The organism is Pseudoponticoccus marisrubri (assembly GCF_001482405.1).
In the GTDB taxonomy this organism is placed as follows: Bacteria; Pseudomonadota; Alphaproteobacteria; order Rhodobacterales; family Rhodobacteraceae; genus Pseudoponticoccus; species Pseudoponticoccus marisrubri.
Window position 1 is genome coordinate 1 of the sequence record NZ_LPXO01000023.1, and the last position, 43291, is coordinate 43291.

A 43291-nucleotide genomic window follows, 5' to 3' on the forward strand; every position below is an offset into this window, starting at 1 on the left:
CGCGACGGCGGTACCGGCGGCGGTGATCAGCGAGTTGGAGTTGGTCTCGATGGTGGTGTAGGCGGCGATGGCCAGGCCGACGACGGCGGCGGTCAGGACCACCCAGTCAACCGTGACTGCGCCGTTTTCGTCCTTGCGGAAATTCTGGATGAACTTGATCATGGTGTCTCTCTCCGGTGTGGCCACATCGGGCCTTGCGTCTGTTGAATAGGGGCCCGAGCCGAAGCACACCGGCTCGGGAAGTGTCATGCTGGCGAGAAAGACTTAGCTTCCGCCGCCGCCAGTGAAGTCGTCCTGATCCGCGACGGCGGTACCGGCGGCGGTGATCAGCGAGTTGGAGTTGGTCTCGATGGTGGTGTAGGCGGCGATGGCCAGGCCGACGACGGCGGCGGTCAGGACAACCCAGTCAACCGTGACTGCGCCGTTTTCGTCCTTGCGGAAATTCTGGATGAACTTGATCATGGTGTCTCTCTCCGTAGGTCTGTCTAGCTCATGTTCACCGCTTTGGTCGTGTCCGGGGCCTCTCTCACCTGCCCTGTCCCTCTGCGGTATGGCCCTATAAAGCCCTCGGTTTGGGGCGAGAGTGTGACCCGAATGGATTGATTTTGGAGAATCTGTCGAGAGCGGACGCTCACGCGTTAACCGGTTGTTCAAGAACGAAAATCAATTCGCAAACAGGTCGAAAAGAATAGCTGCCTATTCTTTTGCATAGGTCAGGAAGGCACAGCCGTTCATTCTTTTGCAACGATCATGGCCAAGACTCCGGCTTTGTGCCATCATTCGAAAAAAGACCCAGAGGCAGAGAAAAGAGCAGCACCATGGGGTTCCGGTTGATTTGCGCGGCGCTCTGCGCCGTGGCGCTGGCCTGTCCGGGCACGGTCGGCGCACAGAACGCGTTCGGGGATTTCTCGGCCAAGCGGGTCAAGCCGCCCGCGCCGGGGGCCAAGCGGCGTATCACGGTGCAGATCGCGCCGCGCGCCAATCCGGCGGTGCCGCCGCCCGCGACCAGCCCCGCGCCGAAGGTGCAGCCGGTGATCGCGCCGGCCCCGTCGCGCCCGGCCGGCACGGCCAAGGGGCAATATGCCTGGTACTGGGATGCTGTCTCGCCTGAATTGTCGGCCTCGGGCCCCGGGCGCCTGCCCGTGGCGCTGGCAAGCCTTGGCAAGGGGCCGGGCGGCAGCGCCGTCGCCGCCCCGCGCCTGCAACACCTGCAGGAAATCGCCGCCGCGCATGGCCGCGACATCCTACGCGCCACGGTGGGCACGCGCGTCTCGCCGGCGCTGGCACTGGCCGTGATCTCGGTGGAATCGGGCGGGCAAGACACGGCGGTCAGCGGCGCCGGGGCGCAGGGGCTGATGCAGCTGATGCCGGCCACGGCCACGCGCTTCGGCGTGGAGGATGCCTTTGACACGGCGCAGAACATCCAGGGCGGCGTGGCCTTCCTGGATTTCCTGATGGAGAAATTCGCCGGCGATCCGATCCTCGTCCTGGCGGGCTACAATGCGGGCGAGAATTCGATCCCGCGCAACAACGGCGTGCCGCCCTATGCCGAGACACGGGATTACGTGCCCAAGGTCCTGGCCGCCTTCCAGGTGGCGCGGGGCCTGTGCCTGACCCCGCCCGAGCTTGTCTCCGACGGCTGCGTCTTCCGGGTGTCCCGCTAGCGGCCGGGCGCCGAAGGCCTTTGCAAAGGCCTTCCAAGCGCGTTGCAACGCGCTTGCGCCCCGGACCTACCCGGTCGCGAGCACGGCACCGGGGTTCATGATGCCACGCGGGTCGAGCGCCGCCTTGATCGCCCGCATTGCCGCCAGCTTGGCCGGATCGCCGTAGCGTTCCAGGTCCTCGACCTTCAGCCGCCCGACCCCGTGCTCGGCACTGACCGAGCCGCCGAGCGCGTGCACGATGTCATGCACGCAGCGCTTGATCGCATCGCGCGTGTCGGCGTGATCGGCGCGGCTCTCCCCGGGGATGGGGAAGACGTTGTAATGCAGGTTGCCGTCGCCAAGGTGGCCGAAGCAGTTGATCCGCCAACGCCCCATTTCGGCCAGCGCCGCATCGGCACGGGTGATGAACTCGGACACCGCGCCCAGCGGGACCGAGATGTCGTGGCTCGACACGGCGCCGATCCCGCGATTGGCGATCGGCAGGTGCTCGCGCAGCGACCAGAAATCCTGTGCCTGCGCCTGCGACTGCGCGATCAGCCCGTCCGAGACCAGCCCCGCCGCATGCGCGGTGGCAAAGAGCGTCTCGAGCGCGGCCTGCGGATCGGCCCCGTGACCGAGCCCCAGCTCGATCAGGACCGACCATTCCGGCGGCGCGTCCCAGGGCTGGCGCAGCTCGGGCAGCACCTCGGCGAGGAAGTCGAACCCGGTGCGATGCATCAACTCGAAGGCCGAGACCGTGTCGCCCAGCTGGGCGCGCGCCTCGGCCAGCAGCGCCAGCGCGGCGTCCGGCCCGGCCACCTGCAGCAGCGCCGTTCCCGTGGTCGCCGGGCGGGGATGCAGGGCCAGCGACGCGGCGGTGATCACGCCCAGCGTGCCCTCGGCCCCGATCATCAGGTGGCGCAGGTCATAGCCGGTATTGTCCTTGCGCAGCCGTTTCAGCCCGTGCCAGACCTGCCCGTCGGGCAGCACGACCTCGAGCCCCAGCACCAGCGCGCGCGCATTCCCGTAGCGCAGCGTGTTCACCCCGCCGGCATTGGTGGCCAGCAGCCCGCCGATCCGGGCCGAGCCCTCGGAGGCCAGCGACAGCGGAAACAGCCGGTCGACCTCGGCCGCGGCCTGCTGTACGTCGGCAAGGATCGCGCCGGCCTCGACGATCGCGGCATTCTCCATCGGGTGCATCTCGCGGATCGCGGTCATGCGCTCCAGCGACAGCAGCAGGGGCCGCGCCGGGGCCGGGGCGATCTGGCCGCCGACCAGCCCGGTGCCGCCGCCAAAGGGCACCAGCCCGACGCGAGCTTTAGCGCAGGCGTGCACGATCCGGGCGACCTCCTCGGTGCTGCGGGGCAGGGCGACCCAGGTCTCGGCCCCGGTCCAGCGGCCGCGCGGTTCTTCCAGGTAGCGCGGCTCGGCCGGGCGCAGCGTGTCGGCGGGCAGGCCCGCGGCAAGCGTCTCGACAAAGGCGGCATCGGCAGGGGTCAGCGACATGGGGCGGCTCTTCCGGGTCAGGTCTGCGCGTCTCTTGCCATGCGGGCGCGCGCGGGGCCAGCCCCGCCGCCCCGGATGGCGCTGGCGATCCGGGGGCGGGTCACTCGGCGTCGGTCAGCCATTCGGGCTGCAGCACGATCACCGTGGGCCGCGGGGGCAGGTCGCGCAGCGAGACGACCAGGTCCGGCCCATTGCGGCGCTCCACCGCGAAGCTTTCCCCGATATCGGCAAGGAAGCGCTCCAGCGCGAAGCCCGAGAACCAGTGCATCGGGATCACGATCGAGCTTTTCAGCCGTTCCACCACGCGCAGCATCGTGTCGAAGGGCAGGGTATAGCCGCCATCCACCGGCACCATCAGCACGTCGATCCGCCCCAGCGCGGCATATTGCGCATCGGTCGGTTCGTGATGCAGGTGGCCCAGATGGCCGATGCAGAGCCCCTCGACCTCGAAGACGAAGATCGAATTGCCCTTGTCCTCGCGCCCGCCAAAGGCGCTTCGGATATCGGTCGAGACATTGCGCACCAGCATCTCGCCCAGGTCCAGATGGTGGTCGATGCCGGCGCCGAACTCCTCGCCCCAGCCGCGCAGCACATGCGGAATGGCCGGGTCGATCGCATCCGTCCAATGCGTGTCATGGGCGTGGTTCATGGTGACAATGTCGGGGATCAGGCTGGTATTGCCGATATAGCCGTTGAAATCGGTCACCGCCTCCAGCCCGCCGCGCGTCTGGATCAGAAAGGCGGCATGGGCAATGTAGTGAATGCGCACGCTGAAATCCGGGATCGGCGCCTGCCACGAGGCCTTGTGCACGTAGCTGACGCCCGGCGCGGCATCGGCGATGGCGATGCAATGGCTGGGGCGTCGCTGCTCCTGCGCGGCCAGCGGCAGGGCGGCGACAAGGCTCAGGGCGAGGGGGGCGAACAGGCGGAACATCATGCGGGCGGACCTCTCTTCAACGCGCCTGAACGGTAGCCCGATTCGCCGCGCCGCCCATCATGATGGCCGCCTCACAACTGCGTGTGAGGTCTCAGGCGTGCTTGGGATAGGCAGCGAAGGGGCTGAGCCCCAGCCAGTCCTGCATGCCGCGCGCCACGTCTTCGGCGCCGATCAGGCTCAGCCGGTCCTCGGACCGGGCCCGGGGCACGGTGTCGAGCCCCATCCAGATCGCCGTCATGGTGCGCAGGTCGCAGCGCACGTAGAGATCGACATCGAAACCCGGATCGACCGAGCAGAGGTCGGCCACCCGGTCGGGCAGGTGCAGGACCCACCACTCCGCGCGGCCGTCGGGCTGGTCGCTGTAGATGAACTGCACGGTGGCGCGTCGCGCCGGCAGACGCTCGGTGCGCAGGTTGCGCCGCATGTCCCACATCAGCAGCCCGGCATCGGTGTTCTCCAGCGTCGGTGCCGTCTCGACCCAGCGCTGCCCCCAGATCCCGATGGCCATGATGACCGCGCCCAGGTCCTGCCCGGCGGGGGTGAGCACATAGTCGAACTGGTCTGGATTGCGCCGCACCAGCCGCCGCTCGACGATGCCACGTCCTTCCAGCTCGCGCAGGCGCTTGGAGAGCAGCGCGGGCGACATGCGCGGCACGCCGCGGCGCAGGTCGTTGAACCGCGTGGACCCGGCCCAGAGCTCGCGCAGCAGCACGATGGTCCAGCGCGCCCCGAGGATCTCGGAGGCCATGGCGACCGGACAGAACTGGTGATAGCTGAGCTCGGTCACGGCGGTGTCCTCCGGGGGATCTGCCCAGCCTAGCCCCGACGCCCCCATCGCGCCAGTTCATTAACTGTACCGCGTCGCTATACTCCGTGCACTGGCCCGGCTGCCCGTGCGGATGGCAGGATCGACAGACCCAGCGGAGGAGACGGCACAATGAAGAAATACGTGATCGAACGCGACCTGCCCGGCGTGGGCAAAATGTCCGGAGACGAGCTTTGCGGTGCGGCGCAGACCTCGAACGATGCGCTGGCGCAGCTGGCGCCGCGCGTCCAATGGCAGCATTCCTACGTGGCCGGCGACAAGACCTTCTGCATCTACCTGGCCGAGGACGAGGGCGCCGTGCGCGAGCATGCGGAGCTGAGCGGCTTCCCGGCCACCACCATCACCGAGATCCGGGCGGTGATCGACCCCACCACGGGCGCGGGCTGAGACGGGGTGGGCGGGTCAGCCGACGCTGGTCCGCCCGCGCCGGTCGCTGCGCAGCGCGGCATAGAGCACATGCGTGCGCCAGCGCCCGTTGATCTGCAGATAGCTTTGCGCCACGCCCTCGTACTTGAAGCCCGAGCGTTCCAGCAGCCCGCGCGAAGCGACGTTTTCCGGCAGGCAGGCGGCCTCGATCCGGCTCAGCCCCATCTTCTCGAAGGCCTGATGCACCATGGCGGCGATCGCCTCGGACATGTAGCCGTGCCGGGCATAGCGCTCGCCGATCCAGTAGCCCAGCGTGCCGGCCTGCGCCGGGCCGCGCCGGATATTGTCCAGCGTGATGGCGCCGACCAGCGCCTCGTCCTCGCGCCGGATCAGGAAGACCGGCAGCGCGGTGCCGGAATTGATCGAGCGGGACGCCCAGTAGACCCGATTGGTAAAGGCCTTGCGCGACAGGTGATCCTGCGCCCAGGACGGCTCCCACGGGGTCAGGAAGTCGCGGCTTTCCTGCCGCAGGCGCGACCATGGCGTGAAATCCGCGTGCACGGGCGGGCGCAGCGTCAGCCGCTCGGTCTCGAGCTTCAGCTTGCGCCGGAAGGTCAGCATCAGGCGGCCCGGCGCTCCTGCAGCTGCGACAGGCGAGGGGCGTCCTCGATCGGGCCGTAGAGCGCCAGCGCCGCGGCGGCCTCGGTGGCCTGCGATTCGGCAAAGGCCAGCACGTCCTCGCGGGTGACCGCCTCGATCCGCTCGACCGTGCGCTCGATCGGCGGCACCTCGCCCCAGATCTGGACCATGCGCGCCATGCGCTCGGCACGGGCCGAGGGGCTTTCCAGCCCCATCAGCAGCCCGGCCTTCATCTGCGCGCGGGCGCGCTCGATCTCGGCATCGGACATGTCGCCGGCGGCGCGCTTCATCTCGTCCATGGTCAGCCCGACCAGAGCGCCCAGCTCGTCACCGCTGGTGCCGGCATAGATCGTGGTCATGCCGGTGTCGGAATAGGCGCCGTTCTGGGCGAAGATCGTGTAGCACAGGCCACGCTTCTCGCGGATTTCCTGGAACAGGCGCGAGGACATGCCGCCCCCCAGCGCGATCGAGTAGATCTGCGCCGTGTAGAAGGCGGGATCGCGGTAGCCCGGCGCCTCGAAGGCCAGCGCCATATGCGCCTGTTCGAGATCCTTGGCATGGCGCGCCTCGCCGCCCCGGAACCGCGCGGTATCGGCCGGCAGCGCGTCGCGGGGCACCATGTCGCCGAACAGCGCCTCGGCCTGCGCGACCAGCGTGTCGTGATCCACCGCGCCGGCGGCCGACAGGATCAGCTGGTCGGGGCCGTAATGCTCCTCGACAAAGGCGGCCAGGTCGTCGCGGTCGAAATTCTGCACGCGCTGCGCCTCGCCCAGGATGGCGCGGCCCAGCGGCTGGTCGGGATAGGCCTGTTCCTGCAGCCAGTCGAAGATCACGTCATCGGGCGTGTCATGCGACTGGCCGATCTCCTGCAGGATGACGTGGCGCTCGACCTCGATCTCCTTGGGGTCGAAGACCGGGTTGCGGATGATGTCGGCGATCACGTCCGCCGCCAGCGCGGTGTCCGCCTCAAGCACGCGGGCGTAATAGGCCGTCACCTCGCGCGAGGTATAGGCGTTGATATAGCCGCCCACGTCCTCGATTTCCTCGGCGATGCGCAGCGCGCTGCGCGTCTTGGTGCCCTTGAAGGCCATGTGTTCGAGGAAATGCGCCACCCCGTTCTGGTCCGGCCGTTCATGTCGTCCCCCGGCCGTGACCCACAGGCCCAGCGCGGCGGATTGCAGCCCCGGCATCCGTTCGGTGACGATGCGAAGGCCGTTGGACAGGGTGGCGAGTTGAACGGTCACTGGGCAATGCGCTCCTTGATGAGGGTCTGGAGGGCGGCAAGATCGTTGGCGACCCGCGTCACCCGTTCCGGACGCTCATACAGATCGGCCATCCGGTTGGGAAGAGGGGGGCGCGTGCCGCTGGCCTTTTCCACCGCGTCGGGGAACTTGGCCGGGTGCGCCGTGGCCAGCGTGACCATCGGCGTGGCGGGATCGCGCAAGGCCTCGGCCACGCGCACGCCGACGGCCGAATGCGGGCAGAGCAGCTCGCCCATCTGCGCCTGCGCGGTGGTGATCGTCTTCAGCGTCTCGTCCTCCGAGACGCGGCCGCTGTCGAAATGCTCGCGCAGCGTCTCGAACGCGCCCTGGCTGACGTGGAAGCCGCCGGCCTTCAGCTCGTCCATCAGCTGCGCCACCGCACCGCCGTCGCGGCCATAGGCGTCGAACAGGGCGCGTTCGAAATTGCTGCTGACCTGGATGTCCATCGAGGGGCTGATCGAGGGTGTGACCTCGCCCTTCTCGTAGGCGCCCGAGGACAGGCAGCGATGCAGGATGTCGTTCTGGTTGGTGGCCACGACCAGCCGCTCGATCGGCAGGCCCATGCGCTTGGCGATGTAGCCGGCGAAGATGTCGCCGAAATTGCCCGTGGGCACGGTGAAGCTGACCTTGCGGTCCGGCGCGCCCAGCGACACCGCGGCCGAGACATAGTAGACGACCTGCGCCAGCACGCGCGCCCAGTTGATCGAGTTCACGCCGGCCAGCCGAACCCCGTCGCGGAAGGCGAAATCGTTGAACATGTCCTTCAGTCGGGCCTGGCAATCGTCGAAATGCCCGTCCATGGCCAGCGCGTGCACGTTCGCCTCGGCCGGCGTGGTCATCTGGCGGCGCTGCACCTCCGAGACGCGGCCATGCGGGAAGAGGATGAACACGTCGACATTGTCCAGCCCGCGGAACGCCTCGATCGCGGCGCTGCCCGTGTCGCCCGAGGTCGCCCCGACGATGGTGACCCGCTCGCCCCGTCGCTCCAGCGCCTCCTGGAAGAGCTGGCCGATCAGCTGCATGGCGAAATCCTTGAAGGCCAGCGTCGGCCCGTGGAACAATTCGAGCAGGAAGTGCCCCGGCGCCAGCTGCACGAGGGGCGCCCGCGCGCCATGGCCGAACCCGGCATAGGCCTTGGCGATCAGATCGGCAAAGACCTCGTCCGTGAACGTGTCGCCCACGAAGGGGCGCATGACGCGAAAGGCGGTCTCTTCATAGCTCTGCCCGTGCAGTGCGCGGATCTCGTCGGCCGACATCTGCGGGATCGTCTCGGGGACGTAGAGCCCGCCATCGCGGGCCAGCCCCGAGAGCATCGCCTCTTCGAAGCTGAGGGCAGGGGCCTGCCCCCGGGTCGAGATGTAGCGCATGTCAGGTCTCCTTGCCTGTCAGGCGGCGCCGGATCCAGACGCCGGTCATGAGAAGCCATACCGCGGCCAGCGAGAACCAGGTGATGGCGTATTGCAGGTGATCGTTCGGGATGCCGCTGGTGTCGACGGGCAGGGGGCGCACGTCCGGCTCGGGCGGCGTGACGCTGCGCGCGATGACCAGAAGCGGCTCGGTCTGCAGCCGTTGCGACATCTGGTCGATGTCGCGGGCGTACCAGGTGTTGGTCGCGGGCGCGTTTTCCGGGGTGGAACTGTTGCGGTCGTCGGGCCAGTGCAGGTTGCCCGCGATCTCGACCGCGCCCTGCGGCGGGGCGGCGATGTCCTCGGCCACCGGCAGGAAGCCGCGGTCGAGCAGGATCCGCCGGCCGTCTTCGGTGGTGAAGGGCGAGATCAGGCGCCAGCCGGCGCCCTGCCGCTTGACCGAGACCAGCACGCGCAGGGTCTGGTCGTCGAAGCGCCCCTGCAGGGCGACGGGCCTGTAGCGCTGTGCCTCGGCATCGGGCTGGTCAGGCAGCGGCCGGGCCGGGCCGGCGATGGTGGTCTCGATCTCGTTCAGGATGCCGCGTTTCCACGCCAGCCGTTGCACCTGCCAGGTGCCCAGCCAGACGAGGATCGCGGCACCTGCGAGACCGATGGCGAGAGGGGCGAGAATGCGTTGCACGGGCTCTCCGAAACCAAAAGGCGCGCCGGTGGGGCGCGCCTTGGTGTACCTCAGGGAAGGGCGGGTGCAAGCACCCATCCCGTTCGTGGCGCGCAGGCGCGGCGTTTTCGCCGCGCCTGCCCGGGCTCAGCCGCCCCAGATGTAGATCGAGGCGAAGAGGAACAGCCAGACCACGTCGACGAAGTGCCAGTACCAGGCCGCCGCCTCGAAGCCGAGATGGTTGTCCGGGGTGAAGTGGCCCCGCATCACGCGCAGCAGGCAGATGAACAGGAAGATCGTGCCGATGATCACATGCGCGCCGTGGAAGCCGGTCGCCATGAAGAAGTTGGCACCGTAGATGTTGCCGGCAAAGCCGAAGGCCGCGTGGGTGTACTCGTAGGCCTGGAAGAACGTGAAGATCAGGCCCAGCATGATCGCGATGGTCAGGCCCGAGACGATGTCCTTGCGGTTGTTCTCGTGCACCAGCGCGTGGTGCGCCCAGGTGGCCGCGGCGCCCGAGCAGAGCAGGATCAGCGTGTTGATCAGCGGCAGGTGCCAGGGGTCGAAGGTCTCGATGCCGGCCGGCGGCCAGACGCCCTCGACCTGCGGGCTCATCCCGTCGGGGTCCATCGGGTAAAGCGCGTGCTTGAAGAAGCTCCAGAACCACGCGAAGAAGAACATCACCTCGGACATGATGAACAGGATGAAGCCGTAGCGCAGGCCGATCAGCACGACCGGCGTGTGGTCGCCCACCTTGTTTTCCTGCACCGTGTCCGACCACCAGCCGAACATGACGTAGAGCACGGCGACGAAGCCGATCAGGAACAGCCAGGGCCCGCTGCCATGCATCAGCAGCACGGCGCCGAACAGCATGACGAAGGCACCGACAGCCGCCAGCAGGGGCCAGATGGAGGGGTTCAGAATGTGATAGTCGTGGTTCTTAGCATGCGCCATGGCGTGTCCCTCGTTAGGCGTTAGTTCACGGACGCGTCAGCGTCGCTGTTCGGGGCGAGCGCGGCCTGCGTCTCTTCGGGCAGGTCGATCTCGTAGAAGGTGTAGCTCAGCGTGATGTGCTGCGTGTGCTTGGCGTCGCGGTCGGTGACGATGCCGGGGTCGACGAAGAAGCTGACCGGCATCTGCACCCGCTCGCCCGGCATCAGCACCTGCTCTTCGAAGCAGAAGCAGTCGATCTTGGAGAAGAAGCCGCCGGCCTCGTAGGGCGCCACGTTGTAGCTGGCCTGACCGGCGACGGGCCGGTCGGTGGGGTTGTAGGCCTCGTAGAAGGCCAGGCCCTGCTCGCCGATGCGGATCTCCATCTCGTGCTGGACGGGCTTGAACTCCCACGGCATGCCGCGCTGCTTGGAGGCGTCGAAGCGCACCTTGATCGTCTCGTCCAGGATCTGGTCCGAGGCGTCGGCCACGTTGGGCGTGCCGCCAAAGCCGGTGACGCGGCAGAACCAGTCGTAGAACGGCACCGAGGCCCAGGCCAGCGCGCCCATCGTGACGACGACGCCGACCAGTTGCAGAACCGTCTTGCCTTTTCCGTCAATTGCCATCCGACACTCCCTGCGGTTGCATCTGGAAATCACCGCGGCTGACCTTGACCACGGTCAGGCCGAAGATGATCGCGATGAAGGCCACCAGCACCAGGCCCAGCCCGATATTGCGGCCGCGGCGACGCTGATGGATCTCGTGCTGCTTGCTCAGGCTCATGCCCAGACCCCCAGACGGTCGAGCCCGGCCTCGACGAGGATCGCGCCGAAATGCGCGAAGAGGTAGAGCAGCGAAAGCTTGAAGAACTTCTTTTCGGCCCGGTAATTGTCGGCCTCGGCGGCGGCCTCGTCCCGGCGCCAGATGTCGACGGCGCCCTTGACGAAGAGCACGTTCAGCACCAGCGCGACGGTCAGGTAGATCGGCCCGCCCACCTGGGTGAAGCCCAGCCCCAGCGCGAAGGCGGCCAGCAGGACGGTGTAGGCCAGGATGTGGCGGCGCGTGGCGCGGCGGCCATGGGTGACGGTCAGCATCGGCACGGTGGCGTTGTCGTAATCCATGCGGACGAACAGGGCCAGCGCCCAGAAATGCGGCGGCGTCCACAGGAAGGTCAGGCAGAACATCAGCACCGAGGCGGTCGAGATGTCGCCGGTCGCCGCGGCCCAGCCGATCATCGGGGGGAAGGCGCCCGCGGCGCCGCCGATGACGATGTTCTGCGGGGTCAGCCGCTTGAGCCACATCGTGTAGATGATGACGTAGAAGAAGATGGTGAAGGCCAGCAGCGCGGCCGCCAGCCAGTTGGTCGCGAGACCGAGGAAGATCACCGAGAAGGCGGACAGGGTCAGGCCGATCGCCAGCGCTTCCTCGCCCGTGACCTTGCCGGCCGGGATCGGGCGGCGCGCGGTGCGGCGCATCTTGGCGTCGATATCGGCATCGTACCACATGTTCAGCGCGCCCGAGGCGCCACCGCCCACGGCGATGAACAGCACCGCACAGAAGCCCACGAACGGGTGCAGCGGCACCGGCGCGGCCAACAGGCCGACAAAGGCGGTGAAGACGACCAGCGTCATCACGCGCGGCTTCAGAAGCGCGAAATAGTCGCCGAATTGCGGCTCGCTCTCATGGGCGCGTGTCTCGAAGCTTGCGTCGCTCATCAAGGTCTCTTCCGTTGGAGGACCGGGGCCCGCGGGCCCCGGCTTTGCGTTGGACGGGCCGGGCCCGTCCGTGTCTCAGGCGGCCCGGAGGCTCAGTTGGTCAGCACTTCGCGGACGTCGGTGTACCAGCCTTCTTCCTTCGAGTTCGCCAGCCATGCCTCGTAGGCGGCCTCCGAGACGACCTTGACGGTGATCGGCATGTAGGCATGGGCGATGCCGCACAGCTCCGAGCACTGGCCGAAATAGACGCCCTCGCGCTCGGGGGTGAAGTGCAGTTCGGCGAGGCGGCCGGGCACCGCGTCCTGCTTCACGCCGAAGGCCGGGATGGTCCAGGAATGGATCACGTCGCCGCCGGTGACCTGCATGACCACGGTCTTGCCCACGGGCACCACGATGGCAGTGTCGGTGGCCAGCAGGAATTCCTCGCGCGAATAGCCCGCCTCGACCAGCTGCGCCTCGACCTCTTCGTTCAGCCGGTTGTCACCGCCGGTCGCCGGGGCGCCGATCATGTAGCTGTCGAAGGCCAGATCCTCGCCCACGTATTCATAGCCCCAGTACCACTGGTAGCCGGTCGCCTTGATGGTGATGTCGCCCTCGGGGATCTCCTGCTGGTCGAACAGCACCGGCAGCGAGAAGGAGCCGATGAAGATCAGGATCACGATCGGACCGATGGTCCAGGCCACTTCGAGCGGCGAGTTGTGGGTGAAGCTGCCCGGGTTCGGGTTGGCCTTGCGGTTGTAGCGCAGGATGCAATAGGCCAGCAGGCCCACCACGAACAGCGTGATGATGGTGATGATCACCAGGATCATGCCGTCCAGCCATTGCAGGTCGCGTGCCAGCTTGGTCGCCGCGGGCTGGAAGCCCATGCCGCCATCGGCCGGCCGGCCCACCACTTCGAGGTCCTGCGCCAGCGCCGGCGCGGCGAGGACGGTCGCCAGAAGGCCCGTCAGCATCGTCTTCGGTTGCATGTCTCACCCTGATCGGTTGCAAATCACGTGTCGCGGGCGGGGCCGTCACGAATGATCGGCGCTGCCATTGCGCTCCCGCGCTTTAAAATCATATTCTGTCATTCCGATAAAGCCGGACTCTTGCGGCAAAGCGCCGCTTTTCTTGATCCAGATCAAATAGCGAGGCCCCATGCCCGACGCGCCCTTCCGCCCCTTCGAGACGCATCTCGACCGTGACCGCACCGCGGCGATCCTGCGTGACGCGCTGTCCGGTGCCGAGGATGGCGAGCTGTTCCTCGAACGGCGCCGCTCCGAGACGCTGGTCTTCGACGACGGCCGCGTGCGCACGGCCAGCTACGACGCCTCCGAGGGATTCGGCCTGCGCGCCGTGCGCGGCGAGGTGGCGGGCTATGCCCATGCCACCGAGCTGAGCGAGGCCGCGCTGCGGCGCGCCTCCGAGACCGCGCGCCTCGCCGTGGGGCAGGGCGGCGGGGTGATCGCGCCGCCGCCGCCGGGCACGAACCGCACGCTCTATACCGATCACGACCCGATCGCCGGCGCAGCCTTTCCGGTCAAGATCGAGACCCTGCGCGAGATCGACGCCTTCGCCCGCGATCTCGACCCGCGCGTGGTGCAGGTGACGGCAATGATCTCGGCCTCGCTGCAGGAAGTCGCCATCCTGCGCCCCGAGGGCGGGCTGGTGACCGATGTGCGCCCGATGACCCGGGTCAATGTCTCGGTCATCGTCGAGGAGGATGGGCGCCGCGAATCCGGCACCGCCGGCGGCGGCGGGCGGATCGCGCTGGACGGGCTGCTGGAGCCGCAGGACTGGCAGGACAAGGCGCGCGAGGCGCTGCGCATCGCGCTGGTCAACCTCTCGGCCGAGCCGGCCCCGGCCGGCGTCATGGATATCGTGCTGGGCCCGGGTTGGCCCGGCATCCTGCTGCACGAGGCGGTGGGTCACGGGCTGGAGGGCGATTTCAACCGCAAGGGCTCGTCCGCCTTTGCCGGGCTGATGGGCCAGCAGGTCGCGGCCAAGGGCGTGACGGTGCTGGATGACGGCACCATGCCCGACCGGCGCGGCTCGATCACCGTGGATGACGAGGGCACGCCCTCGGGCCGCAACGTGCTGATCGAGGATGGCGTGCTGGTGGGCTACATGCAGGACCGCCAGAATGCCCGGCTGATGGGGGTGGAGCCTACGGGCAACGGGCGCCGCGAAAGCTATGCCCACATCCCGATGCCGCGCATGACCAACACCTACATGACCGGCGGCACCGCAGACCCGACCGATATCGTGGCCGATCTCAAGGATGGGATCTGGGCCGTGGGCTTCGGCGGCGGGCAGGTCGACATCACCAATGGCAAGTTCGTGTTCTCCTGCACCGAGGCCTACCGCGTGCAGAACGGCAAGGTCGGCGCGCCGGTCAAGGGCGCCACGCTGATCGGCGACGGCGCCACCGCGCTGCAGCAGATCCGCGCGCTGGGCAACGACATGGCGCTGGATCCCGGCATGGGCAGCTGCGGCAAGCAGGGGCAATGGGTGCCGGTGGGTGTCGGCCAACCCACGGTGATGATCGGGGGCCTGACGGTTGGCGGCGCCGCGGCCTGAGCCGCCCCGGGGACTGGCCAGCCCGCCGCTCGACCCGGCGCAGCTGGGGCTCTGGCGGCCGCTGGCGTCGGTGCTGGCAGGGCTGATCCTGCCGGCGCTGGTCGCGGGCGCGCTGCTGGTGATCGCCGGAGAGCCCGGTTTCGCCGAGAGCGGCTGGCTGCGCGGTCGGCTTCTGCTGGCGGTCTACGCGCTGGTCGCGGCGCCAGCGCTGGGCTGGCTGCTGCTGCCGCTGCTCTGGCCGCTCGTGCTGGTCATGGCGCAGCGCGGGTGGGCCGGCCTGTGTGCCTTCCTGGTCGTGGCGAACGTGCTGGGCCTGATCGTGGCCCATGTCGCGCTGAACGGCGACCTGACAAGCGAGGCGCCCGGCACCGTGCCGATCCTCGTCCTGGCGCTGAGCCTGCAGGCGGTCACCGCCTGGGCCGTGCTCTGGGCCCTGGTCCCGGCCGTGCGACACGCCCCCGCGGAAGGGTCGGCTGCGCGGGTCGCAAGATAATCTGTCCCGAAATCATGGGCTTGGCCGTTTGGCCCGCGTCATGGCGATTCCGTTCACCAGTGATTAACCGAGCGCACGTTAAACACGTTGGGCAAGATGACGGGGCCAGGATGCGCGACGACAGCTACTCTTCCACTCACCCCCCACTCCCACCCACCACGGAAGACGAGCGTGTCTCCTGGCTCCGTCTCTTGCGCTCCCGACGTGTGGGCGTGACGACGTTCTGGCGCCTGCTAGAGGAACATGGCAGCGCGGCCGCCGCGCTGCAGGCGCTGCCCGAGGTCGCCCGCGCCGCCGGGGTCGAGCGCTATGAACCCTGTCCCGAAGGCGTCGTGCTGGCCGAGATGCGCGCCGCCCGGGACAAGGGCGCAAGGCTGGTCTGTCGCGGCGCGCCGGGATACCCGCCGCTGCTGGCGCAACTGGCCGATGCGCCGCCCGCACTCTGGGTCGTCGGCGACATGGCCATTCTGTCCCGCCCCATGATCGCGCTGGTCGGCGCGCGCAATGCCTCGTCGCTGGGGCTGCGAATGGCGCGCGCCCTGGCCGAGGGGCTGGGGCAGGCCGGGTTCACCGTGGCCTCGGGGCTGGCGCGCGGCGTCGACACCGCGGCGCATGTCGCCGCGCTGCCCACCGGCACCGTCGCGGCCATGGCCGGCGGGGTCGACATGCTCTACCCGTCCGAGAACACCCGCCTTGCCGAGGAGATCGCCGCCACCGGGGGCGCGCGCCTCAGCGAGCAGCCCATGGGCATGGCCCCCGTCGCGCGGCATTTCCCGGTGCGCAATCGCATCGTGTCGGGCCTGTCGCAGGCCGTGGTCGTGGTCGAGGCCGCGGCCAAGTCGGGCTCGTTGATCACGGCGCGCGCCGCGCTCGACCAGGGGCGCGAAGTGCTGGCCGTGCCGGGCCACCCGTTTGACGCCCGCGCCGGGGGCTGCAACATGCTGATCCGCGATGGTGCGCGGCTGACCCGGACCGTGGACGACATCCTCGAGGCGCTGCCAAAGGCCGAGCCGCAAGCCGCCTTCGACCTGCCGCCCTGTCCCGCGCCCGCCGCGGCGCCGCCCGCGCAGGTGCCGGACCCGCCGCCCGAGAGGCGCGGGTTGAAAGAGACCGCGCGCCTGCATGATCGCATCCTGTCGCGGCTGGGCCCGTCGCCCATGGCCGAGGATCAACTGATCCGCGATCTCGGCGCGCCCTCGGGGCAGGTCTCGCCCGCGCTCACCGATCTCGAGATCGACGGCCGTATCGAACGCCGGCCCGGCGGGCTGCTCTCGCTGGTCCCCTCGGCCCCGTCGCGCGGGGCCTGAGCCTCAGCACGTGTCGGTCAGCACGAAGCGCCATTGCGGGCAGAGCGCCGGATCCGCCCACCAGACATCGGTGGCGCCGATCTCGTGATGCATGACGCTCCACCCCGCGCCCGAATGCACCAGCAGCGCCTGGATCTGTGGCCCGTCCCAGTCAAACGGGTTGTCCACCCCGGGGCGCCGCGGGATCGAGGCCGGGTCGATCGGCGCCCCGTTCGGGCGCAGCGCGTGCAGGTTGGCAAAGGCAAGATCGCCCGAGACCCGCAAGTCGTCGACGCGGAACACGACGGGCGCGCCCAGCACCCATTCCGCATGCGGCCGCACCGCGTCCATCAGGGTCGCGCGCAGGGTCGTGCCGCGCTGCGGCGTCTCCCAGGACAGGGCCGGACCGGCGGCCAGGACCGCCAGCAGGAATAGCAGGATACGCATGGTTTCGTCCTTGTGAAATGGCCCTCTCAGCATAGCCCGGAACGCCCCTGTGCGAGAAGCGGCATCACCGCCCACGTTGACAATTCCCCCTTGCACCCCACATGTCGCATCGCCATACGCGGCCCGACAGAGGCCCGAATTATTTTCAAAGAGGTGCAGTCGCCGATGCCAGTCGTTGTCGTGGAATCCCCGGCCAAGGCCAAGACAATCAACAAGTATCTGGGATCCGACTACACGGTTCTGGCCTCTTACGGACATGTTCGCGACCTGCCGCCCAAGGACGGATCGGTCGATCCCGAGCATGATTTCGCGATGAAATGGGAGGTGGCGAGCGATTCCCGCAAGCATGTCGCCGCCATCGCCGAAGCGCTGAAATCCGATGACAACCTGATCCTCGCCACCGACCCCGATCGCGAGGGCGAGGCCATCAGCTGGCACCTGAAGGAGGCGCTGACCAAGCGCCGCTCGATCAAGAAATCGACCGAGGTGCGGCGCGTCACCTTCAACGCGATCACCAAGGCGGCCGTCACCGAGGCGATGCAGAATCCGCGCGACATCGACGCGCCGCTGGTCGAGGCCTATCTCGCGCGCCGCGCGCTCGACTATCTTGTGGGCTTCAACCTGTCGCCGGTGCTCTGGCGCAAGCTGCCGGGCGCGCGCTCGGCCGGGCGGGTGCAATCGGTCTGCCTGCGCCTCATCGTCGAGCGCGAGATGGAGATCGAGGCCTTCAAGCCGCAGGAATACTGGCAGGTCAAGGCACAGCTGACCACGCCCAAAGGCGCCAGCTTCGAGGCGCGTCTGACCGTGCTGGATGGCCGCAAGCTCGAGAAGTTCGACTTGCCCAGTGCCAAGGACGCGACCCGCGCGGTGACCGAGGTCGCCCGGCGCGAGCTGACCGTGACCAGTGTCGAGGCCAAGCCCGGCACGCGCAACCCCTCGGCGCCCTTCATGACCTCGACCCTGCAGCAGGAGGCCAGCCGCAAGTTCGGCATGGGCGCGCGGCAGACGATGAACGCGGCGCAGCGCCTTTACGAGGCCGGGCACATCACCTACATGCGGACCGACGGGATCGACATGGCGCCCGAGGCGGTGATGGCCGCGCGTGACGCGATCAAGGACCGCTACGGCGCGGATTACGTCCCCGACAGCCCGCGCATGTACAAGAACAAGGCGAAGAACGCGCAGGAAGCGCATGAATGCATCCGGCCCACGGACATGACCAAGGATGCGCCCAGCCTCAAGCTCAAGGACGAGGATCAGCGCAAGCTCTACGACCTGATCTGGAAGCGCACGTTGGCCTGCCAGATGGCCGCCGCCCGGCTGGAGCGCACCACCGTCGAGATCGGCAGCCAAGACGGCAAGGTGGGTCTGCGGGCTACCGGCCAGGTGATCCAGTTCGACGGCTTCCTCAAGGTCTACGAAGAGGGGCGCGACGAGCCGGTCGAGGATGACGACAAGCGCCTGCCACCGATCGCGACGGGCGACCGGGCCGGTTTCAAGTCCGGCGCGCTGCAGGGGGCCTTCGACAAGGCGGCCGACCGCGAGGGCGACGTGCTGGACGCGGGCGAGGGGTTGCAGAGCCACGACGCGGCGGTGCTCTCGGCCGATGGCGCCGTGCTGGCCACGCAGAGCTTCACTCAGCCGCCGCCGCGCTACACCGAGGCGACGCTGGTCAAGCGCATGGAAGAGCTGGGCATCGGCCGCCCCTCGACCTATGCCTCGATCGTCACCACGATCCAGGACCGCGAATATGTCCGCAAGGAGCAGAACCGCCTGATCCCCGAGGACAAGGGTCGCATCGTCACGATCTTCCTGCTCAACTTCTTCAAGCGCTACGTGGAATATGACTTCACCGCCGCGCTCGAGAATGAGCTGGACCAGGTCAGCGCCGGCGAGGAGGACTACAAGGAACTGTTGTCCAAGTTCTGGAGCGATTTCAGCGCCGCCATCGCCGAGACCTCGGACCTGCGCATCGCCGAGGTGCTGGACGTGCTGGACGACGCGCTGGCACCGCAGCTCTATCCCCCGCGCGAGGATGGCACCGATCCGCGGATCTGCCCGAAATGCGGGCAGGGGCAGCTGCATCTGAAAACCTCGCGCACCGGCGGCTTCGTGGGCTGCGGCAACTATCCCGAATGCACCTATACCCGCCCCATCGCGGGCGAGGGCGCCGATGGCGAGGAACGGCTGCTGGGCGAGGATGCGGGCGACGAGATCTGGCTCAAGGCCGGCCGCTTCGGGCCCTATGTCCAGCGGGGCGAGCCCACGCCCGAGAACAAGAAGCCGCCGCGGGCCTCGCTGCCCAAGGCGCGCGGCCAGTACCTGCCGGGCTGGTCGCCCGATGACATGACCCTCGAGAAGGCGCTGACGCTGCTGACGCTGCCGCGCATCGTCGGCCTGCATCCCGACGGGGGCGAGGTGAAGTCGAACCTCGGCCGCTTCGGCCCCTACATCATGCACCAACTGCCCGACGAGGAAAAACCGGTCTACGTCAACCTCAAGGAATTCCAGGAGGTGTTCGAGATCGGCATGAACCGCGCGGTGGAACTGCTGGCCCACAAGCGCGCCAACCCGGGCCGTGGCCGGCAGGCCGCCAAGGCGCTGCGCGAGCTGGGCCAGCATCCCGATGGCGGCGCGGTCAACGTGATGGAGGGCCGCTACGGGCCTTACGTGAAATGGGAAAAGGTCAACGCGACCCTGCCCGACGGGATGGAGCCCGACAAGATCACGCTGGACGAGGCGGTCAAGCTGGTCGCCGAGAAGGCCGGCGCCAAAGGCAAGAAGAAGGCCGCGCCCAAGAAGGCAGCGGCCAAATCCTCGACCACCAAGAAGACCACGACGCGCAAGACTGCCGCCAAGAAGGCCCCCGCCAAGAAGACGGCCAGCGGCAAGGAGTGAATGCGTGGCGGAATTGCGCCACTCACGCGGGCACACCGGGTCGTGATTTTCCTCTCTGCGCCGGCTGCGGCATGCCAAGCGCAGACGAGGCAAAGCAGAAAGGCAATTCCATGTCCCAGACCGGTTTCACCCGCCGCGGCCTGATCGTCGCCGGCGCCGCCAGCCTGATCGTTCCCGCGACCGCGCGGGCACAGGAGGTGTCGCGCCCGGCCACGAACATCGCGCGCCGCAATGCCTCGGCCTTCATGTCTCAGGACTGGCGCGACCATTTCGACGAGCTGGGCAAGGGCGCCATCGTCTGCGACACGGCCAGCCGCGCGCTGCATTACTGGTCGGTGGATGGCGATTACCGCGTCTACCCCACCTCGGTGCCCAAGACCGACGAGCTGACCAAGCGCGGCTATACCCGCATCGTGCGCAAGAAGGAGGCCCCCTCCTGGACGCCCACCGCCAGCCAGATGGAACGGTTCCCCGACTGGAAGCCGGTCGAGGGCGGTGCGCCCGACAACCCGCTGGGCACCCATGCCATGTATCTCGACTGGCCGGCCTACCTGATCCACGGCACGCATGACACGCGCAAGATCGGGCGGCCCTCCTCGGATGGCTGCATCGGGCTCTACAACGAGAAGATTGCCGAGCTCTACGAGATCACGCCGATCGGCACGCAGGTCCGCCTGATCTGATGTGAGCGCTCGCAGCGCCGCAAGGCGCGTTGACTCTCCGCCACGGGGCGGCGACAACTCCCCTGATCCAAAATCAGGGGAGTTTTCCATGAAAAAGGTCTACGGCACGGCGGCCGAGGCGCTTGATGGGGTGCTGCATGACGGCATGCTCATCGCCGCGGGCGGCTTCGGCCTCTGCGGCATCCCGGAACTGCTGATCGACGCGCTGGTCGAGAGCGGCGTCAAGGACCTGACGGTGGCCTCGAACAATGCCGGTGTCGACGGGTTCGGCCTCGGCAAGCTGCTCGAGACCAAGCAGATCCGGAAGATGATGTCCTCTTACGTGGGCGAGAATGCCGAGTTCATGCGCCAGTACCTGAGCGGCGAGCTCGAGCTGGAATTCAACCCGCAAGGCACCCTGGCCGAGCGCATGCGCGCCGGCGGCGCGGGCATTGCGGGCTTCTACACCAAGACCGGCTACGGCACGCAGATCGGCGAGGGCAAGGAGGTCAAGGTCTTCAACGGGGAGCACTACATCCTCGAAGAGGGCATCTTCGCGGACCTCTCCATCGTCAAGGCCTGGAAGGCCGACGACACCGGCAACCTCGTCTTCCGCAAGACCGCGCGCAACTTCAACCCGCCAGCCGCCATGTGTGGCAAGGTCTGCGTGGTCGAGGTCGAGGAAATCGTCCCCCGCGGCTCGCTCGACCCCGATCACATCCACCTGCCGGGCATCTACGTGCACCGGATCATCCAGGGCGAGCACGAGAAACGGATCGAACAGCGCACCACGCGCAAGCGGGAGGAAGCATAATGCCCTGGGATCGCAACCAGATGGCCGCACGCGCGGCAGAGGAACTCGAAGACGGCATGTATGTGAATCTCGGGATCGGCATCCCGACCTTGGTCGCGAATTACGTGGGCGACAAGGACATCACGCTGCAGTCGGAAAACGGCATGCTGGGCATGGGCCCCTTTCCCTTCGAGGGGGAAGAGGATCCCGACCTGATCAATGCCGGCAAGCAGACCATCACCGAGCTCAACCGGACCTCCTATTTCGACAGCGCCACCAGCTTCGGCATGATCCGCGGCGGCAAGATCGCGGCCGCGATCCTGGGCGCCATGGAGGTGGCCGAGAACGGTGATCTCGCGAACTGGATGATCCCGGGCAAGCTGGTCAAGGGCATGGGTGGCGCGATGGATCTCGTCGCCGGCGTCGAGAAGGTCGTGGTGGTGATGGACCACCAGAACAAGGCCGGTGCCTCCAAGCTGCTCAAGGAATGCACCCTGCCGCTGACCGGCAAGGGCGTGGTCGATCGCATCATCACCAATCTCGGCGTGCTCGACGTGGTCGAGGGCGGTCTCAAGATCGTCGAATGCGCCGAGGGCGTGACCGAGGACCAGATCCGCGAAGCCACCGAGGCCACGATCGTCAACTGATCCTTGTGGCAGCCGCGCCCAGGGATCGGTGCGGCTGCCTCTCCCGAGCGAACGGCCCGCTCTTTCATCTTTCCGAAAAATACTCCTGCCGCACCCTCGCCGCCCGCGCAGCGCTCAGAGGGACGCGAACCAGTCCGGCAGGATCGTTCGATGGTCGAATTTCAGGGCCCGCGCCTTGACCACCCCGTGCTTCTCCAGCCGGGCGGGCTTGACCGACAGCGTCTCCCAGGCGTGCTGCTCCGCACGCGCCCAGGGCTCGGGCCGCTTGGCGGCGAACTGGGCAAAGAACTTCGCGGCATCGGCATCGGCGAGGCGCCAGCCCTCCCCGGGCAAGCCGCCCTCGGGCCCGCCGGCCACCGCCATGCGCACCCGCGTCGCCTCGGCCAAGGCCGCACGGTCGGCATATTTCAGATGCGCAAGGTAGAACCCCCGCGGCATCCGGAAGGGGAAATCGGCCAGCTTGCGCGGCGCCACCTTCGTGCCGTGCAGCTGGAACGAGACCGGCCGCCGCGCCGCCACGGCCTTGGAGTAATGCCCCGAGAAGGCGACATGGCGCGTGGCGGCAAAGAGCGGCCCCTCGCCATCGGCATCCTGCGCCACGAGGTCGAAGCCCAGGGCCGTCAGCACCGGCACGTCATCATGCGCCGCAAACAGCCCGGCCAGCCCGTCATGCAGGGTGGGATCCCAGCAGATCAGCTCGTCGGCGTCGGTGCGGATGACCCAGTCATAGACGCGGTGCAGCCCGGCCTGGAAGCCGTCCAGCATCTGGCCGCGGCGCCGGTCGAACCCGGTCAGGTCGTCGCGCGGCACGGTGATGATGCTGGCGCCCGGGCAGATCCGTGCGATTTCGGGGTCGGCCCCGTGCGCCACGACAAAAAGGTTGGCGGCCCCCAGCGCGGCAGCGTGGTGGCGGTACCACTGGCCCAGCGCCCAGTGATCGCGATGGACCATGGTCAGCGCGGCGATCTTCATGGCGCCACTATGCAGCAGCCGGCCCGGCCCGCAAGCCGGACATGAAAAAAGCCGGGTTCCGAAGAACCCGGCCCAGGATTTTGCGCCAAAATGGGAGGAGAGGGCGCAAATCCCTGTATCAACCCGGGCAGCGCGTGGCCGCCCGCCGGTCGATTATTCGGCGGCGGTCGCCGTGGCCTTCTTGGCGGCCGAAGTCATGTCGTCGGTCGCCTTCTTCATGGCCGCGGTCGCGTCCTCGGAGAAGTCCTTGCCGGCAGCCATCAGCAGCTCGACGGTGTCCATCTGGACCTTCTTGGCGATCTCGGCATAGGCGGCCATGTGCTCGGCAGCGGTTTCTGCCTGGGCCGATGCGAAATCGGTCATTGCCTTGGCGTAGTCGGCCGGCTCGTCCTTGACCTTGGTCATGTCTGCCATCTTGGACAGGGTGTCCTTGGTCCACTTGGCCGACAGCTCGGTCGACTTCTCGGCAGCTTCCAGAGCGACAGCCGAGAGCTTCTCGTTCATGGTGGCGGTGGTCTTGAAGGCATCTTCCATGGCCTTCGTGTCGACCGGGAACGCGCCCATAACGTCTTTCATCATCGCGGTGAAGTCTTGGGTCTGTGCCATCTCAACGTATTCCTTGTCTCTTGTTGCTCCGGGCCCACCCCGGTGTTCAGCAACTGCAAGGAATATGCATGCTGCACCGCAGCATTTCAAGGGAAATTCTGCGGTGCAGCAAAAAACCGGCCAAATCACTGAATTTGCTTGGCCGCCTTCATCTTCACATAGGTGCCCGGGGCAGGGGCCAGCACCTCGTAGCCCGAATCGCCCGGGATGCGGCCCGGCACCTGCTTGCCCGAGCGCTTCTTCAGCCAGACCTCCCAATGCGGCCACCACGACCCGTCATGGTGATCGGCATTCTCCTTCCAGGCGTCGAAATCGAGGCTGAGATCGTCGTTGGTGTAATGGCCGTACTTGTTCTTGGTGGGCGGGTTCACGATGCCGGCGATATGGCCGGACTGGCCCAGCACGAACTGCTTGGAGCGCGAGCCCATCATCTGCACGCCGCGATAGACATCGCGGGCGGCGGCGATGTGGTCGGTCTCGGTGGCGATCGACATCAGCGGCACGTCCACGTCCTTGAGCGACAGCGTCTCGCCGAACATCTCGAACGTGCCCTCGGCAAAGCGGTTCTGCTGGCACAGCCCGCGCAGGTATTCCCGGGTCATCTTGCCGGGCAGGTTGGCGCCGTCGCCGTTCCAGTAGAGCAGGTCGAAGGCGGGCGGCGTCTCGCCCATCATGTAGTGCTTGATCGCCGGCCCGTAGATCAGGTCGTTGGAGCGCAGGAACGAGAAGGTCCGCGCCATGATGAACGAGGGCAGGATGCCTTCCTGGTCGATCTCCTGCTCGATCCCGTCGACGAAATCATCCTGCAGGAAGGGCGTGAACTCGCCCTGGTCGCTGAAATCGGTCAACGCGGTGAAGAAGGTGGCCGACTTGATCACCTTCTCGCCGCGCTTCTTGAGCAGCGACAGGGTCAGCGCCAGCGTCGTGCCCGCGATGCAGTAGCCCACCACGTTGAGCTTCTCGACGCCGCAGATCTCGCGCGCGACCTTCATCGCGGTCAGGTAGCCCTCCTCGACATATTCCTCGAGCCCGATATCGCGATACTTGGCGTCCGGGTTGATCCAGCTGACCACGAAGAGGGTATAGCCCTGGTCGACGACCCAGCGGATAAAGCTGTTCGCGGGCTTCAGATCAAGGATGTAGTACTTGTTGATCCAGGGCGGGAACAGCACGATCGGGGTCTCGTGCACCGTGTCGGTGGTGGGGTTGTACTGGATCAGCTCCATCATGCGGTTGCGATAGACCACCTTGCCCTCGGCGGTGGCGATGTTGGTGCCCACCTCGAAGGCGTTCTCGTCCACCAGCCGCACGACCATCTCGCCATTGTTGGCCTCGAGATCGCTGACCAGGTTCTCGAGCCCGCGCACGAGGCTCTCGCCCTCGGTCTCGACCGCTTTCATCAGCGCCTCGGGATTGGTGGCCAGGAAGTTGGTCGGCGCGAACATGTCGGTGATCTGCTGGGCGAAGTAGCGGATTCGCCGCTTTTCCTTCTCGTCGAGATCGTCGATCGTCTCGACCGCCTCGCGGATCGCCTCGGCATTGATCAGGTATTGCTGCTTGACGAAGTTGAAATACGGGTGCTTGTCCCAGAGCGGGTTCTTGAACCGCTTGTCGGCCGGGCCGGGATCGTCCGGCGCCTTGAGCTGGCCCGAGGCCAGCGCCTTCTGCACCTCGACGAAATGGGTGACGGTCTTGCCCCAGTAGTTCACCTGCTGCTCGATCAGCTTGGCCGGATTCGTGACCCATTCCTGCCAATAGGCCTGCGCGGCCTTGGCATAGAGCGTGCTGTCCGGCGCGTTCAGCGCGGGGGGCGTGGGTGATTTCCGTGTCAGCGCGGCAACCAACCGCTTGGAAAGCCTGTCGACCTTGGCAAGGTTCTCCTCCAGCCGCGCGCGATTTTCGCCTGCGGCAACCTCGTTCGTTGTCATCTTAACAAATTCCCCCTATTCTTGCTGCTACGCAGAATAACGTCGCCGTGATCGGGGGGCAAAGCGACGATATGGCTCGGGCGGAGTGCTGCCGAAACAACCTGCGCTTTGCCCGCAACTCAGGAGTAACACGAATGCGCTACATGGCGACATACGATTTGATGGAGACCATCCGGAACACCAACCAGTGGCTGGGTGCCACTGCGCGGACCATGGCCTCTTACCCCATGTTCGCCGCGCTGCCCAACCCGGGCATCCAGTGGATGGCCGCCTGGGGCGAGGTGACCGAGCGCACCTTCGAGCGCATGGTGGCCAAGCCCGACTGGGGCATCCGCACCTTCACCTGCGAAGATGGCAAGGACCACCTTGTCGAGGTGCGCACCGTGGTGGAAAAGCCCTTCGGCAACCTGATCCATTTCGACGTGCAGGGGCGCGAGGAACAGCCGCGCAAGATCCTGCTGGTGGCGCCCATGTCGGGTCATTACGCCACGCTGCTGCGCTCGACCGTGAAATCGCTGATCGTCAATTGCGAGGTCTATGTCACGGATTGGCACAATGCCCGCGACATCCCCGTCTCGGCCGGCAAGTTCGACATCGAGGATTACACCCTCTACCTGATGGATTTCATGCGCCACATGGGCCCCGAGACCAACGTGGTCGCGGTCTGCCAGCCGGCGCCTCTGACGCTGGCGGCCACCGCCTACCTGGCCGAGCTGGACCCCGATGCGCAGCCGCGAACGCTGACCCTGATCGGCGGGCCGATCGACCCGGACGCCACGCCCACCGACGTGACCGATTTCGGCCGCCGCGTGACCATGGGCCAGCTGGAAGAGACGATGATCCAGCGCGTGGGCTTCAAGTACAAGGGGGTGGGCCGCATGGTCTATCCGGGCCTGCTGCAGCTGGCCTCGTTCATGAGCATGAATGCCGACCGGCATGGCAAGGCGTTCCGCGACCAGATCGTGCGCGTGGCGCGCAACCAGGCTTCGGATCACGACGCGCATAACCGCTTCTACGACGAGTATCTCGCCGTGATGGACATGCCGGCCGAGTTCTACCTGTCGACCGTGGACCGCGTCTTCAAGAGCCGCGAGATCGCGCGGAACGAGTTCATGGTCGCCGGCCACAAGGTCGACATGGGCAAGATCACCCGCGTCGCCGTCAAGACCGTCGAGGGCAGCAAGGACGACATCTCGGCGCCGGGCCAGTGCATCGCGGCGCTGGATCTCTGCACCGGGCTGCCGGCCGAGAAGAAGGCCAGCCACGTGGAGCCCGGCGCGGGCCATTACGGCATCTTCGCCGGTAAGAGCTGGCGCAACAACATTCGGCCGCTAGTGCTGGATTTCATCGACGCCAATGCGGGCGATCCCGAGCCCTCGGACCGTGCGGCCAACGTCAACGTGGCGTGATCCGGCGGCGCGCGCCCTGCGGGCGCGCACAGATCAGCGCCCTGTCCGCCTGAGGGCGGACCGGGCGCCGCCCGTGGCGGCGTGACGCCCGATCCATGTGATGGTGCGTGTGGGCAGGGGGCTCAGGCCCCGTCGAAGGCGCAGAGCGCATGGACATCCATGCCCATCGCTTCCAGCCGCGCGCGCCCGCCCAGTTCCGGCAGGTCGATGATGAAGGCGCAGCCGATGATCTGGCCGCCCAGCCGCTCCACCAGCTTGATCCCCGCCTCGGCAGTGCCGCCCGTGGCCAGCAGGTCATCGACCACCAGGACCTTTTCGCCGGGCGCGATGGCGTCGTCATGGATCTCGACCACCGCCTCGCCATATTCCAGCTGGTAGTCCTCGGAGATCACCGCGCCGGGCAGCTTGCCCTTCTTGCGGATCGGCACGAAGCCGGCCGACAGCTGGTGCGCCACGGCGCCGCCCAGGATGAAGCCGCGCGCCTCGAGCCCGACGACCTTGTCGAAGCGCAGCCCGGCATAGGGATGCAGCAGCTGGTCGATCGCCATCCGGAAGCCGCGCGGATCGGCAAAGAGCGTGGTGACATCGCGGAACATGATGCCTTCATGCGGGAAATCCACGATGGTGCGGATATAGTCCCTGACCTGTTTCTGCGCGGGCATGGCCTCTCCTCGGTGCTGGCGTTGCCTGCGCTGGATACGGTCTTGGGCGACAAACGCAAGGTTTGAGACGAAAAACCGCCCCGCGGCGGGGCCGGGGGCGGTCTGGATGCGGCAGGGGCGGGCGGCTCACCGCCGCTTGCGCCGGGCCGAGTAGAACCGGTCGGCCAGCCAGCGCAGATGCGGGCGGTTCCAGTCGAGACGGTCGGCCACGAGGATGGACTTGGCATGGTAGAGGCTCATCGCTATACCTTTCGTTCATGACGAATGCTGTGTTCCTGCTGTATCTTGTATATACATCACCCGGCGGGACTCTCAAGGGGACGGGCACGGTTTGAGCAAGGACGACAAGAAGAAGCCCAAGGAAAAGGGCAAGGATGCCCAGCTTGTCCTGCGGCTCGACCGGGACGACCGCGACGCCTTCATCCGGCTGTGCAAGGCGCTGGACACCTCGGCCTCGCGCGAGGTGCGCCATTTCATCCGTGATTTCCTGAAACGCCACGAGGAGTGAGCGCGCTCAGGCGCGGCGCAGGCTGGCCGTCAGAACGCCCATCGCCACCAGCGCCGCCCCGCCCGCGCGCGTCAGCCAGCCCAGCACCGCCGGTTGCCGGATCACGCGGCGCAGCCGGTCGGCCGCCAGCGCATAGGCCAGCGCGTTCAGCGCCGCCAGCGTGACGAAGGTGCCGACCAGGATCGCGAATTGCGGCAGGAGCGGCGCCGCCGGGTCGACGAATTGCGGCACGAAAGCGATGAAGAAGGCGATGCTCTTGGGGTTGAGCGCGGTCACCGCGGCGGCGTGCCAGTAGACGCCGCGCGCCGTCACCTCGGCCGCGGGCAGGGCCAGCCCCTCGCGCGGGGCCGAGCGGATCAGCCGCAGGCCAAGCCAGACAAGATAGGCCGCGCCGGCCCATTTCAGCACGGTGAAGAGCGTGGCCGAGGCCGCGACCAGCGCGCCCAGCCCGGCCAGCGACAGGCTCATGGCCAGGAAATCGCCGCTGGCCACCCCCGCGGCCGAGGCCACGGCCACCGAGCGCCCCTTGCTCAGCGCGTAGGACAGCACCAGCAGCACGGTCGGGCCGGGGATCAGCAGCAGCGCGGTCGAGGCGGCGACAAAGGCCAGCCAGAGGGTCGGGTCCATGGTCTCACTCCTGTGGGGGGTAGTGGCGGCGCAGCACCATGATGTCCTGCGCGCCCAGCGTCTTGGAGGCGTTGCTGTCCTGCGAGAAGATCGACACGCCCTCGTAATGCGGATTGCGGATATCGGTCAGCAGGCCCAGCGCCTGTGTGATCTCTTCCAGCATGGCCGATTCGTAGTGCTGGATCGGCAGGCGGGTCGAGAACACGATCCGCGCCCGCAGGATGCGGCGCGTGTCGGGACGCGACCAGACCACCACCCGCGCGCCGGGCACCGTCGCGCCGTCCAGGCCGGCAATGCCGGTCCCGGCAATGGGCGCGCTGCCATCGGTATCGACGAGGTAGATCGCGATATCGGTCTCGGCGCCCTCGGGCACCTCGGTCAGCGCGATCCCGGCGCCGGCGGCGTTCAGGTACTGCACCGCACGGGTCAGCGCCGCGCGGGCGCGGTTCTGCTTGCCGCCCAGGTAGGCGCGGTCGATCCGGGCCAAGCCGACGCGCAGCGGCCGCGTCGCGGGCCAGCGGATCAGCCGCTTGGTGCAGGCCCCGCCGGGCGGGGCGGCGCAGGCAACCAGCCGGTAGAAGCTGTCATCGTCCAGCGGCCCCGCCGTCTCGATGAAATCCTGTGCCTGCGCGGGCAGGCCCGCCAGCCAAGTGGCGACGACGGGCACGGCAAGGGCCGGGCGCACCGGTCTCACCGCGCGCCGAGCCCCGCGGTGGTCTTGGCGATGGAGCCCGAGACCACCTCGCCCAAGAGCGTGCCCTCGGGCGCGGTCTGGCAGGCGTCGAAGGTCAGCTGCACCAGCCGCGTGGTGCCCAGCCGGTTCACGAGGTCGTCGAAGGCCTGCCGGCGCGAGACGGTGGCTTGCGACCACGCGCCGATGATGTAGCCGACGGTGCCGTTCTTCACGTCCTCCTGCCCGGCGGCGATCTGGCCCAGAATCGTGGCACAGGGCGTGGCGCCGGGGCCAAGGAAATGCGCGCGCGGGCGCTCCTGCTGGGCCGAGACCGGCAGCGCGAGGACCAGCGCCGCACAGGCGGCCAGCCCCCCAAGCGGCCCGTCGGCGCGGCGCGTCACAGCACCCGGCCCGCCACCGCGTCCAGCCGCGCCACCAGATCGGGGTCGCGCTTCTCGGGGGCGGTCAGCACCGCGTAGTCGAGCGCCCGGTCGCAGCCATGCGGGCAGGGCGCGCGCTCGGCGCCCAACAGGGCGGGCAGGCGGCGCACCATCTCGCGCCCCTTGTCGGCATTGCCGGTCAGCGTGCGGATGATGTCGTTGATGTCGACGGCGCCGTGATCGGGATGCCAGCTGTCGTAATCGGTGACCATGGCGATCGAGGCGTAGCAGAGCTCGGCCTCGCGGGCGAGCTTGGCCTCGGGCATGTTGGTCATGCCGATCACGTCGCAGCTCCAGGCGTCGCGGTACATCCGCGATTCCGCCAGCGTCGAGAATTGCGGCCCCTCCATCGCCAGGTAGGTGCCGCCCTGGTGGATGGTGATGCCGGCATCGCGCGCCGCGCTCAGGCAGGCCTCGGACAGGCGCGGGCAGGTCGGGTGTGCGACCGAGACATGCGCCACGCAGCCGGTGCCGAAAAAGCTCTTCTCCCGGGCAAAGGTGCGGTCGATGAACTGGTCGACGACGACGAAATGCCCCGGCGCGTATTCCTCGCGGAAGGAGCCGCAGGCCGAGACCGAGATCACGTCCGTCGCGCCCAGCCGCTTGAGCGCGTCGATATTGGCGCGGTAGGGCACGGTCGAGGGCGAATGCACGTGGCCGCGCCCGTGCCGGGGCAGGAAGGCCATCTTCACCCCGTCCAGCGTGCCGGTCAGGATCTCGTCCGAGGGCGCCCCCCAGGGGCTGTCGACGCGGCGCCATTCCGCCCCGTCCAGCCCGTCGATGTCATAGATCCCGGAGCCGCCGATCACGGCGATCATCGTCTCGGTCATCTGGGTCTCCTGTTTGCGTGTCGCGACCCATTAGACATGCCATTCGCGCCGGCGCAACCGGCCCGGCAGGCGAGGGGCGCGCGTTCAGAACAGCGCCGCGCCCAGGATCCACAGCCCCCAGGCGACAAGCCCCGCCCCGGCCAGCCGCGCGAGGTCCGGCCCGCGCGGCAGCAGCTTTTCCAGCGCAACGAAGGCGGCCAGCCCCACAATCCAGTAGAGGTTCATGATGCCGCCCACGAAAAGCAGCGCCATCAGGAACCAGCAGCAGCCAAGGCAATAGGCCCCGTGCTCCAGCCCCATGACCAGCGCGCCGCGCCGCCCGGGACGCCGGCGGTCGGCCAGGAACCGCGCCGGGCTGCGGCAATGCTCCAGGCAGGCGGCCTTCAGCGGCGTGAACTGGAACAGGCCCGCCGCGATCAGCAGCAGCGCGCCGGGCAGCGTGTCGATCAGCGTCATCATCGTGGCCGAGACGAGCCCCGCGGCCTCGAGCGCCCATTGCGCCGCGGTCGCCATCGCGCTGAAACCGGCCCAGATCGCAAGATAGCCGCCAAGGAAGGCGCCCGACAGGGCGGCCACTTGCCCAGACCGGCCGGCATGGCGCAGCAGGGCCGCGTGCAGCAGCACGGTGGGGGCCACGCTTGGCAGCATCATCGCCACCATCATCACCCACCACATGAGGAAGACCAGCAGCGCATAGCCCGCCGACCACGCACCCGGCGCGACGGGGCCGGGCATGTCGCGCATCCCGGACATGGCGGTCATCTCGAGCGCGCTCATCCGCATGCCCACGCCGAACAGCGTATAGAAGCCGGCCAGCGCGAAGAGCAGGGCCAGCAGGCCAAGCAGCAAAGCGCGGTCGCGCCGCAGCAGCCGCTCGGCCAAGGGAGACTCCGTCATCCTGTCCTGTCCCCCCGGCTCAGGCCGCGTCGAGCACGCCGGCCTGGGTCATGTGGATCTCGCAAAAATGCGCGTGGCTGTCGTGATTGGCCTCGAGCGGGATCTCTCCGAAGGTGCGGGTGGTGGCCTTGGCCACCTCGGCGACGCGGTATTCGAACCCGTGCGGCAGGTTGATGCGGGCGCGATGCTCGTTCCCGGTGACCGGGTTTGTCAGCGGGCGCCAGTCGGTCTCGAAGACATCGGCGACCCTGGCCGCGCCGGTGCGCGCCTCGAAATCCAGCGTGATGTCGATGGGCTTGAAGAGCGTCTCCAGCTTGTTGGGAGACATGGCCGAGTAGACCCACCAGAAGGTGGCCATCTCGTCGGTGTCCTGCCCTGTCACGATCCGCTCCAGCGCGGCGCGCTGTTCGGGCGTGGCGGCCTCGTCGATGATGGTCTGCATCGTGCCGTTGCCCTCGTGCACGGCGCCCGGCCACTTGAAGACCTGCGCCACCTTCGTGCCCGACAGGTCCACATCGCCATGCCGGCCCCTCTCGATGACAAAGGCGACGGCCGCCTCGCAGGTGCCATGGGTGGGCAGCGACATGAACTGGCAGGGGCAGCCGGTATCGCAATTGCAGTTCGCCAATTCGTATCCGTGAATTTCCCAAGCGGTCATGGGCCTGTCTCCAATCTGTGCGGTGAATTAATTGACGTAACGTAACACAGGTTGGCAGAGTCGGGCTGACCGGAATCCGGTCAACCCCGCTGGCGGGCCCGCGGCATGCGCAAGTATTCCGTGCGTTCGCTGCCGCGACCTGCTAACGGGGGCGCGACCGCTGCCGGCCGCCGGGCTGGCCATTCATGCTGCACTGCAGTATGTGCGTTAGCGCGAACGAAAGGATCCCCGATGAAAAAAGCCCTGCTGGCGCGTTTCGCCAATCGTCTGGAATTGTCCGACCTGACGCTGCGCTCGGACGAAAAGCTGACGCCGGGCCTGCTGCGGATCGAGCTGCTGGCGGGCCTGACCGTCGCACTGGCGCTGGTGCCCGAGGCGGTGGCCTTTGCCTTCGTGGCCGGGGTGCACCCGCTGGTGGGGCTCTATGCCGCCTTCCTCGTCGGGTTGGTGACGGCGCTGATCGGCGGCCGGCCGGGCATGATCTCGGGCGCGACGGGCGCGCTGGCCGTGGTCATGGTCTCGCTGGTGGCGCAGCACGGGGTGGAATACCTCTTTGCCACGGTGGTGCTGATGGGGATCCTGCAGGTCATCGCCGGGGTGATGCAATGGGGCAAGTTCATCCGGCTGGTGCCGCACCCGGTGATGCTGGGCTTCGTCAACGGGCTGGCCATCGTGATCTTTCTCGCGCAGCTGGGCCAGTTCAAGGTGCCCGGCACGGTCGAGAATACCGGCCATGGCGTCGGCGGGGGCGAGTGGCTGTCGGGGACGCCGCTCTACCTGATGCTGGGCCTGACCGTGCTGACCATGCTCATCATCTGGGCCATGCCGAAGATCAGCAAGGTCGTGCCCGCGCCGCTGGCTGGCATCGCCATCGTGGCGGCGCTGGTGATCGGGCTGGGCCTCGAGGTGCCGCGGGTCGGTGACCTCGCCTCGATCTCGGGCGGGCTGCCGGCCTTCCACGTGCCCACCGTGCCGCTGACCTGGGAAACCTTCGAGATCATCCTGCCCTACGCGGTGATCCTGGCCGCGATCGGCCTGATCGAATCGCTGCTGACGCTGAACCTCGTGGGCGAGATGACCAACAAGCGCGGCGGCGCCAGCCAGGAATGCGTGGCGCAGGGCGCGGCCAACGTGCTGACCGGCTTCTTTGGCGGCATGGGCGGCTGCGCCATGATCGGCCAGTCGATGATCAACGTGAAATCCGGCGCCCGCACGCGCATCGCCGGCATCGCCGCGGCGCTGTTCCTGCTGGTCTTCATCCTCTTCGCCGCCCCGCTGATCGAGCTGATCCCGCTGGCTGCGCTGGTGGGGGTGATGTTCATGGTGGTGATCGGCACCTTTGCCTGGAACTCGCTGACCATCCTGCGCAAGGTGCCGCTGATGGATGCCTTCGTCATCCTGCTGGTCACCGTGGTGACGGTGATGGAGGACCTCGCCGTGGCGGTGGTCGTGGGCGTGATCGTCTCGGCGCTGGCCTATGCGTGGAACAATGCGCGCCGGATCCACGCCAAGACCTACACGACCGCGGACGAGGCAAAGGTCTACCAGGTGCAGGGGCCGCTTTTCTTCGGCTCGGCCGAGGGCTTTGTCGAGCTTTTCGACCCCGCCCGCGATCCGCAGACCGTGATCGTCGATTTCGACGACAGCCGCGTGGTGGACCAGTCCGCGCTGCAGGCGATCGAGGCCGTGGCGGCCAAGTACGAGGCGGCCGGCAAGCAGTTGCAGCTGCGCCACCTGTCGCGCGACTGCCACCGCCTGCTGACCAAGGCCGGCCACCTGATGGTCGACAGCGATGACGACCCCGACTACCAGCTGGCAGTCGATTACAACGTGCGTACCGGCATCCTCGGCGGGCACTGACCGGCCCGGCGGGTGGCTCTGTTCCGGCTGCGCCGGAAGGCGCCCACCCGCCGACCCGGAGGCCGTCGCGCCCTTGGACCCGTGTCAGGGGGCCATGCGCGCCAGCGCCGCGACATCGCCGGCCTCGAGCACCGATCGCGCGGCGGCGATGGCCTCTTCTGGCCAGTCCCACCAGGCCAGCGCGTTGAGCGTGGCGATCTCGTCCTCCGTGAAGCGCATGCGCCGGACCTGCGCCTGGTTCCCGGCCACCACGGCGTAATCGGGCACGGTGCCGCGCACCACGGCGCCGGCCCCCACGATCACGCCATTGCCGATCCGCGCGCCGGGCAGGACCAGCGCGCCGTAGCCCAGCCAGACGTCATGCCCCACGATCGTGTCGCGGGTGTCAGGCTGGTATCCCAGCATGCTGTCCGGGTCGAAGACCGCGAAGGGAAAGGTGCTGAGCCCGTCCGTCGCGTGGTTGGCCGAGGCACCGATGAAGCGTACGCCATGCGCGATCTGGCAGAACTTGCCGATGCGCAGATGTTCCTGGCTGAACGGGAACAGGTAGGGGGCGAGCCGCGCCGCCCAGTCCTCGGGCGGGTCGAAATCGCTGGCATAGCTGTGCGCGCCCACGTGGAAGCGTGGGTGGTCGATGACGTTTTTCAGGTAGACCGTGCCGGCATGCGCGGTGCCGTCGGGCAGGGTGATGGGATGCGCGCAAGCCGCATCGGGCAGGGAAAAGGGCATGGTGCCTCCTTCGAAATGCGTGAGTGTTCAGGCTTTCAAAGGTGCTGGTCCATCGATCCCTCCATCGGTTCTGTGACCGGTTAGCAGAGTTTCCGCGACAAATCCACACCTCGTCGCGCAGGGGTACACGCTCGCTTGAAAAGGGTTCCCCACAGACGATCCGGTGCGTCGGCATCGACATCTTGCGCGGCGGGCGTGGCGGTGCTAATCCCGCTCCACCGGAAAGCGCTAGGCATCGCACCGATGTCACCGGCGCCAAGCCCCTATAGCTCAGCTGGTAGAGCAACTGATTTGTAATCAGTAGGTCCGCGGTTCGAGTCCGTGTGGGGGCACCACTTAAACACCAGTTAAACACAGAGTTCCAAAGCAATTACCTCAATGAAATGAGGTGCTTGCGCAATCTGTGGTTGGGTTTGAGTTTGGTTGGAACATAACATGAACCTTGTAACGCGAAGGCCATTACAAGGATTTCAAAAATGCCCCATATCAAATTCACCGACACCAACGTCGGCGCGATTCCGACGTCGGACAAGACCGTCTGGTACACAGACCCTGAGCAGAAAGGCTTGCGCCTTTGTGTGACAAAGACTGGCGTTAAGACTTGGTACGTCAACAAGTGGGATCCGACAGCGAACAAAGTGCGCTCGGTCAAGCTCGCCCAATGGGCGTCGAAGGTGACGCACTGCAAATGGGCGAAGGATCAGCGCGGCCTTGTCGCGCATGGCATCGTGTCGGGCGACGTCTTGAACAAGGCCGAGACACGGGCGAAGGAGGCGGACGAGCGTGCCAACGCGCTGCCGACGTTTCGCGAGGCGCTTGAACAATTCATCGAACACCGCACGACCAGCAGACAGTCAGGCAAAGCGCGGATGATGGAGACAACGGCCAAGGACTACCGCGCGACGTTCAACAAGCATCTGGCGCAATGGGCGGACGTGCATGTGGACAGGTTGCCAATTCTTGAGATCAATCAATACCTGAATGCGGTGCAGATCACGCGCCCGAACGCCGCCCATGTCGCGGCAACGGTGGCCGGGGCGACGGTACGTTTCATCAACAAGCTCTGCGCTCTTGCTCTACCGATCCCGTCGCTTCTGGAAGGCACCAAGATGCGGTCGCGCGTCGAGACCGGTAAACTCGATATGCAAGTCCCTTGGGAGGACCGCTGGGATGAGATTGAAGAAATCCCGAATGAGCATATCCGCCTGTGTTGGAAGATCACTTGGTATACGGGCTTCCGAGGTCGTGGGCTACGCGCTTTGACGTGGGACCAAGTTGATCTCGACGATGGTGTTGTGACCTTCGAGAGGCTCAAACGTCAGGAGGTTGAGCGGACCATCGTTCTCGCGGACGATGTGGTCAGGTTGTTTAAACGCCTTCACGAAATTCGCTATGATGACTGTGAATGGGTGTTCCCGTCGCGTGTCGTGCGCCGGGATACGCGCGGCCACTTGGACGTGCTGGACAAACTGCCTCTGACAAAGCCGGGAGACTTGCGCCATTTCTGGATGACCGTTGCGCGGGAAGTTGCGCCGCGTCACGTTCACAGGTGGCTGGCACAGCAGACCATGACCGACAATGACCTGCGGATGCTCGGCCACTACGGCGAACCGACGTATGAAGAACAGAAGGCAGCGGCAAATGCGATTGCGGCGGCGATCAGCAAGCGGATTCAGGCAGCACCTTCTTCCGTTGTTGAATTGCGCCGAAACACCGCCTAAATTGAAAACACCAATACCTCCATGCCTATAGGTAGTGACCCGGATAGGTGTGAGGCCGACGCGTGAGAGTAGTGGCATTGCCACTCAGGAAGCGGGAGACGCGTTGGTCATGTGGGTTCCCATCACAGGACCTATAATCATGACCATTGACCAAATCGCGTCACAAATCGACTCTCTCCGAGCGGATTTGATCCGTTCAAATCCACCTCTGATAATGACCAGCGCCGAAGCCGCCGGGTTTCTTGGCGTGTAAGATGAAACGATGCTGCGCTGGCGCAAAGACGGTTTTGGACCGTCATATTCGCAGCCCAATTGCCGAATTGTGCGATACCTTCGCGACGATGTGGTCGCATGGCTCGAGGAGAATAGGTGATGAAATATCAGGAGGCAAAACAAGACGTCGAGCAATTCACCGGCGGTGACGAGGTGCTGCGGGTGTTTCGCGGGTCGATCACGAAAGCAGTTGAGGCTGGGCAAAAGTTCGCGCTGGACCATCCGCGCATCCAGAAGAAAGTGACATACGAGACACTACGGGCCGGGTTGAAAGGTGAAACGGTGCGTGTCCCGACATTTGAGACGCTGGTCGATTTGCATTGTGCCATCGACGAAGAGCCAAGAGCATACTGTGAACCTCCCGCGATCCCTGAGACATTCGACGAGTTCAGGAAGGTGGCGCTCGAATACGCCTCCAACGTCTGGTGGTATGAAACCCTCGGTCTGGCCGATTTGGTCAAGCCCGCGTCATGGCAGGCGCAGCTTTCACGCGAAGGCACACCCAGAGCATGGCCGCAGGTCCGCGAACGCGCGGTAGAATGGCGTGAGAAAGCTTTGAAAGCCCTTGACGCTTGGGAGCATCGACTGCGCGAGAAGAAACACGCGCGAGAGATGATAGATACTTGGGTCAAGGATGTGCTCGACAAGGAAGGCGAAATCGCGGCAAGGGCCGAGTTCAAGCGTCTCAAGCAATATGACTTCATCGAGTATTCTGGGCACAATTCGTTTGACCCGGCCAAACCAGATCAAGAGCAATTCACATTCGCGGAAATGGAAGAGAGCGATTGGTTGCCCGAGTATCAAGAGCGGCTGGAAGCCGGTTGGTCGCGTTATCGCCCTGACGACCCAGAACCTGATCGAGTAAGTCGGCGGCTTGGAGTTGCAAACTTCTGTGACGACTATCTAGTGACAGCATGGGCGGCAGATTGCGAGTTCGAACGCCACGAGACATGGGACCCGTTTTTGCGATGTTTGTCGGGACCAGAGCGCGTTGTCCGGATCAAAGTAAAACGCGATGCCCGCCACGCATTGGAAGGCGAAGAAATCCTGCGCGACAAGACCAAGAAGTACGTCGATGGTCGTCGCGTTGACGAATACGCAGAATACGTCTGGCGGTGGCGCGATGCGGACGAGCTAGACACACGCGTCGATGCGGAGGTCAGAGATAAGGCGATCAAGCTCGGATTTGCCATGGTTGATGGCACTGTGGAAACGCCCCGTGAACTGCTCAGGGATGTTGTGCAGCCGATTGAGCAGGACGATCCACAGTGCCCAAGGGGGCCTTACACGATTAGCTGATAGCGTCGAGGCGCAGCATGGCGGCACGCGCCGTTGCGCCTCGGACATTGTTCGAAATCCAAGCGCGCACAAGCTGCGGGCGTTTTTGGGGCTTGGAATGCTGGAAGCGTGATTGCGCGTCAGCAATTATCTCGTCGAGGTATTCAGCCATGTGCGGTGTGCGCGGTGGAAAGTCAAAAGGCATTCGGGTCATCCTTCTTGATTGGGTTCGGGAACGTCAGACGTTCTCTCTGTTGCGGTGTTGATGCGTGGCATCATACAGGCAGCAGCCAGCGGAATCCGACTGTAATGGCAGGTGACGATAAGGGAGTTATAGGTGCAGGGGCGTTGAGGCAGGACGCTCGGTATTCTTGATGCGTCTATTCGCGCGCGCACACATATCTGTAATAAAATAATGATGCACTTAGGCGGTCATTCGCATCATTATTTTCTTGCATATACGCACGCACGCGCGCGCAATGCAGTGCATCACTGTCGCCCTGACTCCCGTCAGAAAGACGTCCCCTTGAGGCGTCTCCCAAGCCCACCTGATAGGCTATCAGTAGGTTAAGTATGCCAACTCATTGAACTGTAAGCATCATTCTGCATTCGCGACTTGTAACGCACCGCATGTTACAAGGTTTTCGTCGATTTAGGCCCGACCACCCCCCTTTTCTCTGCCGCCGATCCCCGGACCCGGGCGCATTTAGAAGATCACAATTCCACGATTTTCCCGCCGCGCCCGCAGGGCACATATCCCCTGTGCGCTGCCACCGCATCAAAGCCGCAGCGAAACCGCCCAAGCAACGCGTTCCTGCACATGCGCCCCACCATCATGCCCGCCACCCCACAACCGCCCGTCTCTGACGCGCTCTGCAAGCCTGCGCGAACCGCCCATACGCGCCACCTGCTTTTCGCGGTTCGCTACCTGAAACTCCGGGAACGCCCGCCGCGCGTTCCTGATATGTTCTTTCTATGCTCGCACGTCGGCGGGTCGCCCGCACCTGCCCGCCGACACCCAAACAGAGAAAGAAAATCGAATGCCCCTGCAATCCGTCACAATCCAGCCGACGCCTCACGGCTCCCGCCTCTTGGGCGAAGACATTCACACGGCCTTTCACATGGACGTGCCGCTGCCTCCCTTTGACCTCCACCAACTGATCATTGCCGCCGCGAAATCCGACGACCTGCATCCGCGCGCCGAACTCATGGGCGTGATCGCTGATCGAACTGAAACCGGCGTCCGCATCCGCGTTGTCGCCAATGCGGCCCACTTCGACATTCCTTGGCCCCTGATCGTGCGGGGCATCAAATGACCAAGATCAAGCACCGCACCTACCAAGAGCAGCGCCAAGCCTATGACAAAATCCGCGATGTGATTGCGGGCGAAGACCGGCTAGGAAACGCAGGCGCTCGATACCTCCCCGAACCCGAAGGCATGACGACCGCCCAATACACCCGCTATGTGCAAGGTTCGTCCTTCTATGCGGTGGCCGAACGCACCCTGCGCGGTATGGTCGGTGCGGTGACGCGCAACGCCCCAGTCCTTGAATTGCCCGAACGGATTGCAGGGATGCGCGACACCGCGACCTTCGAGGGGCATTCGCTCGACGTGCTTCTGGAAAGCGCCCTGCGCGAAGTCCTGTCACTTGGGCGGTATGCGATGCTGCTCGACTACCCGACCGACGGTGCAGCCCCAGGCTCTGCACCGTTCATTTCTACCTTCGACGCAGAGTCGATCTTGGACTGGAAAGAGGAACTTGTCGGCGGGCGTCAGAAGCTGACCTACCTGCGCCTGCATGAGACGAACCGCGACCTTGAAGACACAGGCGTCGAGCAGCACCTCGTCCTGACACTCGATCCCGCCTACACGGTCAAACGCTACCACGTCAAATTGCAGCGCAACGGCCCTGACGTTCAGTCGGTCGAAGAAGTGCAAGTCGGCGAAGACATCACGCCGACAATCGACGGCTCGCCCATGTTCGACATTCCGGCGGTGATCGTGTCGCCCTACAACCTGAAAGCAGACGTTGAAAAGCCGCCTTTCCTCGATCTCGTCAACGTCAACCTCGCCCACTGGCGCGTGAGTGCGGACTATTACTGGTCGCTCTACCTGACGTCCCAACCGACGCCTTGGGTCGCCGGGGCGATCAATGAGAAAAACAAGCCGAGGCAAATCGGCAGCGGGGCGTTTTGGATCTTGCCTCAAGGGGCGCAAGCGGGAATGCTTGAGTTCACAGGTGCAGGCATCGCGGCGCAAAAGACCGCTCTCGACGATCTCACGGCCCAAATGGCAACGCTTGGTGCGCGGATGGTCTACGACGGCAAAGGGCGCAACGAGACCACCGACACGGCCCGTCTGCATCACCGCTCCGAACTGTCCCTGCTTCACAGCAGCGTCAACATGGTCGAGGCCGGTCTGACGAAACTCCTGCGCCTTGCCGCTGAGTGGACGCGTCCCGGCACCGCCGACGATGTTGTCTTCAAACTGCACCGTGACTTCGTGACCGCCCAGATGGACCCGGCCATCCTCACGGCCCTGCTCAAGGCATACACCGCTGGCGCGATCTCGCACGATACCTTCCTGATGAACCTCAAGAAGGGCGAACTGATGGACGTGAACCGCGCCCTCGACGATGAACGCGACCTGATCGAAGAGGACGAAAACGTGTTGCCCATGCCTGGAGTTGCGTGATGCTCACCGACCCCCGACTTTGGCCAGCACAATTCGCGAACGCCGCCAGAAGAACTCCTGATCTTTGCTGTTCTGTCTCGTGCGATCTTGGACCTGTTTGGCCCCACCACTCTGGCGTCCAATCAAGCTGAGGGGAAAAAGTCGAGATACGAGGCCTTTCGGTTTCTGACGGACCATTCGGGCGCGTGGGCGAAGCGGCGAACTGAGCTTTGCGACGCCATCGGTTTCAACGGTGACGACGTTCGGTCGCGCGTCGTCCGCGTTCTCGAAGGCGACACGAAGGCTCTCGACCACTACGAGGGGCGCGGCTCTCTGAACCATGTCAAAGAGGCCCGTGAGCTATGGGAGCGTGAAAAAGACGCGCGGGCGCGCCCGCCTGCCCAACGACCCCGCAAGGTCAAACCGAAACGGAAAACCGTTCGATACATGGAGGCGCGACCCAAGGTCTTGGCGCTGCTGGATCGACCGCGCACCGTGAAGGAACTGTCTGACGAAACCGGATTCTCCGACGGCGTGGTCCGCACAGTCCTGGACAAGGCGATTGAGAAAAACACCGTCGAGAAACACGGGCACGAATACCGACGAGTACCTGATACTCCGGTTGCGGCAGCGGCGGCATAGGACCGAAAATCATTCCACAGAACGCGAGTTAGGCTCAACATTCTGGTCTTGTGATGGAACGGGGCGGGTTGGGCATGACCCGCCCCAATCACGAGGAACCAGAAATGGCAGATAACGACCAGCAAGCAGAAGCCCTGATTGCAGCACTCGCACCGAAAATCGCAGAAGCGATCCTTCCCCAAATCACCGAATCCGTTGAAACCCAAATGAAGGGTCTCAAGGACAAGAACGACGAGCTTCTGGACAAGCTCGCGAAGCAAAAAGCGGAAGACAATCACAGCAAGCTGCTCGCCGCCGCTGAAAGCCAGTACCAAGCCCGCCTTGACGGCAACGGCGTGTATCAGGGGCGCAAAGCCGGCGACTCGATCAAGATCAAGAAGCCCGATGCGCGTTCGGTGTCCAAATACCGCGAGGCCAAGGCTCTGGCCGAGAAAGAAGGCGTGCCGCTCGAGATCGTAGCCAATGACTAAGAAGGTCACTCTGGTGCCCGGAAAGGGGCCGGTGCCGACCGTGCATAAGAAGCGCGGTCCGCCCAAAGGCACGCCGCGAAAGAAAACCCAGCCGCACAAAATGGCGGTGCTCCCGGATGCAAAGCGGGAGCATTACACGCGGGAGATCGTTCTCGGGCGCATGTCGATGTTTCAGGCGGGCAAAGAGCTTGGAATTTCTGACACGTCGGTTGCTCGGTATATCACCCAACTCCCCGAAGAGGAAAAACTGGCGATCCTCGCGACCGCAATGCACGACGCTAAGGTCAAAACGGCGATGCAGCACGCGGCCATCGTCAACGAGTTTGGCGAGGACACCGACAAAGACCTCAAATGGGTTCTGCGTGAGCTAAAGGCACTTCTGGAATCCGCCAAGGGTGACGAAGACCGCATGATGCAGTTGGGCGCGTTGAAGGAGCTTCGTCAGAGCCTCATGTCCCTCGCGGACCTGCACGGCAAACTGAACAAGAAGATGGATATTCATCTGAACCTGAACGAAAGCCCTCAATTCATCCAGTTGCGTTCGATCATTCTGAAAGTGCTCAACAACCACCCAGCCGCGAAGCACGAATTTCTGAACGAGATGGACGCTATGGGGGTCATTCAGGAACCTGTCCTTGTCGATGATCGGAGGCCGTGATGCCGTCCCAAGTCGCAAAAGCCGCCGTTGGGATCGTGAACCAACTCGAAAAGGTCGATCTCGAAAGCCCGAACGATATGCGCGCACAGTTCGAGTCTGCGCCGCCCATTGTCGTCAAACTCCTGTCCGAATTGGCCGCGCGTCGGATGCTGAAACCAGCGACACGGTGGCCGGGGCAAAACCGATGATCCATGACCCGCACCTTCTGTCCTTCCTGCAAGGCCTGACTGTCTCGCTCGATCCCGTCGAGCGGTTCCGTCTCGCTATCGGTGAGCCGGACCCTTGGCAACGAACGCTGCTGTCCACCGATCCGCGTTTAAACGAAGCGGATCGCATGGTCCTCGCCTTGTGCGGGCGGCAGTCAGGCAAATCGACCTCTGCGGGCGGTCTTGGGTATGACGATTTCTCAGTCGGGAAGACGGTTATCCTGACGACCCCCAGCTTGCGGCAATCGACCGAATTGTTCCGCCGGATTCTGGAATTCAAGAACACCGATCCGTTCTGCCCGCCCATCGTGCGCCAGACGCAAACGGAACTTGAGGCACACCCATCGCACGGTGGCCGGATCATCGTTGTGCCTGCAACCGATCAAGCGCGCGGGATGACGGCGGACACGATCATTGCTGACGAGGCGTGCTTCCTCGACGACGATGCTCTGACGGCCTTCTTTCCAATGCGCAAAGAGACCGGGCGCATTTTCCTGCTTTCCACTCCGAACCTGCGCACCGGTTATTTCTACGAGACATGGACAGGCGACAAACAGGTGCGCCGCATCATGGCGCGCTCCATCGACATCCCCCGGCGCGCGGCCCAAGTCGCCTTCGACAAAGCCACAATGTCCGACACAACATTCAGACGGGAGCATTTGTGCGAGTTTGTCGGTTCTGGCACGCCCCTCCTGTCTTGGGACACGCTCGAAAACTCAAGCAACCCGAACGTCAACGCATTGGAGCTGTCATGACCCCCGACAACCCGCCTAAGTATGAATTCCTGAAAGACGGGCGTGTTGTCCTGCCATCGAACGCCGACCCTGCGGCCTATGGTGGCCTGCCCCTATTGGGTGGTCCGGTTTCAGTCTTAGTGCATGACGGGTCTCGGCGCCAAGGTAGATGCCTGGGGCGGGGGCGATCCGCCATCTCGGG

At 65.8% G+C, this 43291-nt stretch carries 47 protein-coding genes and 1 tRNA gene; 21 read left to right on the forward strand and 27 right to left on the reverse strand.

What is annotated here, in order from left to right; translation table 11 throughout:
• Both AVJ23_RS23600 and AVJ23_RS20840 read right to left on the reverse strand, forming a co-directional pair.
• A partial coding sequence (locus tag AVJ23_RS23600; RefSeq protein ID WP_169795960.1) for a Flp family type IVb pilin occupies nt 1–162 on the reverse strand: 162 nt, incomplete at its 3' end.
• Between the two features lie 102 nt (nt 163–264).
• A complete protein-coding gene (locus AVJ23_RS20840) occupies nt 265–462 on the reverse strand; it encodes a Flp family type IVb pilin (protein WP_058864169.1) in 198 nt (65 codons plus the stop codon).
• Between the two features lie 356 nt (nt 463–818).
• On the opposite strand from AVJ23_RS20840, the gene AVJ23_RS20845 reads away from it, so the two are divergent.
• Entirely contained in the window at nt 819–1664 is an 846-nt protein-coding gene (locus AVJ23_RS20845; RefSeq protein ID WP_058864170.1) for a lytic transglycosylase domain-containing protein, read from the forward strand.
• Nucleotides 1665–1730: 66 nt separating this feature from the next.
• Here AVJ23_RS20845 and AVJ23_RS20850 read toward each other — a convergent pair whose 3' ends face one another.
• The 3 genes from AVJ23_RS20850 to AVJ23_RS20860 form a co-directional block, all read right to left on the reverse strand.
• Nucleotides 1731–3149, reverse strand: a complete 1419-nt coding sequence (locus AVJ23_RS20850) for an FAD-binding oxidoreductase (protein ID WP_058864171.1) — start codon at nt 3147–3149, stop codon at nt 1731–1733.
• Between the two features lie 100 nt (nt 3150–3249).
• The gene (locus AVJ23_RS20855) at nt 3250–4083 is read right to left on the reverse strand and encodes an MBL fold metallo-hydrolase (RefSeq protein ID WP_058864210.1); all 834 of its coding nucleotides are present in this window, start codon (nt 4081–4083) and stop codon (nt 3250–3252) included.
• A gap of 94 nt (nt 4084–4177) precedes the next feature.
• Nucleotides 4178–4873 carry a winged helix-turn-helix transcriptional regulator gene (locus AVJ23_RS20860; RefSeq protein ID WP_058864172.1) on the reverse strand — a complete coding sequence of 232 codons (696 nt, stop codon included), beginning with the start codon at nt 4871–4873 and terminating at the stop codon, nt 4178–4180.
• A 150-nt stretch (nt 4874–5023) separates the two neighbouring features.
• Here AVJ23_RS20860 and AVJ23_RS20865 point away from each other — a divergent pair, with 150 nt between their 5' ends.
• Nucleotides 5024–5299 carry a DUF4242 domain-containing protein gene (locus AVJ23_RS20865; RefSeq protein WP_058864173.1) on the forward strand — a complete coding sequence of 92 codons (276 nt, stop codon included), beginning with the start codon at nt 5024–5026 and terminating at the stop codon, nt 5297–5299.
• Between the two features lie 15 nt (nt 5300–5314).
• Here AVJ23_RS20865 and AVJ23_RS20870 read toward each other — a convergent pair whose 3' ends face one another.
• The 9 genes from AVJ23_RS20870 to coxB form a co-directional block, all read right to left on the reverse strand.
• Nucleotides 5315–5899, reverse strand: a complete 585-nt coding sequence (locus AVJ23_RS20870; protein ID WP_058864174.1) for a GNAT family N-acetyltransferase — start codon at nt 5897–5899, stop codon at nt 5315–5317.
• Nucleotides 5899–7161 (reverse strand): M16 family metallopeptidase, encoded by a 1263-nt coding sequence (locus tag AVJ23_RS20875; protein ID WP_058864175.1) that lies wholly within the window; start codon nt 7159–7161, stop codon nt 5899–5901. Before AVJ23_RS20875 ends, AVJ23_RS20870 begins: the two co-directional genes overlap by 1 nt.
• Nucleotides 7158–8546 (reverse strand): threonine synthase, encoded by a 1389-nt coding sequence (gene thrC, locus AVJ23_RS20880; RefSeq protein ID WP_058864176.1) that lies wholly within the window; start codon nt 8544–8546, stop codon nt 7158–7160. The genes AVJ23_RS20875 and thrC overlap by 4 nt, the downstream gene beginning before the upstream one ends.
• A gap of 1 nt (nt 8547) precedes the next feature.
• A complete protein-coding gene (locus AVJ23_RS20885) occupies nt 8548–9225 on the reverse strand; it encodes an SURF1 family protein (protein WP_058864177.1) in 678 nt (225 codons plus the stop codon).
• A gap of 126 nt (nt 9226–9351) precedes the next feature.
• The gene (locus tag AVJ23_RS20890) at nt 9352–10158 is read right to left on the reverse strand and encodes a cytochrome c oxidase subunit 3 (protein WP_058864178.1); all 807 of its coding nucleotides are present in this window, start codon (nt 10156–10158) and stop codon (nt 9352–9354) included.
• 20 nt (nt 10159–10178) lie between these two features.
• On the reverse strand, nt 10179–10760 hold the full coding sequence (locus AVJ23_RS20895; RefSeq protein ID WP_058864179.1) for a cytochrome c oxidase assembly protein: 582 nt from the start codon (nt 10758–10760) through the stop codon (nt 10179–10181).
• On the reverse strand, nt 10750–10917 hold the full coding sequence (locus AVJ23_RS23130; protein WP_169795961.1) for a cytochrome c oxidase system small membrane protein: 168 nt from the start codon (nt 10915–10917) through the stop codon (nt 10750–10752). The genes AVJ23_RS20895 and AVJ23_RS23130 overlap by 11 nt, the downstream gene beginning before the upstream one ends.
• Complete coding sequence (gene cyoE, locus AVJ23_RS20900; RefSeq protein ID WP_058864180.1) at nt 10914–11849, reverse strand: heme o synthase; 936 nt, start codon at nt 11847–11849, stop codon at nt 10914–10916. Before cyoE ends, AVJ23_RS23130 begins: the two co-directional genes overlap by 4 nt.
• Nucleotides 11850–11941: 92 nt before the next feature.
• Nucleotides 11942–12817 (reverse strand): cytochrome c oxidase subunit II, encoded by an 876-nt coding sequence (gene coxB, locus AVJ23_RS20905; protein WP_058864181.1) that lies wholly within the window; start codon nt 12815–12817, stop codon nt 11942–11944.
• Nucleotides 12818–12986: 169 nt separating this feature from the next.
• Here coxB and tldD point away from each other — a divergent pair, with 169 nt between their 5' ends.
• From tldD to dprA, 3 genes are all read left to right on the forward strand, one after another.
• On the forward strand, nt 12987–14408 hold the full coding sequence (gene tldD, locus AVJ23_RS20910; RefSeq protein ID WP_058864182.1) for a metalloprotease TldD: 1422 nt from the start codon (nt 12987–12989) through the stop codon (nt 14406–14408).
• Complete coding sequence (locus tag AVJ23_RS20915) at nt 14389–14901, forward strand: hypothetical protein (protein ID WP_058864183.1); 513 nt, start codon at nt 14389–14391, stop codon at nt 14899–14901. Before tldD ends, AVJ23_RS20915 begins: the two co-directional genes overlap by 20 nt.
• Nucleotides 14902–15011: 110 nt before the next feature.
• Nucleotides 15012–16208: a DNA-processing protein DprA gene (dprA, locus tag AVJ23_RS20920; protein ID WP_084794844.1), complete on the forward strand. Its 1197-nt coding sequence runs from the start codon at nt 15012–15014 to the stop codon at nt 16206–16208.
• 3 nt (nt 16209–16211) lie between these two features.
• Here dprA and AVJ23_RS20925 read toward each other — a convergent pair whose 3' ends face one another.
• A complete protein-coding gene (locus AVJ23_RS20925; protein WP_058864185.1) occupies nt 16212–16634 on the reverse strand; it encodes a hypothetical protein in 423 nt (140 codons plus the stop codon).
• Between the two features lie 165 nt (nt 16635–16799).
• Here AVJ23_RS20925 and topA point away from each other — a divergent pair, with 165 nt between their 5' ends.
• The 4 genes from topA to AVJ23_RS20945 all read left to right on the forward strand — a co-directional run bounded on the left by topA (nt 16800) and on the right by AVJ23_RS20945 (nt 21634).
• Nucleotides 16800–19532, forward strand: a complete 2733-nt coding sequence (gene topA / locus AVJ23_RS20930; RefSeq protein WP_058864186.1) for a type I DNA topoisomerase — start codon at nt 16800–16802, stop codon at nt 19530–19532.
• A gap of 110 nt (nt 19533–19642) precedes the next feature.
• Nucleotides 19643–20215, forward strand: a complete 573-nt coding sequence (locus AVJ23_RS20935; protein WP_058864187.1) for a L,D-transpeptidase — start codon at nt 19643–19645, stop codon at nt 20213–20215.
• 88 nt (nt 20216–20303) lie between these two features.
• The gene (locus tag AVJ23_RS20940) at nt 20304–21008 is read left to right on the forward strand and encodes a CoA transferase subunit A (protein WP_058864188.1); all 705 of its coding nucleotides are present in this window, start codon (nt 20304–20306) and stop codon (nt 21006–21008) included.
• Nucleotides 21008–21634 carry a 3-oxoacid CoA-transferase subunit B gene (locus AVJ23_RS20945; RefSeq protein ID WP_058864189.1) on the forward strand — a complete coding sequence of 209 codons (627 nt, stop codon included), beginning with the start codon at nt 21008–21010 and terminating at the stop codon, nt 21632–21634. The genes AVJ23_RS20940 and AVJ23_RS20945 overlap by 1 nt, the downstream gene beginning before the upstream one ends.
• 114 nt (nt 21635–21748) lie before the next feature.
• Here the strand turns inward: AVJ23_RS20945 and AVJ23_RS20950 are convergent, their stop codons facing one another.
• The 3 genes from AVJ23_RS20950 to AVJ23_RS20960 all read right to left on the reverse strand — a co-directional run bounded on the left by AVJ23_RS20950 (nt 21749) and on the right by AVJ23_RS20960 (nt 25140).
• Nucleotides 21749–22606 carry a glycosyltransferase family 2 protein gene (locus tag AVJ23_RS20950; protein ID WP_058864190.1) on the reverse strand — a complete coding sequence of 286 codons (858 nt, stop codon included), beginning with the start codon at nt 22604–22606 and terminating at the stop codon, nt 21749–21751.
• A 153-nt stretch (nt 22607–22759) separates the two neighbouring features.
• Nucleotides 22760–23212 (reverse strand): phasin family protein, encoded by a 453-nt coding sequence (locus tag AVJ23_RS20955; protein WP_058864191.1) that lies wholly within the window; start codon nt 23210–23212, stop codon nt 22760–22762.
• A gap of 125 nt (nt 23213–23337) precedes the next feature.
• Complete coding sequence (locus AVJ23_RS20960) at nt 23338–25140, reverse strand: PHA/PHB synthase family protein (RefSeq protein ID WP_058864192.1); 1803 nt, start codon at nt 25138–25140, stop codon at nt 23338–23340.
• Between the two features lie 134 nt (nt 25141–25274).
• On the opposite strand from AVJ23_RS20960, the gene phaZ reads away from it, so the two are divergent.
• Nucleotides 25275–26549, forward strand: coding sequence for a polyhydroxyalkanoate depolymerase (phaZ, locus tag AVJ23_RS20965; protein ID WP_058864193.1), 1275 nt, complete (start codon nt 25275–25277; stop codon nt 26547–26549).
• A 122-nt stretch (nt 26550–26671) separates the two neighbouring features.
• On the opposite strand, the gene AVJ23_RS20970 is transcribed toward phaZ, so the two are convergent.
• Nucleotides 26672–27211 (reverse strand): adenine phosphoribosyltransferase, encoded by a 540-nt coding sequence (locus AVJ23_RS20970; RefSeq protein ID WP_058864194.1) that lies wholly within the window; start codon nt 27209–27211, stop codon nt 26672–26674.
• A 331-nt stretch (nt 27212–27542) separates the two neighbouring features.
• Between AVJ23_RS20970 and AVJ23_RS23135 the strand changes: the two genes are divergently transcribed.
• The gene (locus AVJ23_RS23135) at nt 27543–27719 is read left to right on the forward strand and encodes a hypothetical protein (protein WP_169795962.1); all 177 of its coding nucleotides are present in this window, start codon (nt 27543–27545) and stop codon (nt 27717–27719) included.
• A 6-nt stretch (nt 27720–27725) separates the two neighbouring features.
• On the opposite strand, the gene AVJ23_RS20975 is transcribed toward AVJ23_RS23135, so the two are convergent.
• The 6 genes from AVJ23_RS20975 to AVJ23_RS21000 all read right to left on the reverse strand — a co-directional run bounded on the left by AVJ23_RS20975 (nt 27726) and on the right by AVJ23_RS21000 (nt 31844).
• A complete protein-coding gene (locus AVJ23_RS20975; RefSeq protein WP_058864195.1) occupies nt 27726–28346 on the reverse strand; it encodes a LysE family translocator in 621 nt (206 codons plus the stop codon).
• Nucleotides 28347–28350: 4 nt separating this feature from the next.
• A complete protein-coding gene (locus AVJ23_RS22975) occupies nt 28351–29031 on the reverse strand; it encodes a DUF2927 domain-containing protein (protein ID WP_058864196.1) in 681 nt (226 codons plus the stop codon).
• A 5-nt stretch (nt 29032–29036) separates the two neighbouring features.
• Entirely contained in the window at nt 29037–29420 is a 384-nt protein-coding gene (locus tag AVJ23_RS22980; protein ID WP_058864197.1) for a hypothetical protein, read from the reverse strand.
• A complete protein-coding gene (locus AVJ23_RS20990; protein WP_058864198.1) occupies nt 29417–30289 on the reverse strand; it encodes an S-methyl-5'-thioadenosine phosphorylase in 873 nt (290 codons plus the stop codon). The genes AVJ23_RS22980 and AVJ23_RS20990 overlap by 4 nt, the downstream gene beginning before the upstream one ends.
• An 84-nt stretch (nt 30290–30373) precedes the next feature.
• The gene (locus AVJ23_RS20995; protein ID WP_058864199.1) at nt 30374–31186 is read right to left on the reverse strand and encodes a DUF2182 domain-containing protein; all 813 of its coding nucleotides are present in this window, start codon (nt 31184–31186) and stop codon (nt 30374–30376) included.
• 19 nt (nt 31187–31205) lie between these two features.
• Entirely contained in the window at nt 31206–31844 is a 639-nt protein-coding gene (locus AVJ23_RS21000; protein WP_058864200.1) for a DUF1326 domain-containing protein, read from the reverse strand.
• A gap of 231 nt (nt 31845–32075) precedes the next feature.
• On the opposite strand from AVJ23_RS21000, the gene AVJ23_RS21005 reads away from it, so the two are divergent.
• Nucleotides 32076–33704, forward strand: coding sequence for a SulP family inorganic anion transporter (locus tag AVJ23_RS21005; protein ID WP_058864201.1), 1629 nt, complete (start codon nt 32076–32078; stop codon nt 33702–33704).
• Between the two features lie 84 nt (nt 33705–33788).
• Here AVJ23_RS21005 and AVJ23_RS21010 read toward each other — a convergent pair whose 3' ends face one another.
• Nucleotides 33789–34433, reverse strand: coding sequence for a CatB-related O-acetyltransferase (locus AVJ23_RS21010; protein ID WP_058864202.1), 645 nt, complete (start codon nt 34431–34433; stop codon nt 33789–33791).
• Nucleotides 34434–34692: 259 nt separating this feature from the next.
• Here AVJ23_RS21010 and AVJ23_RS21015 point away from each other — a divergent pair.
• The 3 genes from AVJ23_RS21015 to AVJ23_RS21025 all read left to right on the forward strand — a co-directional run bounded on the left by AVJ23_RS21015 (nt 34693) and on the right by AVJ23_RS21025 (nt 37726).
• A tRNA-Thr gene (locus AVJ23_RS21015) sits at nt 34693–34768 on the forward strand.
• 141 nt (nt 34769–34909) lie between these two features.
• The gene (locus AVJ23_RS21020) at nt 34910–36154 is read left to right on the forward strand and encodes an integrase family protein (RefSeq protein WP_058864203.1); all 1245 of its coding nucleotides are present in this window, start codon (nt 34910–34912) and stop codon (nt 36152–36154) included.
• Between the two features lie 372 nt (nt 36155–36526).
• Nucleotides 36527–37726: a hypothetical protein gene (locus AVJ23_RS21025; protein WP_058864204.1), complete on the forward strand. Its 1200-nt coding sequence runs from the start codon at nt 36527–36529 to the stop codon at nt 37724–37726.
• Here AVJ23_RS21025 and AVJ23_RS22985 read toward each other — a convergent pair.
• On the reverse strand, nt 37719–37877 hold the full coding sequence (locus AVJ23_RS22985) for a hypothetical protein (protein ID WP_157772751.1): 159 nt from the start codon (nt 37875–37877) through the stop codon (nt 37719–37721). The two genes, AVJ23_RS21025 and AVJ23_RS22985, sit on opposite strands and share 8 nt — an antisense overlap.
• A 949-nt stretch (nt 37878–38826) precedes the next feature.
• On the opposite strand from AVJ23_RS22985, the gene AVJ23_RS21030 reads away from it, so the two are divergent.
• The 6 genes from AVJ23_RS21030 to AVJ23_RS21050 all read left to right on the forward strand — a co-directional run bounded on the left by AVJ23_RS21030 (nt 38827) and on the right by AVJ23_RS21050 (nt 43110).
• Nucleotides 38827–39021 (forward strand): hypothetical protein, encoded by a 195-nt coding sequence (locus tag AVJ23_RS21030; RefSeq protein ID WP_157772752.1) that lies wholly within the window; start codon nt 38827–38829, stop codon nt 39019–39021.
• The gene (locus tag AVJ23_RS21035) at nt 39018–40400 is read left to right on the forward strand and encodes a DUF4055 domain-containing protein (RefSeq protein ID WP_058864206.1); all 1383 of its coding nucleotides are present in this window, start codon (nt 39018–39020) and stop codon (nt 40398–40400) included. The genes AVJ23_RS21030 and AVJ23_RS21035 overlap by 4 nt, the downstream gene beginning before the upstream one ends.
• An 87-nt stretch (nt 40401–40487) precedes the next feature.
• Entirely contained in the window at nt 40488–41021 is a 534-nt protein-coding gene (locus tag AVJ23_RS22990; protein ID WP_157772753.1) for a hypothetical protein, read from the forward strand.
• Between the two features lie 74 nt (nt 41022–41095).
• Complete coding sequence (locus AVJ23_RS21040) at nt 41096–41491, forward strand: hypothetical protein (RefSeq protein WP_157772754.1); 396 nt, start codon at nt 41096–41098, stop codon at nt 41489–41491.
• A complete protein-coding gene (locus AVJ23_RS21045; protein ID WP_157772755.1) occupies nt 41484–42149 on the forward strand; it encodes a hypothetical protein in 666 nt (221 codons plus the stop codon). Before AVJ23_RS21040 ends, AVJ23_RS21045 begins: the two co-directional genes overlap by 8 nt.
• A 184-nt stretch (nt 42150–42333) precedes the next feature.
• On the forward strand, nt 42334–43110 hold the full coding sequence (locus tag AVJ23_RS21050) for a terminase large subunit domain-containing protein (RefSeq protein ID WP_058864209.1): 777 nt from the start codon (nt 42334–42336) through the stop codon (nt 43108–43110).
• Nucleotides 43111–43291: the final 181 nt, after the last annotated feature.

Excerpts from the sequence above, each read along its gene's own strand:
- AVJ23_RS20840 (WP_058864169.1), bottom strand. The coding sequence starts at position 462 with ATGATCAAGTTCATCCAGAATTTCCGCAAGGACGAAAACGGCGCAGTC.
- AVJ23_RS20845 (WP_058864170.1), top strand. The coding sequence starts at position 819 with ATGGGGTTCCGGTTGATTTGCGCGGCGCTCTGCGCCGTGGCGCTGGCC.
- AVJ23_RS20850 (WP_058864171.1), bottom strand. The coding sequence starts at position 3,149 with ATGTCGCTGACCCCTGCCGATGCCGCCTTTGTCGAGACGCTTGCCGCG.
- AVJ23_RS20855 (WP_058864210.1), bottom strand. The coding sequence starts at position 4,083 with ATGTTCCGCCTGTTCGCCCCCCTCGCCCTGAGCCTTGTCGCCGCCCTG.
- AVJ23_RS20865 (WP_058864173.1), top strand. The coding sequence starts at position 5,024 with ATGAAGAAATACGTGATCGAACGCGACCTGCCCGGCGTGGGCAAAATG.
- AVJ23_RS20870 (WP_058864174.1), bottom strand. The coding sequence starts at position 5,899 with ATGCTGACCTTCCGGCGCAAGCTGAAGCTCGAGACCGAGCGGCTGACG.
- thrC (WP_058864176.1), bottom strand. The coding sequence starts at position 8,546 with ATGCGCTACATCTCGACCCGGGGGCAGGCCCCTGCCCTCAGCTTCGAA.
- AVJ23_RS20890 (WP_058864178.1), bottom strand. The coding sequence starts at position 10,158 with ATGGCGCATGCTAAGAACCACGACTATCACATTCTGAACCCCTCCATC.
- AVJ23_RS20895 (WP_058864179.1), bottom strand. The coding sequence starts at position 10,760 with ATGGCAATTGACGGAAAAGGCAAGACGGTTCTGCAACTGGTCGGCGTC.
- AVJ23_RS23130 (WP_169795961.1), bottom strand. The coding sequence starts at position 10,917 with ATGAGCCTGAGCAAGCAGCACGAGATCCATCAGCGTCGCCGCGGCCGC.
- cyoE (WP_058864180.1), bottom strand. The coding sequence starts at position 11,849 with ATGAGCGACGCAAGCTTCGAGACACGCGCCCATGAGAGCGAGCCGCAA.
- coxB (WP_058864181.1), bottom strand. The coding sequence starts at position 12,817 with ATGCAACCGAAGACGATGCTGACGGGCCTTCTGGCGACCGTCCTCGCC.
- tldD (WP_058864182.1), top strand. The coding sequence starts at position 12,987 with ATGCCCGACGCGCCCTTCCGCCCCTTCGAGACGCATCTCGACCGTGAC.
- dprA (WP_084794844.1), top strand. The coding sequence starts at position 15,012 with ATGCGCGACGACAGCTACTCTTCCACTCACCCCCCACTCCCACCCACC.
- AVJ23_RS20925 (WP_058864185.1), bottom strand. The coding sequence starts at position 16,634 with ATGCGTATCCTGCTATTCCTGCTGGCGGTCCTGGCCGCCGGTCCGGCC.
- topA (WP_058864186.1), top strand. The coding sequence starts at position 16,800 with ATGCCAGTCGTTGTCGTGGAATCCCCGGCCAAGGCCAAGACAATCAAC.
- AVJ23_RS20935 (WP_058864187.1), top strand. The coding sequence starts at position 19,643 with ATGTCCCAGACCGGTTTCACCCGCCGCGGCCTGATCGTCGCCGGCGCC.
- AVJ23_RS20940 (WP_058864188.1), top strand. The coding sequence starts at position 20,304 with ATGAAAAAGGTCTACGGCACGGCGGCCGAGGCGCTTGATGGGGTGCTG.
- AVJ23_RS20945 (WP_058864189.1), top strand. The coding sequence starts at position 21,008 with ATGCCCTGGGATCGCAACCAGATGGCCGCACGCGCGGCAGAGGAACTC.
- AVJ23_RS20950 (WP_058864190.1), bottom strand. The coding sequence starts at position 22,606 with ATGAAGATCGCCGCGCTGACCATGGTCCATCGCGATCACTGGGCGCTG.
- AVJ23_RS20955 (WP_058864191.1), bottom strand. The coding sequence starts at position 23,212 with ATGGCACAGACCCAAGACTTCACCGCGATGATGAAAGACGTTATGGGC.
- AVJ23_RS20960 (WP_058864192.1), bottom strand. The coding sequence starts at position 25,140 with ATGACAACGAACGAGGTTGCCGCAGGCGAAAATCGCGCGCGGCTGGAG.
- phaZ (WP_058864193.1), top strand. The coding sequence starts at position 25,275 with ATGCGCTACATGGCGACATACGATTTGATGGAGACCATCCGGAACACC.
- AVJ23_RS20970 (WP_058864194.1), bottom strand. The coding sequence starts at position 27,211 with ATGCCCGCGCAGAAACAGGTCAGGGACTATATCCGCACCATCGTGGAT.
- AVJ23_RS20975 (WP_058864195.1), bottom strand. The coding sequence starts at position 28,346 with ATGGACCCGACCCTCTGGCTGGCCTTTGTCGCCGCCTCGACCGCGCTG.
- AVJ23_RS20990 (WP_058864198.1), bottom strand. The coding sequence starts at position 30,289 with ATGACCGAGACGATGATCGCCGTGATCGGCGGCTCCGGGATCTATGAC.
- AVJ23_RS20995 (WP_058864199.1), bottom strand. The coding sequence starts at position 31,186 with ATGACGGAGTCTCCCTTGGCCGAGCGGCTGCTGCGGCGCGACCGCGCT.
- AVJ23_RS21000 (WP_058864200.1), bottom strand. The coding sequence starts at position 31,844 with ATGACCGCTTGGGAAATTCACGGATACGAATTGGCGAACTGCAATTGC.
- AVJ23_RS21005 (WP_058864201.1), top strand. The coding sequence starts at position 32,076 with ATGAAAAAAGCCCTGCTGGCGCGTTTCGCCAATCGTCTGGAATTGTCC.
- AVJ23_RS21010 (WP_058864202.1), bottom strand. The coding sequence starts at position 34,433 with ATGCCCTTTTCCCTGCCCGATGCGGCTTGCGCGCATCCCATCACCCTG.
- AVJ23_RS21020 (WP_058864203.1), top strand. The coding sequence starts at position 34,910 with ATGCCCCATATCAAATTCACCGACACCAACGTCGGCGCGATTCCGACG.
- AVJ23_RS21025 (WP_058864204.1), top strand. The coding sequence starts at position 36,527 with ATGAAATATCAGGAGGCAAAACAAGACGTCGAGCAATTCACCGGCGGT.
- AVJ23_RS22985 (WP_157772751.1), bottom strand. The coding sequence starts at position 37,877 with ATGGCTGAATACCTCGACGAGATAATTGCTGACGCGCAATCACGCTTC.
- AVJ23_RS21030 (WP_157772752.1), top strand. The coding sequence starts at position 38,827 with ATGGACGTGCCGCTGCCTCCCTTTGACCTCCACCAACTGATCATTGCC.
- AVJ23_RS21035 (WP_058864206.1), top strand. The coding sequence starts at position 39,018 with ATGACCAAGATCAAGCACCGCACCTACCAAGAGCAGCGCCAAGCCTAT.
- AVJ23_RS21040 (WP_157772754.1), top strand. The coding sequence starts at position 41,096 with ATGACCCGCCCCAATCACGAGGAACCAGAAATGGCAGATAACGACCAG.
- AVJ23_RS21045 (WP_157772755.1), top strand. The coding sequence starts at position 41,484 with ATGACTAAGAAGGTCACTCTGGTGCCCGGAAAGGGGCCGGTGCCGACC.
- AVJ23_RS21050 (WP_058864209.1), top strand. The coding sequence starts at position 42,334 with ATGATCCATGACCCGCACCTTCTGTCCTTCCTGCAAGGCCTGACTGTC.